Annotated in this window: 62 protein-coding genes and 1 pseudogene (1 of these 63 only partly in view); 8 read left to right on the top strand and 55 right to left on the bottom strand. The window is 49.3% G+C overall.

Going from position 1 to position 56634, the window contains the following annotated elements:
• The 8 genes from FYJ45_RS08185 to FYJ45_RS08150 all read right to left on the bottom strand — a co-directional run.
• Nucleotides 1–425: the 5' portion of a linear amide C-N hydrolase gene (locus FYJ45_RS08185; protein ID WP_235930720.1), read on the bottom strand. Its footprint begins 358 nt before the window's first position; 425 of the gene's 783 nt are visible here — the first part of the coding sequence; its start codon is at nucleotides 423–425; its stop codon lies off the left edge, out of view.
• Nucleotides 426–867: 442 nt separating this feature from the next.
• Nucleotides 868–996, bottom strand: a complete 129-nt coding sequence (locus FYJ45_RS31405; protein WP_268890925.1) for a hypothetical protein — start codon at nucleotides 994–996, stop codon at nucleotides 868–870.
• Between the two features lie 30 nt (nucleotides 997–1026).
• Nucleotides 1027–2760, bottom strand: a complete 1734-nt coding sequence (locus tag FYJ45_RS08175) for an ABC transporter ATP-binding protein (protein ID WP_154464208.1) — start codon at nucleotides 2758–2760, stop codon at nucleotides 1027–1029.
• On the bottom strand, nucleotides 2750–4498 hold the full coding sequence (locus FYJ45_RS08170; protein ID WP_154464207.1) for an ABC transporter ATP-binding protein: 1749 nt from the start codon (nucleotides 4496–4498) through the stop codon (nucleotides 2750–2752). The genes FYJ45_RS08175 and FYJ45_RS08170 overlap by 11 nt, the downstream gene beginning before the upstream one ends.
• A 2-nt stretch (nucleotides 4499–4500) precedes the next feature.
• The gene (locus FYJ45_RS08165) at nucleotides 4501–5016 is read right to left on the bottom strand and encodes a MarR family winged helix-turn-helix transcriptional regulator (RefSeq protein WP_154464206.1); all 516 of its coding nucleotides are present in this window, start codon (nucleotides 5014–5016) and stop codon (nucleotides 4501–4503) included.
• A 246-nt stretch (nucleotides 5017–5262) separates the two neighbouring features.
• Nucleotides 5263–6291: a dipeptidase gene (locus FYJ45_RS08160; protein WP_154464205.1), complete on the bottom strand. Its 1029-nt coding sequence runs from the start codon at nucleotides 6289–6291 to the stop codon at nucleotides 5263–5265.
• 257 nt (nucleotides 6292–6548) lie between these two features.
• Nucleotides 6549–7496, bottom strand: coding sequence for a prolipoprotein diacylglyceryl transferase (locus FYJ45_RS08155; protein WP_154464204.1), 948 nt, complete (start codon nucleotides 7494–7496; stop codon nucleotides 6549–6551).
• 127 nt (nucleotides 7497–7623) lie between these two features.
• Complete coding sequence (locus tag FYJ45_RS08150) at nucleotides 7624–8586, bottom strand: MraY family glycosyltransferase (RefSeq protein WP_154464203.1); 963 nt, start codon at nucleotides 8584–8586, stop codon at nucleotides 7624–7626.
• A 167-nt stretch (nucleotides 8587–8753) separates the two neighbouring features.
• Here FYJ45_RS08150 and FYJ45_RS08145 point away from each other — a divergent pair, with 167 nt between their 5' ends.
• Entirely contained in the window at nucleotides 8754–9548 is a 795-nt protein-coding gene (locus FYJ45_RS08145) for a PHP domain-containing protein (protein WP_154464202.1), read from the top strand.
• Nucleotides 9549–9598: 50 nt separating this feature from the next.
• On the opposite strand, the gene FYJ45_RS08140 is transcribed toward FYJ45_RS08145, so the two are convergent.
• The 23 genes and pseudogenes from FYJ45_RS08140 to FYJ45_RS08040 form a co-directional block, all read right to left on the bottom strand.
• Nucleotides 9599–10066, bottom strand: coding sequence for a threonine/serine exporter family protein (locus FYJ45_RS08140; RefSeq protein WP_276890843.1), 468 nt, complete (start codon nucleotides 10064–10066; stop codon nucleotides 9599–9601).
• On the bottom strand, nucleotides 10066–10908 hold the full coding sequence (locus FYJ45_RS08135; protein WP_117530529.1) for a threonine/serine exporter family protein: 843 nt from the start codon (nucleotides 10906–10908) through the stop codon (nucleotides 10066–10068). Before FYJ45_RS08135 ends, FYJ45_RS08140 begins: the two co-directional genes overlap by 1 nt.
• A 15-nt stretch (nucleotides 10909–10923) precedes the next feature.
• The gene (locus FYJ45_RS08130; protein ID WP_021635858.1) at nucleotides 10924–11103 is read right to left on the bottom strand and encodes a DUF6472 family protein; all 180 of its coding nucleotides are present in this window, start codon (nucleotides 11101–11103) and stop codon (nucleotides 10924–10926) included.
• Between the two features lie 48 nt (nucleotides 11104–11151).
• Nucleotides 11152–11913 (bottom strand): nitroreductase family protein, encoded by a 762-nt coding sequence (locus FYJ45_RS08125; RefSeq protein ID WP_276890746.1) that lies wholly within the window; start codon nucleotides 11911–11913, stop codon nucleotides 11152–11154.
• Between the two features lie 57 nt (nucleotides 11914–11970).
• Entirely contained in the window at nucleotides 11971–13605 is a 1635-nt protein-coding gene (locus tag FYJ45_RS08120) for an amidohydrolase (RefSeq protein WP_154464200.1), read from the bottom strand.
• Nucleotides 13606–13917: 312 nt separating this feature from the next.
• Nucleotides 13918–14520 carry an ATP-dependent Clp protease proteolytic subunit gene (locus FYJ45_RS08115; protein ID WP_154464199.1) on the bottom strand — a complete coding sequence of 201 codons (603 nt, stop codon included), beginning with the start codon at nucleotides 14518–14520 and terminating at the stop codon, nucleotides 13918–13920.
• A complete protein-coding gene (locus tag FYJ45_RS08110) occupies nucleotides 14517–14939 on the bottom strand; it encodes a helix-turn-helix domain-containing protein (protein ID WP_021635862.1) in 423 nt (140 codons plus the stop codon). Before FYJ45_RS08110 ends, FYJ45_RS08115 begins: the two co-directional genes overlap by 4 nt.
• Nucleotides 14940–15142: 203 nt before the next feature.
• Complete coding sequence (locus tag FYJ45_RS29520; RefSeq protein WP_195841729.1) at nucleotides 15143–15298, bottom strand: hypothetical protein; 156 nt, start codon at nucleotides 15296–15298, stop codon at nucleotides 15143–15145.
• Nucleotides 15299–15467: 169 nt separating this feature from the next.
• Nucleotides 15468–16757 (bottom strand): aminotransferase class I/II-fold pyridoxal phosphate-dependent enzyme, encoded by a 1290-nt coding sequence (locus tag FYJ45_RS08100; protein ID WP_154464198.1) that lies wholly within the window; start codon nucleotides 16755–16757, stop codon nucleotides 15468–15470.
• Between the two features lie 502 nt (nucleotides 16758–17259).
• A pseudogene (locus tag FYJ45_RS32625) lies at nucleotides 17260–17346 on the bottom strand (RNA 2'-phosphotransferase); the annotation flags it as partial.
• 57 nt (nucleotides 17347–17403) lie between these two features.
• Nucleotides 17404–18453, bottom strand: a complete 1050-nt coding sequence (rseP, locus tag FYJ45_RS08095) for an RIP metalloprotease RseP (RefSeq protein WP_154464197.1) — start codon at nucleotides 18451–18453, stop codon at nucleotides 17404–17406.
• A gap of 5 nt (nucleotides 18454–18458) precedes the next feature.
• Complete coding sequence (dxr, locus tag FYJ45_RS08090; protein ID WP_154464196.1) at nucleotides 18459–19607, bottom strand: 1-deoxy-D-xylulose-5-phosphate reductoisomerase; 1149 nt, start codon at nucleotides 19605–19607, stop codon at nucleotides 18459–18461.
• A 99-nt stretch (nucleotides 19608–19706) separates the two neighbouring features.
• Nucleotides 19707–20534, bottom strand: coding sequence for a phosphatidate cytidylyltransferase (locus FYJ45_RS08085; protein WP_021635869.1), 828 nt, complete (start codon nucleotides 20532–20534; stop codon nucleotides 19707–19709).
• 80 nt (nucleotides 20535–20614) lie between these two features.
• Nucleotides 20615–21322 carry an isoprenyl transferase gene (locus tag FYJ45_RS08080; RefSeq protein WP_154464195.1) on the bottom strand — a complete coding sequence of 236 codons (708 nt, stop codon included), beginning with the start codon at nucleotides 21320–21322 and terminating at the stop codon, nucleotides 20615–20617.
• A 97-nt stretch (nucleotides 21323–21419) separates the two neighbouring features.
• Complete coding sequence (gene frr / locus FYJ45_RS08075) at nucleotides 21420–21971, bottom strand: ribosome recycling factor (RefSeq protein WP_021635871.1); 552 nt, start codon at nucleotides 21969–21971, stop codon at nucleotides 21420–21422.
• 20 nt (nucleotides 21972–21991) lie between these two features.
• Nucleotides 21992–22687: a UMP kinase gene (gene pyrH, locus FYJ45_RS08070; RefSeq protein ID WP_154464194.1), complete on the bottom strand. Its 696-nt coding sequence runs from the start codon at nucleotides 22685–22687 to the stop codon at nucleotides 21992–21994.
• A gap of 50 nt (nucleotides 22688–22737) precedes the next feature.
• On the bottom strand, nucleotides 22738–22983 hold the full coding sequence (locus tag FYJ45_RS30540) for an HD-GYP domain-containing protein (RefSeq protein WP_320620639.1): 246 nt from the start codon (nucleotides 22981–22983) through the stop codon (nucleotides 22738–22740).
• Complete coding sequence (locus FYJ45_RS31730; protein WP_320620638.1) at nucleotides 22953–23189, bottom strand: hypothetical protein; 237 nt, start codon at nucleotides 23187–23189, stop codon at nucleotides 22953–22955. The genes FYJ45_RS30540 and FYJ45_RS31730 overlap by 31 nt, the downstream gene beginning before the upstream one ends.
• Nucleotides 23190–23221: 32 nt before the next feature.
• The gene (locus FYJ45_RS08060; RefSeq protein WP_154464193.1) at nucleotides 23222–23575 is read right to left on the bottom strand and encodes an Hpt domain-containing protein; all 354 of its coding nucleotides are present in this window, start codon (nucleotides 23573–23575) and stop codon (nucleotides 23222–23224) included.
• Between the two features lie 93 nt (nucleotides 23576–23668).
• On the bottom strand, nucleotides 23669–25105 hold the full coding sequence (locus tag FYJ45_RS08055; protein ID WP_154464192.1) for a TrkH family potassium uptake protein: 1437 nt from the start codon (nucleotides 25103–25105) through the stop codon (nucleotides 23669–23671).
• 16 nt (nucleotides 25106–25121) lie between these two features.
• On the bottom strand, nucleotides 25122–26483 hold the full coding sequence (trkA, locus tag FYJ45_RS08050; protein ID WP_154464191.1) for a Trk system potassium transporter TrkA: 1362 nt from the start codon (nucleotides 26481–26483) through the stop codon (nucleotides 25122–25124).
• A 71-nt stretch (nucleotides 26484–26554) separates the two neighbouring features.
• Nucleotides 26555–27514 carry an SGNH/GDSL hydrolase family protein gene (locus FYJ45_RS08045; RefSeq protein ID WP_154464190.1) on the bottom strand — a complete coding sequence of 320 codons (960 nt, stop codon included), beginning with the start codon at nucleotides 27512–27514 and terminating at the stop codon, nucleotides 26555–26557.
• Nucleotides 27515–27826: 312 nt separating this feature from the next.
• A complete protein-coding gene (locus FYJ45_RS08040; protein ID WP_154464189.1) occupies nucleotides 27827–29887 on the bottom strand; it encodes a glycoside hydrolase family 127 protein in 2061 nt (686 codons plus the stop codon).
• A gap of 199 nt (nucleotides 29888–30086) precedes the next feature.
• Here FYJ45_RS08040 and FYJ45_RS08035 point away from each other — a divergent pair, with 199 nt between their 5' ends.
• A complete protein-coding gene (locus FYJ45_RS08035; RefSeq protein WP_195841728.1) occupies nucleotides 30087–30905 on the top strand; it encodes a helix-turn-helix transcriptional regulator in 819 nt (272 codons plus the stop codon).
• On the opposite strand, the gene FYJ45_RS31400 is transcribed toward FYJ45_RS08035, so the two are convergent.
• The 12 genes from FYJ45_RS31400 to FYJ45_RS07980 all read right to left on the bottom strand — a co-directional run bounded on the left by FYJ45_RS31400 (nucleotide 30902) and on the right by FYJ45_RS07980 (nucleotide 41150).
• Nucleotides 30902–31033: a hypothetical protein gene (locus FYJ45_RS31400; protein WP_268890924.1), complete on the bottom strand. Its 132-nt coding sequence runs from the start codon at nucleotides 31031–31033 to the stop codon at nucleotides 30902–30904. The two genes, FYJ45_RS08035 and FYJ45_RS31400, sit on opposite strands and share 4 nt — an antisense overlap.
• 26 nt (nucleotides 31034–31059) lie before the next feature.
• Nucleotides 31060–33057, bottom strand: a complete 1998-nt coding sequence (locus tag FYJ45_RS08030) for a glycoside hydrolase family 31 protein (protein ID WP_154464187.1) — start codon at nucleotides 33055–33057, stop codon at nucleotides 31060–31062.
• Between the two features lie 138 nt (nucleotides 33058–33195).
• Nucleotides 33196–34077, bottom strand: coding sequence for an AraC family transcriptional regulator (locus FYJ45_RS08025; RefSeq protein WP_154464186.1), 882 nt, complete (start codon nucleotides 34075–34077; stop codon nucleotides 33196–33198).
• Nucleotides 34078–34089: 12 nt separating this feature from the next.
• Nucleotides 34090–34707 (bottom strand): sugar O-acetyltransferase, encoded by a 618-nt coding sequence (locus tag FYJ45_RS08020; protein ID WP_154464185.1) that lies wholly within the window; start codon nucleotides 34705–34707, stop codon nucleotides 34090–34092.
• 71 nt (nucleotides 34708–34778) lie between these two features.
• Nucleotides 34779–35114 (bottom strand): ROK family protein, encoded by a 336-nt coding sequence (locus tag FYJ45_RS08015; RefSeq protein WP_268890927.1) that lies wholly within the window; start codon nucleotides 35112–35114, stop codon nucleotides 34779–34781.
• Nucleotides 35115–35123: 9 nt separating this feature from the next.
• Nucleotides 35124–35531, bottom strand: a complete 408-nt coding sequence (locus FYJ45_RS08010) for a hypothetical protein (protein ID WP_154464183.1) — start codon at nucleotides 35529–35531, stop codon at nucleotides 35124–35126.
• A 137-nt stretch (nucleotides 35532–35668) separates the two neighbouring features.
• Nucleotides 35669–36613, bottom strand: coding sequence for a PHP domain-containing protein (locus FYJ45_RS08005; protein ID WP_154464182.1), 945 nt, complete (start codon nucleotides 36611–36613; stop codon nucleotides 35669–35671).
• Nucleotides 36610–36822, bottom strand: coding sequence for a hypothetical protein (locus tag FYJ45_RS08000; protein WP_025489746.1), 213 nt, complete (start codon nucleotides 36820–36822; stop codon nucleotides 36610–36612). The genes FYJ45_RS08005 and FYJ45_RS08000 overlap by 4 nt, the downstream gene beginning before the upstream one ends.
• 49 nt (nucleotides 36823–36871) lie before the next feature.
• The gene (locus tag FYJ45_RS07995) at nucleotides 36872–38473 is read right to left on the bottom strand and encodes an AAA-like domain-containing protein (protein ID WP_154464181.1); all 1602 of its coding nucleotides are present in this window, start codon (nucleotides 38471–38473) and stop codon (nucleotides 36872–36874) included.
• Nucleotides 38474–38691: 218 nt separating this feature from the next.
• A complete protein-coding gene (locus FYJ45_RS07990; RefSeq protein WP_276925120.1) occupies nucleotides 38692–39084 on the bottom strand; it encodes a cupin domain-containing protein in 393 nt (130 codons plus the stop codon).
• Nucleotides 39085–39360: 276 nt separating this feature from the next.
• Nucleotides 39361–39594 (bottom strand): class I SAM-dependent methyltransferase, encoded by a 234-nt coding sequence (locus FYJ45_RS07985; protein ID WP_235930725.1) that lies wholly within the window; start codon nucleotides 39592–39594, stop codon nucleotides 39361–39363.
• A gap of 212 nt (nucleotides 39595–39806) precedes the next feature.
• Nucleotides 39807–41150, bottom strand: a complete 1344-nt coding sequence (locus tag FYJ45_RS07980) for an MATE family efflux transporter (protein ID WP_154464178.1) — start codon at nucleotides 41148–41150, stop codon at nucleotides 39807–39809.
• 340 nt (nucleotides 41151–41490) lie between these two features.
• On the opposite strand from FYJ45_RS07980, the gene FYJ45_RS07975 reads away from it, so the two are divergent.
• The 4 genes from FYJ45_RS07975 (at nucleotide 41491) to FYJ45_RS32620 (ending at nucleotide 44473) form a co-directional block, all read left to right on the top strand.
• Entirely contained in the window at nucleotides 41491–42603 is a 1113-nt protein-coding gene (locus FYJ45_RS07975) for an SLC13 family permease (protein ID WP_154464177.1), read from the top strand.
• Between the two features lie 112 nt (nucleotides 42604–42715).
• Nucleotides 42716–44017, top strand: coding sequence for an alanine/glycine:cation symporter family protein (locus tag FYJ45_RS07970; protein WP_021635897.1), 1302 nt, complete (start codon nucleotides 42716–42718; stop codon nucleotides 44015–44017).
• A 71-nt stretch (nucleotides 44018–44088) separates the two neighbouring features.
• Complete coding sequence (locus FYJ45_RS29515) at nucleotides 44089–44367, top strand: hypothetical protein (RefSeq protein ID WP_207708407.1); 279 nt, start codon at nucleotides 44089–44091, stop codon at nucleotides 44365–44367.
• Nucleotides 44294–44473, top strand: a complete 180-nt coding sequence (locus FYJ45_RS32620; RefSeq protein ID WP_154464176.1) for a TraX family protein — start codon at nucleotides 44294–44296, stop codon at nucleotides 44471–44473. The genes FYJ45_RS29515 and FYJ45_RS32620 overlap by 74 nt, the downstream gene beginning before the upstream one ends.
• Before the next feature lie 124 nt (nucleotides 44474–44597).
• On the opposite strand, the gene FYJ45_RS07960 is transcribed toward FYJ45_RS32620, so the two are convergent.
• From FYJ45_RS07960 to FYJ45_RS30525, 9 genes are all read right to left on the bottom strand, one after another.
• On the bottom strand, nucleotides 44598–45449 hold the full coding sequence (locus FYJ45_RS07960) for a DegV family protein (protein ID WP_025489740.1): 852 nt from the start codon (nucleotides 45447–45449) through the stop codon (nucleotides 44598–44600).
• A gap of 93 nt (nucleotides 45450–45542) precedes the next feature.
• Complete coding sequence (locus FYJ45_RS07955) at nucleotides 45543–46442, bottom strand: DegV family protein (RefSeq protein WP_154464175.1); 900 nt, start codon at nucleotides 46440–46442, stop codon at nucleotides 45543–45545.
• A gap of 173 nt (nucleotides 46443–46615) precedes the next feature.
• A complete protein-coding gene (locus tag FYJ45_RS07950; protein ID WP_021635902.1) occupies nucleotides 46616–47410 on the bottom strand; it encodes a polysaccharide deacetylase family protein in 795 nt (264 codons plus the stop codon).
• The gene (gene sdaAA / locus FYJ45_RS07945; protein ID WP_154464174.1) at nucleotides 47407–48291 is read right to left on the bottom strand and encodes an L-serine ammonia-lyase, iron-sulfur-dependent, subunit alpha; all 885 of its coding nucleotides are present in this window, start codon (nucleotides 48289–48291) and stop codon (nucleotides 47407–47409) included. Before sdaAA ends, FYJ45_RS07950 begins: the two co-directional genes overlap by 4 nt.
• A gap of 106 nt (nucleotides 48292–48397) precedes the next feature.
• Nucleotides 48398–49075, bottom strand: coding sequence for an L-serine ammonia-lyase, iron-sulfur-dependent subunit beta (sdaAB, locus tag FYJ45_RS07940; protein WP_025489736.1), 678 nt, complete (start codon nucleotides 49073–49075; stop codon nucleotides 48398–48400).
• A gap of 145 nt (nucleotides 49076–49220) precedes the next feature.
• On the bottom strand, nucleotides 49221–50231 hold the full coding sequence (locus FYJ45_RS07935; RefSeq protein WP_154464173.1) for an FGGY-family carbohydrate kinase: 1011 nt from the start codon (nucleotides 50229–50231) through the stop codon (nucleotides 49221–49223).
• On the bottom strand, nucleotides 50188–50493 hold the full coding sequence (locus FYJ45_RS30535) for a (2Fe-2S)-binding protein (RefSeq protein ID WP_235930718.1): 306 nt from the start codon (nucleotides 50491–50493) through the stop codon (nucleotides 50188–50190). The genes FYJ45_RS07935 and FYJ45_RS30535 overlap by 44 nt, the downstream gene beginning before the upstream one ends.
• Nucleotides 50480–50719: a hypothetical protein gene (locus tag FYJ45_RS30530; protein WP_235930717.1), complete on the bottom strand. Its 240-nt coding sequence runs from the start codon at nucleotides 50717–50719 to the stop codon at nucleotides 50480–50482. The genes FYJ45_RS30535 and FYJ45_RS30530 overlap by 14 nt, the downstream gene beginning before the upstream one ends.
• Nucleotides 50700–51173 carry an FAD-dependent oxidoreductase gene (locus FYJ45_RS30525; RefSeq protein ID WP_235930716.1) on the bottom strand — a complete coding sequence of 158 codons (474 nt, stop codon included), beginning with the start codon at nucleotides 51171–51173 and terminating at the stop codon, nucleotides 50700–50702. Before FYJ45_RS30525 ends, FYJ45_RS30530 begins: the two co-directional genes overlap by 20 nt.
• A 31-nt stretch (nucleotides 51174–51204) precedes the next feature.
• Between FYJ45_RS30525 and FYJ45_RS30520 the strand changes: the two genes are divergently transcribed.
• Together FYJ45_RS30520 and FYJ45_RS30515 are read left to right on the top strand one after the other, a co-directional pair.
• The gene (locus FYJ45_RS30520; RefSeq protein WP_276890777.1) at nucleotides 51205–51444 is read left to right on the top strand and encodes a TetR/AcrR family transcriptional regulator; all 240 of its coding nucleotides are present in this window, start codon (nucleotides 51205–51207) and stop codon (nucleotides 51442–51444) included.
• A 29-nt stretch (nucleotides 51445–51473) separates the two neighbouring features.
• Nucleotides 51474–51779 (top strand): hypothetical protein, encoded by a 306-nt coding sequence (locus FYJ45_RS30515; protein ID WP_235930714.1) that lies wholly within the window; start codon nucleotides 51474–51476, stop codon nucleotides 51777–51779.
• Nucleotides 51780–51856: 77 nt separating this feature from the next.
• Here the strand turns inward: FYJ45_RS30515 and FYJ45_RS07920 are convergent, their stop codons facing one another.
• The 3 genes from FYJ45_RS07920 to rpsB form a co-directional block, all read right to left on the bottom strand.
• Nucleotides 51857–54115, bottom strand: a complete 2259-nt coding sequence (locus tag FYJ45_RS07920; protein ID WP_154464172.1) for a glycoside hydrolase family 3 protein — start codon at nucleotides 54113–54115, stop codon at nucleotides 51857–51859.
• A 463-nt stretch (nucleotides 54116–54578) separates the two neighbouring features.
• Nucleotides 54579–55508 carry a translation elongation factor Ts gene (gene tsf, locus FYJ45_RS07915; protein ID WP_154464171.1) on the bottom strand — a complete coding sequence of 310 codons (930 nt, stop codon included), beginning with the start codon at nucleotides 55506–55508 and terminating at the stop codon, nucleotides 54579–54581.
• Between the two features lie 48 nt (nucleotides 55509–55556).
• Complete coding sequence (gene rpsB, locus FYJ45_RS07910) at nucleotides 55557–56324, bottom strand: 30S ribosomal protein S2 (RefSeq protein WP_025489728.1); 768 nt, start codon at nucleotides 56322–56324, stop codon at nucleotides 55557–55559.
• Nucleotides 56325–56634: the final 310 nt, after the last annotated feature.

The raw sequence follows: 56634 nt of genomic DNA, 5'->3' as shown, positions 1-56634 counted from the left end.
GATATGGAAGCATAGCCGTCATCAGGAACACATTTTACAAGAACCGTCACAGTTTCTGTCCAGTCAAAATTGCGTCCCCACACATGCTTCCCATTTTCATCCATTGCGGAGATTACGCTGCATCCGGGGCCGCTCTCTTCTATTTCAACAGAGTAAAAGCCTTTTGATATATATTGGGTAAGAAAGGCAGCCACTTCATCGTCGGAAGAAGCCCCGCCCGCTTCCAGGAATTCCTGAAAATGATAGTCTCCGTTTACTTCCATGTAATAGACCGGAAGTTCCTCTGATTCCTTCCGGATACTCCCTGTAATCGCCAGTTCCTCCCGGAACGCAAGCCACGCTCCCCCTGCTGTCAGCAAAATCAGTACCACAACTATTATCAGTACAATCCAGACCATGTTCTTTTTTCGGCCGTTCCTTTTCATTTCTGCTCCTATCCGCCGCACCTGCAGGCACTTTTTACTCCGGCTGCTTCTCTTATCCTGAAAAACAGTTTGAAATTTCCCTGTCTGGTCAGTATAAAGCTTTGCTGCCTGTCCCGGCAACCAGCGATATCGTATCCTGCAGATTCACGGAGGTAAGATGCAAAAAAGGGACGGTAAGCTTCGCCCCGTCCCATAAAAATCCATTATGGAAAAACATTCCTGTACAAAAGCACTTCCGGCCGGCAGTATCAGCAGAATAGGAAAAACACCGTACATCCGGACTGGAAAACCACATTCTTATTCTGTATGATACCGCTCCTTCAGGCTGTCATTCATCCTGTCTGCCGTTTTTTTATCCTGATAGAAGGAAACGGCCAGCGTAATGGCATACACCCCCAGTATAAGAAGAATATATACAGCAACCTCCGCCGCCCTGTGTATATTAATCCAGTTCCATCGCCTGCGCTTTAAGGCGGGCTATGATTTGGAGAAGCTCAGGAGTCATTTCACGGCATCTGAAAATAATCTGTTCTTCTTCAGATTCCTTCGGCTCCTCAATTATAATTTTCAATGCCTCACCTCCTGCTTTCCTTTTACATCGTCAGTTTAACATATCTTCGCTTTCCCAGCCACCCTTTTTCCCGTCCACACGGAATCTTCTGCCGCCCGCCTGCTGATACAGGCGGTGTGATATGGAAATTACGGTGCGCCGTTTTGATGCCTCCTGCAGCGCTGCCAGGACTTTATTTTCGGTAACTGAATCCAGATTGGCGGTAATTTCGTCCAGCAAAAGTATATCCGGATCAGCCGCTACCGCTCTTGCAATGGACAGCAGCTGCAGCTGTCCCTGAGAGAACAGGCCGGGCTTGTAAGGAGTATCCCAGCCCTTTTCCAAAGCATTGACAGATTCCCACAAGCCTGCTGTTTTCAGCGCTTTTTCTATCTGTTCCGCGGAAATATCCGGGCTTTTAAGCGTAATCTGATCTGCTATGGTACCTGGAATTACGGGAAAGGACTGCTCCACATATCCGAAAAGCTTTCTTTTCTGCCTGTCCGGAATCTGATCCGCGTCCATTCCGAATATCCTTATCCGGCCGCTCCAGGGGCGGTACAACCCCAGCAAAAGCTTGAAAATTGTACTTTTTCCCGTGCCGGTGCGGCCGATAAGAGTTACATTCTCTCCGGGCATCACCGTCAAATCCACGTCATGAAGTATTTCCTGTTCCCTTTCATAACCAAAGCTTACCTTATCAAGCTCCGCCGCAGGCATATTGGTTCCGGCGCCAGGGGGTGCGCCGAAGCGGGCGGAATAACTGTTTTGGATATTCCGGAGCTTTGGCAGTTCTATATCCTCCGGCGGCATTTTCCGTTCTTCTTCCCGCAGGAATTCATTAATTCTGTACACGCCGGCCACGGCAGACTGAATATTCTGTATTTCCATGCCGATGCTTTCCAATGGTTCGAATACTTTTCCCACATAGGCGATAACCGCGACCGCCGTTCCGGCAGACATACCGAAAAAAGCCTGCATCGCTCCCCCCTTTGCGGCAAAAATCATCATGACTGCAATCAATACCGAGCTTATCGTAATGACAATCGGAGAATAGACTGCGTCATAGAAATTGGCTTTTTCCACCGCATGGTAGCTTTGCTGTATATAGCTGCCGTACTTTTTTTCCATAAAAGCTTCTTTATGGAAGGAACGGATCATTCTGATATTTTTTATCGTTTCCGGCACATGATTATTCGCACGTCCAACCGCCGCCCGGTTGACCAGCTGGGCGGAAAGCATACGCTTCTGAAACAGGCGCGTCAACACATATAAAAGCGGGGTAACGAGCATCATCAGGATTCCCAGGCCTTTGCTTTTAACGAAAATAACGGCAAGAATACTGATTACCTTACATAGATCTGCGGCCATGCCGATTATTCCGGAGGTAAAGAGCGCCTCCACCGTATCTACGTCATTAACAAAACGGGAAACCGTAACACCGGGTTCGTTCTTCTGGAAATAAGCGGCAGGAAGCCTGGAAAGCTTGGCACACATCTCATGGCGCAGCCCCCGGGTAATCTTCTGACCGAAAACCGTAATCAGGCTTTCTTTGGATGCGTCAAAGAGGCCGGCGGCAGTCAGGAGAAAAAAATAGGAAAATACAAGGAACATCGAAAAGGTCCTGCCTTCTGTCAACCGGTTAATCAATGTCTCCAGAACCAGCGGCGGTAAGATTCCCAGAATAGTCGTTCCTGCAATTGTAAACAGCAGGCCGGCGGAAAGCAAGGGATGTTCTCTTATCGTAACCAGAGCGGAAGAAAATACCGGGCTTTTATGCTTCATGGTGTCCGCCTCCCTTCTCCTGCATCCGATATAAATCGGCATAATCAGCGTTCGTTCTCATCAGCTCCTCATGGCAGGATACGGTAACCCTGCCGTCGGACATCCAGAGCACCTGATTCAGCTCAGGAAAAAGCGCCAGCCTGTGTGTCAGAAGAAGGACAACGCTGTCCCGGGCCAATTCCCTTAGATTTTTCATAATTTCTTTTTCCGTTTCTGTATCCACTGCGGAAAAAGGGTCATCCAGTATCATTACCGGCTTTCTGTGGCAGAGCGTCCTTGCCAGTGCGATTCTCGCCTGCTGTCCTCCCGACAGGCGCACACCGCCGTTTCCCACAAGCGTATGTATTCCATCCGGCATTTTGGCAGTTTCTTCTTCCATGCGGACCGCACGCAGATATTTTAGTGCATTTCCTTCGTCGCCCAGCAGGATATTTTCTTCAATATCCGCACTGATAAGCTCCGGCTGATGTCCCATGTATCCCACCATGCCGCTGAGCTCCTCCTGCGTCATTCCGGCCAGTTCCCGCCCGCCAATGCGAATGCTTCCCTGGTAAGCGGACTCCTGAAGGAATACTCTTCCCAGGGTGGATTTTCCGCAGGCGACCGGACCAGTTACGCCAATGATTTCACCCGGGCCGGCTGAGAAGGAAACCTCCTGAAATACCGGAGGGCCGCCCTGGTAGGAAAAGGACAGTCCGGATACCACGAGACTCGCCGGCTTCCCTGCTGTTATATCCTGTTCCGGCTCCTCCTCCTGCATAAAAGGCTGAATCCGTTTCCATGACACCTGTGCCTTCTGCACCGAATTAAACAGCTTGGCCGCCTTGGAGGATTTGGCCGCCAGCTTGGTAAAGCAGGAAAGAAATGTGGTAAATGCCGCGATATCCCAGGCGGTCCAGCCGCTGCCCAGCACATTTTTGCCGCCAAACCACAGAATAAAAACAGCTCCCATCATGGATATGATCTGATACAAAGGCTGCATGGCGTTTTCCCAGATATTCGCACTCACTGCTTTTTTCTCATAATCGGCAAGGCAGATTTCATAGTCGGCATTCCTGTTCTCATCCTGTCCGTAGACCCGGTAGGTCAATGCGTTTTCCACACGATCAAGCGTGGCCTCATTCAAACGCCCTGCGCTTTCCTTTCCGGCCGCAGCACAGCGTGATACTGTCTTTTTCAGCTTCTCCGCAATGAAATATGCGGCCGGAGGAAAACACATGGAAAGCAATGTAAGGCGCCAGTCATAAATAAACAGCATAACGAGATAAGCCGCCATGACCACGCCCGTGTCAAAAATTTCCGTCGTGAATTTTCTCATTCCCTCCACACAGACATCCACATCGGAAATCGCTCTGGTCATCATGGCGCCTGCGCTTTCCTTCTCCAGCTCTTCTTTTTTCTTATGCACCAGGCTGCGGTAAAGGACCTGCTTCATATCCCGGTTAATATGGTTTGCAAACCGCCTGACAAACAGCCGTTTCATATAACGCATAGTCTGCACCACAAGGATAACGGCCACATAGAGCAATGCCAGCCCCACCATATCCGCAAAAACTTTTTTCCCCAGAATTATATCACACAGACGCTGAGCCAGCTGACCTTCAAACCAGGGGCCTGCCGTCATACCCACGTTGTAAAAAATACCGGCGACCGTTATGACGGCCAACGTCCATTTTTCCATATGAAAATAGGTCGCAATCCGCTCCGGCTTTTCAATTCTCCGAGACTCCCCCTCCATGCTCAGTCCTCCTCCCCGTCGGAAAGCGTTTCCTGTCCGGGATGCTCCGCTTGTCCCCCTTCATCCTTCAGCCGTTTTGTAACATGGGGAAAGCCATTTCTGCTTTCTGTTTTGGAACGCAGGTAAAGAAGCTCAAGAATCTGTAAAAAATCTGCTTTTTCCTTTTCCGGCAGTTCCTCTATAAGCCATTCATAAAAAGCGGCTTCCACCGAGGCCTTGGAATTTTTAAGAGTATCCGCCTTATCAGTGGCGTAAAGCAGCTGGCTCCGGCCGTCTGCAGGGTTCCCTCTTCGGATAAGATATCCTTTCTGTTCCAGGCTCGCCACCCTCCTTGCCACCGCGCCCTTATCCATGTTCAAACGACAGCTGATTTCCTTCTGGGAAATCCCAGGCTCATGTCTTACCAGATGAATCAGATCAAATTCTCCCGTCCCAATACCTGACTCCCTCATTGTATGCAAAGTCAGTTTATTTACTTCTCTTGCGATTTTAGTGATTTGCCTTTTTGTTGCATCCATATTTATCCTCTTGATAAGTACTATTTTTTATTGGAAAGATATTGCCACAAAGATGTACCATCAACTAAATAGATGATAGTACATCTTTCTCTTTAAAGCAACAAAATTTATTGCAGATATCATATTTGTATGACAAGTATACCTTTCAATGCTATAATCATAATATTGCTTTGCGTTTAAGGAGGATGATTATGTCAGGACGCTGTATGTAAAATCTAATATTAATAAACGAAAAAGTCAATATACTTATCCCAGCACCTCTTTATACACCCTCAGCACATTCCCGGAAAGAATCTTATCAATCTCAGATGCGCGGAAGCCTCCCTTTTCAAATGCGTCCACAAGCAGCGGCATACAGGAAGCATCCGGCAGCTCATCATGCGTCTTGATCCCGTCAAAATCAGTTCCAAGACCGAGGCAGTCAATCCCTCCCACCTTCACAATGTGCTTCGCATGCTCTACAATCGCGTCAATCGAACCATAGGTAGCCTCGCCATCCGGAACGTCGGTCAGAAATGCAGGGCAAAAATTAAGACCTGTCACACCGCCTTTTTCCGCCAGCAGGCGGATCATATCATCCGTCAGATTCCTTACCCAGCCGCAGACGGAACGGGCGTTGGAATGGCTGGCGACAAAAGGTTTTTTTGAAACACGCAGCACATCCATAAAGCCGGCATCGGACAGGTGGGACACATCAACGATCATGCCCAGCAGCTCCATTTCCTCAACAAAAGCAATCCCGGTCTCCGTCAGTCCCTGCGTAGTATTGGCTTTCCTGAAATCCGGGCGGAAGCTTTCTCTGTCAACTCCCTGTCCCGGCTGTTCCAGATTGGGCCAGCCCAGTTCATTGGGATAGTTCCAGGTAAGGGTAAGCATTCGGACGCCCAGACGATATAAATCTCTTAAAAAAGCCGGATTTCCCTTGCAGACGCCGCCCTCCTCGATTGTCAGAACAGAAGACATTTTTCCTGCAGCCCTATTGTTCTCAATATCCGTATAGGAAAAGGCGGGCAGAATCAAATCTGAATTTTTCCCAATCTCTTCATAATATAAATCGGCCAGCTCCAAAACCTCTTCCAGCGGATTTTCACAGCCGCGAAGATGCACAAATAATGCAAAATTCTGAAAAAGGTAACCACCCTTTTTCATTTTTTCCAGATCAATATGTAATTTGTTGTGTCTTAAGGTATTCTCCCTGATTTCCTCCGGATCACCCTTTCTTCTTATCTCCAGCAGTTCCGATATGGTGTCGCAGTGCATGTCTGCAATTCTCATGTGATATCTTTCCGCGCATACCTTCCATGCGCCTGTTTTATTTTGGCCGGTAAAAATATCCAATTATTCCCCCGCAGTATGCTGCAAAGCTGAAAAGATATCAGCTTTCATACCACGGCCCTGCAATTCATCTATATTCGTATAGTTCTGCTTCGATTCCAATCCCATATCCGGCAGTTCATTAAAAAGGGACGGCAGCTTAAAAAAACTGTCCGTCCATTCTCAATACTGCCCAAAAACCGTCTGCCGTTCCCGTTCTATTCCTTTCCGGAATCTTCTGCGGCATCCTCCGGCGCATCTTCCCTTTCCGGCTCTGATGTATTATCTGATTCCGGATGTTCATCGTCCGTTTTATTCTCCGCGGCTGAAGCAGCCTCTCCGGCTTCAGCGCTCTCAGGCTCTGCCTGCCAGACAGTTCCGCCAGGGCCGACCCTAAAGGCCTTAACCCCTTTATTGGCGAGCATCTGGGAAACGATTACCAGGATAATGCCTGCAATCAGGGTAAAAATAGCGATAAACTGAGAGGTAGACAGACTGCCTACACTTCCTCTGCCCAGATCTCCCCGGTAAAATTCCAGGATAAAGCGGCCTATACTGTAAAAAATCAGATAAAACGCGCCGACCTGCCCTTCCGCCTTCTTCCTTTTTGCAATATTAATGAGTATAAAAAAGTTTACAAAATTCAGCAGGCTGGATATTTCCTGCGTGGGAATCAGAGCTACGCCGTTCGGTGCAAAATCCGAATGGGTAAAGGTAATTCCCAGAGGACTTTCAGTCTCCCGTCCATAGCAGCAGCCAGCCAGGAAACAGCCAATACGGCCGAAGCCCTGTGCCAGAGCAACGGAAGGCGCCGCCAGGTCAAAGTAGGAAAGGAAGTTCACCTTCTTATGCCTGCAATACAGATATCCGCCCAGAATACCTCCTATCAGGCCGCCGTAAACTACCCAGCCGTTCTGAAGGGAATGCAGGATAAAAGCCGGATCGGCAATAATTTCATCAATTACGGTAATACAGTAAAGTATTTTAGAACCAAGATAACCGAAAATCAGGCACCACAACACCAGCCCGAATATCTTCTCCGGATCCAGCTTCAGCTTCTTTGCCCTGCTTTCCGCCGTCAGATATGCCGCAATGATACCGATTCCTATCATCAGTCCATACCCATAAACAGTAAATGGGCCAATGGAAAATAACTCATTCTTCATATGTTTCTTCCTTCCTTTATGCAGACTATCCATCAGTTACCGGCTTTTTCGTCAAACTGCCAAAAAAGCTTATCTGCTATTCTACCATTCTTCTTCTGACAGCGCAATCTTTTTAAAGGGCAATCTTTTAAAGGGCAATAAAAATCACTGCCGCTCCCAGCATAATCTGAATGATGGCAAAACGGAACACTGTCTGCGTATTGGACCATTCCCACACCTTCCTGGCCTGATCATGAAGCGGGGTCCTTACCCTGGTAAGGATTCTGATTTTGAGAAAGCGGAGCAGGAAAACCTTCACCAGTCCCAGCCCGCCGTCCAGAATCAGCACAAGAGCTACCGGGATGTACAAAAGAGGGCTTCCTGTTTTCAGCACCGCAATGCTGATAAACAGACCCATGGCCCGGGATCCGGCATCCCCCATCATCAGCCTGCTGGGCGTGGCATTGTACCACAGATATCCCAGAATGCACACACAGAACAGTAAAATCAGATAGGAAAAGCTGTCGCCCCTGCTCTGCAGCAAATCCACCAGATATATTATCATCAGCGTAATAATGGTCAGCGTTCCGGATAATCCGTCCACGCCGTCCGAACAGTTCGTCACATTAATGGACACCCATACGAGCACCACAGTCAGAATGCCAAACAGGACAGGCGGTACGGTTATCGCAGTTCCCGTAAGAAGGATGGTAATATCATTGGAATTAAAGTTAAGGAAGGTTACGGCTACCATAACCGCAATCACCAAATCCAGGAACCCTTTTTTATACTCTCCCCATGGAGTCTTGGCGCAGTCATCAAGAAAACCTGTAATCATCGCCGCTCCTGTAAGTATCAGGTAAATCACCATCTCCCTGTTTACCTGTCCAAAAAGAAGTGCCGCCGCAATAAATACCAGGACAAATAAAAATCCGGCTCCTCTCGGTTTACCGGCGGATTTTTTCCCGTCTACTGCAAATTCCCTTCCCTGATCTCTGGGAAGCATTCCCATTCCCTTCCACATTACGAGGCACGTTGCCGCAAAGGCAAATAAAATCCCAATAAATGCTGTGGTCTTGATTCCGGCTTCTCCGGCGATAAAATTTATCATCTGTTTCAGATACCTTTCTGTAAAGATTGAATGTTATGGCCATTCTTACATATTCTATCATTAACATGTCCAAAATGGAATGATATATTTCAATAAAAATCGGTTTTGCCCTTTTCAAATCCAACGAAAAAGGCTACAATAATAATGATAAAGGAGGTATGCCTGTTATGAAAATCGACATGCATTGCCATGTAAAGGAAGGCTCTATTGACAGCAGGGTTTCCATGGAGGAATATATACAGCTTCTTCAGTCGAAAGGCTTCGGCGGCATGGTCATCACAGACCACGACACCTACAACGGCTACCGTTTCTGGAAGAAAAATCTGAAGGATAAAAAATATACGGACTTTAAAGTTTTTAAAGGAATCGAATATGACACCATCGGCGCCGGGCATATTCTGGTTATCGTCCCGGAGACGATCAAGCTGCGCATTCTGGAGCTGCGCGGCCTGCCTCTTAATATCCTGATTTCCATCGTCCATTCCTATGGCGGTGTGCTCGGTCCGGCCCATCCCTGCGGGGAAAAATATATGAGCTTCCGCAACACAAGAACCTACCGGCGTGACCCGAAAATTGTGGAACAGTTTGACTTTGTGGAGGTTTTCAACGCGTGTGAGGATGAAGAATCCAATGCAACAGCCTGCCGTCTTGCCGACAAATACCATAAACCAGGCATAGGCGGAAGCGACTCTCACAAAACCGACTGTGTGGGACTGGCCTATACGGAGGTCCCCGACACGGTGCAGACCGAAACCGACCTTATTAACTGTATCCGTGCACAGGAGGTTATCGGCTGCGGCGGATCGCTCTACCGCAGGACAACCAAGGAACGGATTGGCAAGGTAAATACCGTACTCGTTTATTCCTTCTGGTTCTACAACAAATTTTTCACCCTTGTCAAGACGCATAAGCGCAACAGAAAGCTGAGGGCGGAATATTCGGATCGGGAAGCACAGATTTAGTGTCCGTATATCAATTTCATAAATAACTATAAGAGCAGGCTTCAACGGCATCAGCCGTTTTTCCTGCTCTTTTGTGTGCGAAGATCTTTCCTGTCCCTGCGGACGAAATTAAAAACGCCCTGCGGCAGTTCGAACACACATACAATACCCAGGACAATGGCAACCGCCGCTTTGACAGCGGCAAAGCCGGCCTCCCCGGCTTCTGTCAGCTGATCCGTCACCATATAAAACGCGGACCAGTAAATACCAGCTCCCGGCACCAGCGGTATGATTCCCGATATCAGAAAAATGGTAACCGGACACTTCTCCCTCACAGCCCCCATCCGGGAAAGGAATATCACCAGCACCGAAGCAAAAAAGGTGGCTTCCGCAGCATTCAGCACCGGCTCCAGAAGACAGTACATCAACCAACCGGCTCCCCCGATAAGGCCGCAGTAGGGATAATACTTTCTCGGGACGCCGAAAAGCAGGGCAAAAGCCACGGTTCCCAACGCCGCAGCAAGAACCTGAGTTACAATCATAGCAGCATACCTCCCGTCAGCCTGTGATAAACGGTAATGACCACCCCAACCCCCACTGCAATGCAAAGGAATACCAGAATCGCATCCAGCATCCGAACCGCACCGGCAATATAATCCCCATCCGCAATATCCCGGATGCCGTTCGTGAAGGGGATTCCCGGGACAAGCGGGATAATGGCGCCGATTATCATGTGGTTCAGCGCATCCCCCAGATGGATTTTATACATGAAAATACACAGCAGTGTAACCAGCGCGCCGCCGCCGATATTACCTATAATTTTTGACATCCGCGGCTGGCTCAGTTCCAGCACATACACATACAGGAGGAAACCGGCGATAAACGCCCCCAGGCTGTCCCGGAAGCTTCCGCCAAACATGATGCAGAAGCAGGCGCTGCCTACCGCAGAGGCCAATATCTGCATCTGCTTTGTTTTACGCGGCATATTCTCTATCTGATTTAATTGTTCCCGCACTTCCTCTATCGTATAACGCCCTTCCACAATTTCTCTGGAAAGCTGGTTGACCGCCGCCACCCTGTCCAGCTGCGCTCCCCGCACAGGAATATGGCGCACCTGGGCGTAAACGGATTCCTTCTCATTGCCCGCCGTAATAAAAATACCGTTGCTTAAAATAAAAGCGCTTTCGGATTCCACACCGAAATGATCACACATCCGCGTTATGGTTTCCTCCACCCTGAAAATTTCCGCCCCGTTCTGCAGCAGGATATTCCCCGCCTGCATGGCGCATTCCAGAACCAGGCTCCTTTGGGTATTTTCCGCAGTTTCCTTTTGCGGTATTTGTGATTTTTGTGATGTAACTGCCGTTGCTGTCTCTTCCATTCTTCTGTCTCCCGGCTACATCTGCCTGCGCACAATGCGGTATTCGTCATCCAGCTGAAAATAGGGACAATTGTCAAAGGATGCGCTTAAAAATCGCACCATTTCATCCTCGTCCAGATCCATATCACATATGTAGCAGTCATAATCCTCATCAAATTTATAATTGATGCAGCATTCACAGTTTCCCGATGCCATTTTCCATGTCCTTTCCTATCCGTTTATAAATAAAAATAATAATAAAACTTATTCCTGTCTACCCGCACCGGCCCATGCATCCAGCATCGCTTTCACAGAGCGGGACATTTCCTCGCTGAAGCTGCAGTTCCACTTTCTTTCGCAGAAAGCACGTAAACGGCGCTCCAACTCCTCTCCATGCCAGTTTTCCTTATCCTCAAGCATTCTGAGCATGTTGTCGGATTTCTGAAGATCATATCTGTTTTCATGGACAATATCCTCCAGTGCAAAACGGGGAGTCTGTTTTCTCGCCGCCTGCTGTGCTGTAGGATAGCCGCCCACCACCATGGCAACCGGCGCCACATAATCCGGCAGCCCCAGCAGCCTGCGGTGCTCCTCATAGTTTTCAAGGATATCCCCGATATAGCAGGTTCCAAGCCCCAGGGCATCCGCGGCGGTTACAGCCGTCTGGGCGGCTATTATGGTATCCTCCGCCGCCAGCAGGAAATCGCCGTAGGAGGGCTTGCGCACCACCTCCTTCACCTGACAGAACGCCTGATACCATCTTCTGTAATCCGCACAATAGACCAGGACAAGCGGCGCCGTTGCAATAAACGGCTGGTTGTCGCAGGTGACCGCCAGCCTGTCCTTCAGCTTTTGTTCCTTTACATCAATAATTGTATACAACGTCATGTTTCCTGCAGTGGCGGCGCGCAGGGAGGCCTCCAGTATCCGGTGCCTGTCAGCCTCCGCAATCTCCCTGTCCTCAAAAACGCGCACCGATTTTCTTCTCATCAGCAAATCCAGGGTTTCATTTGTATTTTGTTCCACAGCCGTTATATTCCTTTCCGTCCTGATTCTTTTATTAGTCCTGAAATTTATTTTCTTTTATATTTGCCCGTTACTGTCTGCCTGTTGCTTCGTATATCTTACCACACCTTCCTTGATCGTCTCAAGTACACAGATATCGCAGATTTTCCCTGGATCAACAGCCATGGGATTATCACTCAGGATCACCATGTCGGCAAGCTTGCCCTCCTCCAGTGTTCCCTTCCTGTCCTCTTCGAAATAAGCATAGGCTCCGTTGACCGTAACCGCCTGAAGCGCTTCAAAAACGCTGACTCTCTGCTCCGGGCCGATTTCAACGCCGTTTCTTGTAATACGATTGACTGCGCACCATACGGTATGAAGCATTTTAGGCTGCACCACAAGGGGATCCTGATGGAAGTTCACCTTCAGCCCACGGTCAAAAGCAGAACGGGCCGGGCTTATCCGGCTTCCCCTCACCCTTCCCAGGTTTTTCAGGTGAATATCTCCCCAATAATAGGTATGCGCCACAAAAATGGATGGTATCATGGAGAGCTCAGCCATCCGGTCAAGCTGATCATCACGTACGGTCTGGCAGTGTATCATCACCGGCCGCAGCTGACTTTTATGGGGATTATCGCTTTCCGACAGCGCTTTTTCGTAGATATCAAGAAACTGCTCCGATGCGGCGTCGCCATTGCAGTGGGCAAGAAGCTGTTCATCTCTGGCTATGGCCTCTTTTGCATATTTGAAAACCTCTTCATCCGTTTTCGCAGGATATCCGCGGTAATCCTTTTCCCCCTCATAAGGGCTGCTCAGCCATGCTGTTTTTCCCTGAGGCGAACCATCAAGCACGATTTTCAATCCGCCGATTTTAAAATGGTTCCGGTAGGTTTTGTCATAATCCGCATATTCCTTCAGCAAATCACCTGTATTATCATCCATGACCGGATAGGAAACCACGTCGATAACCAGATTCCCCTGGCTGGCAGCCCGGGCGAAGTTCTTGATATCGCCGGCGCCGGCGGCTCCGTCCTGGCAGGTGGTAATTCCATTTTTAAGATAGGTTTCCTGTGCGCTGACGATCTGCGCATCCACATCCATTTTCAGCCTGGGAGCCGCCGCCATCAGCATCTGACCGATGGCTCCCATCTCCTCCGCATAACCGTCAGGCTCCATCGTTCCCGCCACCCGTCCGAATCTCGCCCCTTCGGGATCCGGAGTGCTGCTGCTGATTCCCGCCAGCTTCAGCATGGCGGAATTACCTGCGCCCATATGGCTTGAGGTATGCAGCACATAAATCGGTATTTCTTCAGAAACCCTGTCAAGCACCGATTTATCAGGATGCCGCTGTTCTTTCAGGAAATTATGATCATAACCGAACCCCATGATGATACCATCCGGCCCTATCTGCTTTTCGGCCTGATAGGCCTTCAGTGTTTCTACTATACCATCAAAATCCGTACATTCCGAAAGATCCGCCAGTGACGTAAACTGCGCCACCATGGATATATGTCCGTGGGGATCGATAAAAGACGGCATCAGGGTTTTCCCCTGCAGATCTGTTTCCTCCGCCCCGTCCCCGCAAAGCTTTCTTGCGCCCTCCAGACTGCCTGTATAAATAATTTTTCCGTCTTCCTCCACCAGGCTTTCCACATAATCATTTTCGGCCTTCATTGTGAGAATCGGGCCGCCGTAATATAAGGTTTTCGCCATAATGCCTCCATTCCTGCAGACAGGGCATTTTTTCCCGCCCCGCAATCTGCCAATCCCTGTTATTATACATCTTTTTGCGGATAATATATCTTTTCCCCGGTAAAATCGTAACTTTCCAATACCCTCACAGTTACTAAAAATCATACTTTTTCAATCCTTCAGGTCCAACATACCTATTCTAGCACACTCCCCTGCGGCATGCCACCAGGTTTTGCATTAACAGAAATAACAGGAATAAAAAACCGGCATAATAAAAAAAGCTCCGGTTCCGGATATTTCATCCTTCCCCGAAAGCTTTTCCGGCCAACTGCTTCACTGTATACTTTGGCGCTTTCCTGTGATTATTTTATCTATCAGGCCATATTCCTTAGCCTCCTGGGCTGTCATGAAATGATCCCTGTCCGTATCCCTTTCCACCTCTTCTTCTGTTCTGCCGCAGTTTTGGGCCAGGATACGGTTCAGGCGGCGTTTGCTACGCTGTATATGCTCCGACATGATTCGGATATCGCTCGCAGGTCCTTGGATGCCGCCGCTTACCGCAGGCTGGTGTATCATGATCTCGGCATTGGGCAGCGCCATCCGTTTTCCCTTCGTCCCCCCGGCAAGAAGGAAGGAACCGAAGCTTGCCGCCAGACCGATGCACAGCGTGCACACATCACATTTGATAAACTGCATGGTGTCATATATGGCAAAGCCGGCCGACACGGATCCGCCCGGACTGTTGATATACAGCTGGATATCCCTTTCCGGATCCTCCGCCTCCAGGTACAAAAGCTGCGCAATAATCAGCTCCGCCGATGCATCGCCAACTTCTTCTCCCAGAAAAATAATCCGATCGGACAGAAGCTTTGAAAAAATATCATAGCTTCTCTCACCCCGATCATTTTTTTCTATAACATAAGGTACATAACTCATGCGGCAGCCCTCTCTTTCCAGTTGCTGCCCATGAAGGAGCTCTCCGCCCTGTAAAGCCGGTTTTCAATCACAGCCCTTGTTTTCTTCGGATAAAATACGCCGTTTCTCCGATAAATGCCCGGAGCACACTGATATTCCCTGTGAAATGCCAGTGTAAAGGCCTGCTGTGAATTATAGTGAGCCTCATAGGCTATCTCCACAATGGGTTTTTCCGTCTCCACCAGCTGCCTTGCGGCCTCCGTCAGCCTGCGCATCTGAATATATTTATATATGGTACAGCCCGTGACAACTGCGAAAACCCTGTTGATATGGAATTTGGAATAACCAAGCTTATCCGCTATACTTTCCAGACATAAATCCTCATGCAGATTATCCTCCACGTATGCTGCCACCGCCTCAGCTATCTGTTTTTCGTCCAATGCTGTCGCTCCTTTGCTCTTTTGACTGTAATTATAGCAGGTATCACTCCCACAGTCTTTATATAAAATGACATCTTTTCCTGCGGCGCAGGGAGTTCGTTCACAGTTACTATCCAAACGAGGTGTAATTTTAACATATATTTTCCCAGTTAAAAACCGGGGAAAAAGCAGGATGCTTTCATTCCCCGGCTGTCGTTATTCTGTCAGATGCTTTTCAGCTTATCAATACGGCCATTTTGTATCGCTCCGATATTTTCAGCGATTTTCTTCTCCGGCCAATCCCACCACTTCAGCGCTTTTAAGTAAACCGTCTGCCTGTCCCCGGTTCTGGGATATATTTTTTGTTCCGGAATAGTCATTTTAAAATCCTCCTGCTGATTTTTTATTTACCGTTAACTATTCCGGCCACTGCAATGCAGAGCCTCATAAACCTCACCCCGTTTTATTTATAAATATGCCGGGAATTATGGCATTCCATATTTCCCGGCAAAAATTTATATTTGCAGCAATTGTCTGGCTGCATCACAATTACTGTTTACTTTCCAAAATTTTATCAATACTTACCAGCTTTACGCAAAGGACAAAAAGCTTTGTCGCCTGGATCAGCTCATCCATAGGAGGGAATGACGGCGCAATACGGATATTGCTGTCATGAGGATCCCTGCCGTAAGGATAGGTTGCGCCGGCACCGGTCATTACCACACCGGCTTCCTTAGCTTTCGCCACAATTGCCCTGGCACAGCCGTCCAGCGCATCAAAGGAAATGAAATAACCTCCCTTGGGCTTTAACCAGGAACCGATTTCCAGTCCATCAAGCTCCTGTTCAAGGATATTCAGAACTGCTTCGAACTTGGGACGCATAACAGCCGCATGCTTCATCATATGTGATTTGATGCCGTCCAGGTTCTTAAAATATCTTACATGGCGCAGCTGATTCAGCTTATCGTGTCCGATTGTCTGGATGGCCATCTGCTTTTTAATATCCTTCAGGTTATTATAGGAAGCGGAAATTGCCGCAACACCGGATCCGGGGAAGCTGATTTTGGAAGTGGAGCTAAATTTGTATACCATATCCGGATTTCCGGCCTTCTCACATTCCTCCAGAATCTCCAGAATCGTATCCTGGTCATCCTCATAAAGATGATGTACATTATACGCATTGTCCCAGTAAATACGGAAATCCTCTGCCGCGGGCTTCAGCCTTGCAAAACGGCGGACCGTTTCATCAGAATAGGTAATGCCCTGAGGATTGGAATACTTCGGCACACACCAGATGCCCTTGATCGCCGCGTCCTCGCTTACCAGCTTCTCTACCATATCCATATCCGGCCCTTCGGGGGTCATGGGTACGTTAATCATTTCAATACCAAAATATTCAGTGATGGCAAAATGCCTGTCATAGCCGGGAACCGGGCATAAAAACTTCACCTTATCCAGCTTGCACCAGGGAGTGCTTCCCATCACGCCATGAGTCATGGAACGCGCTACGGTATCATACATAACATTCAGGCTGGAATTTCCATAAATAATGATTTTATCGGCAGGCACCTCAATCAGGTCCGCCAGCAGTTCCTTGGCTTCCTGAATACCGTCGATAACGCCGTAATTTCTGCAGTCAATACCCTCACGGCACTTTAAATCGGTGGCGCTGTTGAGAACATCCATCATTCCCATGGAAATATCAAGCTGCTCAGCTGACGGCTTTCCCCTGGACATATCCAGCTTCAGGCCTAAATCCTGGAATTTTCTGTATTCCGCTTCCAGTTCATTTTTGAGAGTGAGCAGTTCTTCCTTACTTCTGTCTTTGTACGCCTTCATTCCACTTCTCCTTTTCTCCTCATGATTATAAAAAGAAGCTGATTTCATTCAATCAGCCACCACAACCCAAACAGCGAATCTTGTTTGGCGGTTGACAGCATTTTTTCTTATAATATTATGCACAATTAAGGTGAGTTGTCAAGTGTTTCCGTTTTAACGTGCTAATCTGTGAAAGGGAAATCTGAATGACAAGCCTGTAATTTTCCGAAATAATCAGGATCCAAAACTGTGTCGGCAGAAAATTATGTATAATTTCATAATTCACGCCGCTCCTCATCCGTCAAAAAACGCAATTCATTAAAAATATGTCCTTTTTACCGGGGCAATCTGTAGTAGTAGCCGAAATTATGCCCCCATCCAGCATCGCCAGGTAATTTTAACGATATTATGAAAAGATTGAAGGAAGAATTCCCTCCCCCGCCCTCTTACGTATAACGGCAGAATGCGCTGCTGTCTCCCCGCTTTCCCCCTCAAAAAGAAAGATAGGAGACCTGCTTTCCAAAAAACGCTCAGCGGTTCCATGATATAAAAATTTCGGCGGCTCTGCTTCCGCCAATTCCACATCCACAGGCACGCTGTGTCCCTGATTAATCAAGACTCCCTACCGGTGTATCATGGCAGGGAGCCTTCTCCTGAAATATTCCTTTTACCGGAAAAACCGGGAAATATCATTAAACATCACAAATACCATGAGTATCATCAGAACCACAAAGCCGGCGAAATGCACCATGCCTTCCCTTTCAGGAGGAACCGGTTTTCCACGGATCGCTTCGATAATAAGGAATACAAGCCGTCCGCCGTCCAGAGCAGGCAGCGGAAGCAGATTCATCACACCCAGGTTCACGCTCAGAAGCAGCGCAATGTTGATCATATTCAGAATTACCACCCAGATACCGTAAGGCTCCGCCTGCTCCTTCACCTCGCCGATTACCTGCGCCACGCCGATAGGTCCCGATATGTCATCCTTTGTGGCTTTTCCCTGAATCAGCATTCCCAGGCTCTTGATGGTTGCCCGAAGGCTGTAGCGTACCTCATAATAGCTGTATTTGAAAATTCCTGCATTCCGGCAGTCCACGTACTCTCCATAGCCGTTAAAGCCCAGCAGATACCGTCCTTCTTGTTCATTGTATTTGGGTGTCAGGGTAACCGTGTGCTTTTCCCCGTCGCGCAGGAATTCGATGTTCATGGTTTCTCCCGCGCCCACATAGGTATTCAGCCAGATTTCGCGGGCTACATAAATACGTTCCCCATTCATTCTGGTAATAAGATCCCCCGGCTGCATTCCTGCTTCCTGTGCCGGATAACCGTCAATCAGACCGTTCAGCACCGGACGGTCGCTGCCCGTATAGCCAACTACAATCATGGCCAGGATATAAGCCAGAATGAAGTTGAAAAAAGGTCCCGCAAACACAGTGGAAATTCTTGCCCAGACACTGGCATTGGGGAAAGCGCCTTCCGACGGGGTCCCCTTGTCGGCATCAAGCCCGTCTTCTCCTTCGAACATACACGCGCCGCCGATAGGAAAAAGGCGCAGTGAATATTCCGTTCCCCCCTTGTTAAAGTGAAGCAGCTTCGGCCCCATGCCAACGCTGAACTCCACTACCGTGATCCCGTTGACCTTCGCCAGAAGGAAATGCCCCAGCTCATGCCCGATCACAATCACTCCAAATATCAGGACAAATAACACAATAGTCAATTGATTCAGTTCTCCTTTATATGCTCAATATATTCGTAAGTTTCTGCTTCAGCCTGTAAAATCTCATTGACATTAGGATTCTCAATTACCTGGTGACGATTCATACATTTTTCAATCAGCTCCGGAATTTCCAGAAAGCCTATGCGGTGATCCAGGAACAGCGCCACCGCCTTTTCATTTGCCGCATTGAATACCGTTGGCATGCTTCCGCCCGTGCGCGCCGCCTGCATTCCCAGCTTCAGTCCCGTAAAGACCTCCGTATCAGGCCGTTCAAAGGTAATCTGTCCCAGCTTGTAAAAATCAACCCGCTCTCCGGCCATCGGCCTTCTTTCCGGATAGAAAAGAGCGTATTGAATCGGAAGCTTCATATCCGGCATTCCCAGCTGCGCAATCACCGCGCCGTCCACATATTCCACCATGGAATGAATGATGCTCTGGGGATGGATGACTACCTGGATGCTGTCCAGCTCCACATCGAAAAGCCAGCGCGCCTCCATCACCTCGAGCGCTTTGTTCACCAGGCTTGCGGAATCCACGGTAATTTTACGGCCCATGGACCAGTTGGGGTGCTTCAGCGCATCCTCCGCCCGCATGCCTGCCAGCTCCTGCCTGCTTCTGCCTCGGAACGGTCCGCCGGAGGCTGTCAGCAGGATTTTGGAAACCTGCTTTTTGTCCTCTCCGTTCATGGACTGGAAAATAGCGCTGTGCTCGCTGTCAACAGGCAGGATGGGAACCTTGTGCTTCTTCGCAAGAGGCATGATCAGATGTCCTGCTGTCACCAGGGTTTCTTTATTAGCCAGAGCTATGGTTTTTCCGCTTTCAATTGCCGCAATTGTGGGACGGATGCCTATCATGCCCACAATTGCCGTCACCAGTATTTCATAGGAAGCATCTGAGGCAAGCGCCAACAGGCCTTCCATGCCGGAAAGAACCTTTACCGGCAAATCCGCCGTGCGGCCGCGCAGCTCCTTCGCTGCTTCTTCACTCCACATAACCGCCAGGGCAGGATGAAACTCCCTGATTTGTTTTTCCATCAGCGCTGCATTGCTGCCCGCTGCAAGCCCCATTACCTGTAAATCCGGATTATCCCTGACGATTTCCAGGGTCTGGGTTCCTATGGATCCGGTTGATCCGAGAATCGCTATTTTTTTCATGCCGTATCCTTTCCCGTAACTTTTTTATAACCGTCCGGTAGCTATAGCCGGAAGCCTGAACCACCCGGAAGCCAGAACCATTACGCCAAGTTACAACTGTTATTCAAAATGTATGAGCAGTATGGCCAGATAATAAATGATAGGCGCCGTAAAAAGAACGCTGTCAAAACGGTCCATAATGCCGCCGTGTCCGGGAATCAGCTTTCCGTAGTCCTTAATGTCATGGTTTCTCTTTATCCCTGAAGCGGCCAGATCTCCCACCTGGGAAATAACTGCTCCCACGCCGCAGATAAGCGCGGCGATCCATGTCACATTCTGATCCGCAAACACTCTTTCCAGCGCAAAATAACCAAAAGCTGCACCCACCAGTGCGGAACCCACAACACCGCCCACGGCTCCTTCAATGGATTTCTTGGGACTGAGCACGGGCGCCAGCTTATGCTTCCCGATAGCCATACCTGTCAGATAAGCGCAGGTATCGCAAATCCACGAGCTGATAAAAATCATCCAGACCATGTAAATACCGTTCGGCAGGTTTCGTGTAAGGAAAATAAAGGTAAACAGCACAGGCGCATAAAAAGCGCAGAAAAAAGCCGTCATCACCTGTTCCGCCCTGAACCGGGGAAAAGAAAAAACATAAACGAACATCATTCCCAGAAAAATCAGGGCCAGCATGCCCACCCAGTAAACCGGGTTCTCGGAACCGTATACCACCAGATAATAGAGGACAATGCCTGCATAGCCCACCGCCTCCAGCGCATTATTCTTCTGTCCCTCTGCGATAACGCCGCAGGCCTTCGTCAGCTCCCGGAAAGCTATCAGGGACAGTATCAGCATCCCCAGTGCGAGTACGCCGTCTCCGGTCAGCAGCAGAACCAGCGCCAGAATCACCAGCACCACGCTGCTCATCAATCTTTTACCAAACATAATTTACCTCCATGATTATCCGCAAAGAAGCCTTGCGCCTCAGTCCGGCCTCTGCCGGTGCTAAAGCGGATCCTCCCGCGCTATACGTCCTTTACCAGCCCGAACCTTCTGTCTCTATGATTATATGCTTCTACGGCTTTCAACAATTCTTCTTTTGTAAAATCAGGCCAGGCAACCGGCGTAAAATAAAACTCCGTATAGGCCAGCTGCCACAGCAGGAAGTTGGAAATCCGCTGTTCGTTACAGGTACGGATGAGCAGATCCGGATCAGGCAGCCCTGCGGTATCCAGCGCATTGCAGAAATCCTCCTCCGTCAGCTCCTCCGGATTTATAATTCCCTGCGCGGCTTTCCTGGCCAGCTTCTGCGCAGCTCTGCGGACCTCGTCCCTTCCGCCGTAATTCAATGCGATCTGGAAATGCAGGCCGGTATTGTTCTTCGTCGCTTCCTCCAGCTGATTGATTCTGGAACGGATATCCTCATCCAGCCCTTCCTTGTCACCGATAACACGCACGCACATATTGTTTTTCGCAGCGGTTTTCAGACAGGTCTTCATATAATTGCGCAGAAGGGTCATCAGCGCATCCACCTCGTCCTGGGGACGTTTCCAGTTTTCCGTGGAAAAAGCATAAACCGTCAGGTACTGGATTCCCATCCGGTATGCTTCCTCACAGATTACCTCCACGTTCTTAGCCCCCTGCACATGCCCGTAATTCCTGGGCATCCCCTTGGCCTTGGCCCACCGGCCGTTTCCATCCAATATTATCGCCACATGATTTGGTATGTTCATAATCTGCTATCTCTCCTGTCCTGTTCCTGAAACTGGTAAAAAGGGACAAGCCAAGTAACGCCTGCCCCTCTTATTTCAATTGTAATCCCTGTTCTTTTTAAACGGTCAGGATTTCTTTTGCCTTTTCCTCAACCAGCTTGTCGATTTCCTTTACGTATTTATCGGTCAGCTTCTGAAGGGCTTCCTCAAGCTCCTTGATTTCATCCTCAGAAACATCCTCTTTAGCCAGCTTCTTAAAGGTATCGTTGCCGTCCCTGCGGATATTGCGGACTGCAACCTTGCCTTCCTCGCCTTTCTTCTTTACTTCCTTTACCAGCTCTTTTCTGCGTTCCTCCGTAAGCTCCGGAATTACCAGACGGATAACGCTGCCGTCATTGTTGGGGGTAATTCCCACATCGGATGCCATAATCGCCTTTTCGATCTCTTTAATCAGTGATTTCTCCCAGGGTGAGATCTGGATCATCCTCGGTTCGGGAACCGTGATATTGCCTACCTGCTGAATTGGGGTAGGGCTTCCGTAATAGTTCACTTTAATCTTGTCCAGGATATGGGGATTTGCGCGTCCGGCACGGATTGTTGCAAAATCTGCAGCCAGATATTCATAGGCCTTGCTCATTTTGTTTTCAAACTGCTGTAATTTTTCGTTCATCGATATATCCTCCCTGTTTTTTATACGGTAACCTTGGTTCCGTTAAATTTACCTTTTACTGTATTTACAATGCTGTTTTCTTCATTCAGGCCAAATACCCACATCGGCATTTTATTATCCCTGGCAAGGATGGACGCTGTCATATCCACTACCTGCAGGTTCTTTGCGATGACTTCATCAATGGTCACTTCATCATATTTCTTCGCCGAAGGGTTCTTTTTGGGATCGTCATCATATACGCCGTCAATGGCCTTGGCAAGCAGGATAACCTCGGCTTCCACCTCCACAGCCCGCAGCACAACGCCGGTATCGGTGGAAAAATACGGATGTCCCGTACCGCCGGCAAAGAATACAACCATGCCCCTGTCAAAATACTTATTCGCCCTGTCCTTGGAAAAAAGCTTGGTAAAGGAGCCGCATTCAAAAGGTGTCAGCACTGCCGTCTGCATTCCTTCCGCCCTGCATATTTCGGAGACATAAATGCAGTTCATGATGGTTGCCAGCATTCCGATCTGATCCGCTTTCGTCCTGTCAATATTTTCACTGGTGCGTCCTCTCCAGAAATTGCCGCCGCCTATAACAACGCCGACCTGGACGCCTTCCTCCACCAGCTGCTTTATCTGAAGGGCCACCTTTCTTACAGTAGGCTCATGAAAGCCTTGCTTTTCTTCTCCCGCCAGAGCTTCTCCGCTCAATTTCAGTAAAATTCTTTTCATTATAATACGCTCCTATCTGCGTGCTACGGCACGCTCACAGATCCGCAGGACTACTGCAGAGCCTTTGCTTTCTTTTCAAATTCCTTCCGGGCCATCCGGAAGCAGTCCATTAGCTTGGGATTAAACTGGCCGCATTCCCCGTCCAGTATCATCTGATAGGCCACATCATAGGAAAAGGCCGGCTTATAAACCCTGTCGCTCACCAGCGCGTCATAAACATCAGCAATGGAAACCACCTGGGCGGCCAGCGGGATTTCATCCCCCTTCAGTCCATGGGGGTTCCTTTTCCATCCCATTTTTCATGATGGCTTAACGCTATGTTATAACAGAATTCCTTGAATACTCTGTTATCTGCAGCAAGCTTCCCTCTGTTCAGATTAATATACTCCACTGCTTCTCTGCCGTTCTCCGCCAGAATTACTTCGTAATCATCCTCAAAGATACCCCGCAGTATCTCCCGGTTCATTTCCATATCATCGACAACAAGTATCTTATCCTTCACGACTTTTACCTTTCCTGCAGACCTGTGTCTACCTACAGCTGTCGGATTATCTGTGTCAGCAATTCGTAATTTTCTTCTGCGTCCTGTACAAATTCATCCAGCCGGTCATACTTCCGGCTCCGCAGCTCCTCAGTCAGTGCGGACACAACCGTATAGAAAGGATCCAGCCCCAGGTTGCCGGCAACGCCCTTCAGGGTATGTGCATCCCTGAACGCTTCTTCGTAATCTCCGGCGCTTATATGCTCCTTCAGCTGCGCGTAATTGGGATCCTCAAGAAAACGCTTCAGGAACTTCAGGTATAATGCCTCATTGTTCATAAAGCGTTCCATTGTCTTATCCAAATCCACGCCGGCTTCAGTCAGCTGTTTTTTTATTGTGTCATCCATCTTTTCCCCTTTAATTCGGGCAGTCTTTTTTCAGACTGCCCGGCCTATCCGTGATTGAATAAATTATAGCATTCTTTCCACACAATATGCAATCTATTTTTTCCAGGTATAAGGAACGAACAGAAGCAGCATGGGGAAAATTTCAAGTCTTCCTGCAAGCATGTCAAACATCAGCACATATTTGGAAAAGCCGGAAAAGAAAGCGAAATTCCCGGCAGGCCCCACCAGCGACAGGCCGGGGCCGATATTATTAAGCGCTGAAATAACCGCCGTAACGTTGGTTGTAAAATCAAAATTGTCTATGGTCAGCAGAAGGATGGACGCCAACAGGATTCCCGCATAGGAAATCAGGAATATATTAGCCGCCCTCACCACCGGGTGATCCAGCTTTTTCCCGTCCATCATTACAATCTTTACACTTCTGGGGTGAATCAGGATCCCCAGTTCCTTTTTGATGGTTTTCATATACATCAGGATTCGGGAAACCTTAATGCCGCCGCCCGTGCTGCCGGCGCAGGCTCCTATAAACATAAGGATCACAAGAAGCGTCCTGGAAAATTCGGGCCACTGGTCAAAATCCGTGGTGGCAAAGCCCGTGGTGGTCATGATGGAGGCAACCTGGAAGGCCGCATGCCGGAGGCTGTCTCCCACATTTCCCATCTGGGAAAGGATATTAAACGCTATCAGAAGCGTGGCCGCCGTAAAGATTGCAAAATAGGCTTTCACCTCCTCCATGCAGAAGGCATCCTTCACTTTCTTGGCAATGATCAGATAATAAAAAGCGAAGTTGGTTCCGAACAGCATCATGAAAATGGTGACAATCACCTGAATATAGGGGCTGTAGCCTGCAATACTGTCCGAACGGATGCCGAAGCCGCCGGTACCGGCCGTCCCGAAGGCGGTGCAGACCGCATCAAACATGGGGATTCTTCCTAAAAGAAGAAGCACGATTTCCAAAACGGTGAGCGCCACATAAATTCCATAAAGGAAAAAAGCCGTGGTACGTATTCTCGGCACAAGCTTGCTCACGGAAGGCCCCGGGCTTTCCGCACGCATCAGATGCATTGTCTGGCCGCTTGACATAGGAAGGATCTGCAGAACAAATACCAGAACGCCCATACCGCCGATCCAGTGTGAAAAGCTTCTCCAGAACAGGATACCATGGGACAGATCCTCCACCCGGGCCAGGATGCTGGCTCCCGTTGTGGTAAAGCCGGAGATAATCTCAAACAGGGAATCCGTAAAACTGGGAATCTCACCCGTAAAATAAAATGGCAGCGCGCCAATCAGGCTCATCACAATCCATCCAAGCGCAACTCCCACATACCCTTCCCTCGCATAGAACTGCGTATTTTCAGGTCTCTTGAAGGAAAGAGCTGTCCCAAGGATAAAGGACAGCAGTGCACAGGCCAGAAAAACCGGCCATGTCTTTTCTCTGTAAAGAAGAGACACGGCCAGAGGAAGGAGGAGGAATACGCCCTCCACCTTCATGATCCAGCCGAGTATATAGCTAATACTTTTGTAATTCATGCTACGATTGCTCCTTCTAGGCAAGAATATCGTCTATATCATCCAGGCCCTTGTGGGTGGTTACCACTATCACGGTATCTCCGGCCCTGATCATGTCTTGTCCGGAGGGCAGGATAATCTTTCCTCTTCTGATAATATTGCACAGCAGCAGATTTTTCTTTAACTTCAGCTGGCTTAAGGGAACATCAAGCACCCTGGAATCCTTTTTCACGGAAAATTCCAGCGCCTCTACCTTGTTGTCTATGATCCGGTAAACAGCTTCCACGGCGCTTCCCATGGAATTCTGCATGCTGCGGACATATTTGATAATATGCTCCGCCGTAATATATTTGGGGCTGACTACGCTCCCGATATCAAAATTATCAATGATGCCGCCATAATTAATTTTGTTGATTTTGGTAATCACCTTGGCTTTGGACACCTTTCCCACATAGCAGGAAAGCATGACGTTTTCCTCGTCCAGCCCGGTCAGGGAAATAAAGGCATCCGTGCTCTCAATCCCCTCCTCCCGGAGAAGATCCGTCGCGGAGGCATCTCCGTAGATAATCATTGCCTTGGGCAGAAGCTCGCTGAGCTCGTCGCATCTGGCCCTATTATTTTCAATAATCTTCACCTGAATTTTGGATTCCAGCAGCTTTCTTGCCAGATAATAAGCCAGAGTCCCTCCTCCGGCTATCATGACGTCCTTGATCATTTTGCTCTCAATGCCGATGCTTGCAAACAGCGCCTTCATTTTATCAGGGGAAACGATTACGGAAATATAATCCCCTTCATGAAGAATGGTATTGCCGTCCGGAATAATGACGTCATGGCTGCCGTCTCTTTCCACAACACATATCAGCAGGCTGAAGCCGAACTTTTTTGTGGCGTCGCTGATCTTCTTATCCGCCCAGGTAGAATTTTCCGGAATGCGGAACCGCACCAGATCCACCTTTCCCTTGGCAAAGGCGTCCACCTCCATGGCGGAGGGCACCCGGATCAACCTGGCGATATCAGAAGCCGCAGCCAGCTCCGGATTAATGGCCAGGGACAGCCCCAGTTCATCCTTAATAAACCCTATTTCGGCATAATAGCCAGGGTCGCGTACCCTGGCAATTGTCTGGCAGTGCCCCGCCTTTCTTGCGATCAGGCAGCACAGTAGATTCACTTCATCCTTATTGGTGACCGCTATCAGGAGATCCGCTTCCTTAACGCCTGCTTCCTCCTGTACGCGATAGCTGGTGGCATTGCCCTGGATGCACATAACATCCAGCACATTTCCCACCAGCCTTTCTTTTTCTTCATTGATGTCAATGATGGTCAGCTCGTGACCCTCTTCATTCAGCTGTTCGGCCAGGGCATATCCAACTTTGCCGCAGCCGGCGATTATGATTTTCATTTGTGTTTCCTTACCTTGTTTCCTTCTTCTTTAGTCAAAACATACTGCCTGCGGGAATAAAAAACATCGCGTTATGCGCGTCCCAAAGCAGAGAGATAATAACGGTACAGATTCTTGTAGGTCCCATTGCTGAAATGGAGGCCGTCCGTAAGCGTATAGCCTGTCCCCTGAAGATAGGAATAGCTGTCTATCCAGTGGATTTCCGGGCTGAGGCGCGCCTGCAGCTTCCTGTTGAAATTGCTTACCATGGATTTGGTTATGTATTTTCCATTCTCCACAGGGTTCACGGAGGAATAATAGACGGTTGCGCCCTTCTGTATCCATTCTGCGGCCTTCCTGTTCACCAGCTCGGCATAAGCATTCACATTTGCCACATCGTTTACGCCGAGGTTAATGATGATCTTCGTCCCATTGCCAACCGCTTCATCGATCTGGGGTATGGCTTCGGATGCAAACCATTTATAACCCTGGGAGGATTTGGCTATCCATACAAAACCGTTGTCGCCCACCGCATTGTTCATCTGCACGAACCTGGAATCTCCCACAAAAATGATTTCCGGCCCTGCCGGAAGCTCTTCCTGTACGGCCGCCAGTCCCATAAACGCTTCAATCTGGGCATCCGTCATGGCTATCTGCTGCACCTGCGTCTGCTCCAGCGCCTGCAGCTGTCCCAGAAGCTGCAGCTGCGCCGCATCAATGGCGGAGGCTTCCTGAAGCTGGGTAAGCGTCTGGATCTGCAGCTGTACCTGTTCCAGCTGCGTCTGCAGAATCTGGCGGATGTCCTGCAGCTGTCCGGTATACTCTTCCGGATCTGCCACAGGCAGGGGAACCGTCTCTTCACCGGCCGCCTGTCCTGTCCCGGAGGGCTGGACCGTATCCTGCACCTGTACAGCTGTCTGGATTACCTGTGTATCATCTCCGGCCTCTGCCGTTTTATCTGCCCGTATTGTCATGGACGGTACCGTCAGCGCACATACCGCTGCAAGCGTCAGTGCCGCTTTCAGTATCCTGCCTTTCACTTTTTTCGTCATACTAAATCCTTTCTGCGAAAACAAGTTTCCTGCAACCAAGCATCCTTATTATACGTTGACTTTCAGGAAAAGGCAATCCCTTCCTGCGATAATTGACAGAATGCGCCTTCAGGCAGCCGGCAGTCTCCCTTACAGCTGCGGCTGACGCCTGAAACCCCGCCTTTTTCAGGGCTGTACGGGGCATGGCGAATCCTGCAGCAGATTATAATATTCAAAAAAAGGGAAGAAAAAGTCCGCCACAGGCTTCATTTTTCTTCCCGAAAATCCGGCATATTTCTACATTATTGGTTTGAATCCAAAACCTTTACCTGTTTATTCCGCCTTAATAAATACCTGCATTTCACCCTCGCCCCTGTTGGCCCAGGCAAAATAAGGAATCCACTGAAGCTGTACTTCTTCATATTCAGGCCTGCTGTACTCCTGATACAACTCCCCTGCTTCCTCAGGCTGCATGACAAGGCGTTTTCCCTTTGTTGTCACAGTGACCATGCGCTGTCCAAGCTTCTCTTCCGCCTTTGCTTCCGGCGCAGGATCCGCCGCCAGGGAACACAGATGGAGATTTTTGCCGTTGTCCGCTTCTTCCATACAGTAAACGACAGGCCCTCTCATCACGGCGGCCTTGCCGATGTCCTCTCTCACTCTGCCGTCCGCCTGCATCAGGCGAACCTCCATGGGGAATTCCAGTTCCAGCTTTTCTCCGCCTTCCCATACTCTGTCGATGATAAGGTAGCCGTCTTTCACCGTTCTGGTTTCACCGTTTTCGGTTACTGCCTCGCCTTCCCGGAGGCCTTTTTCCCCGTTTATGGTATAATCCCTGCACCAGCCCGGAATGCGGAAAGCGATCCTGCAGGCTGTCGGCGCCCCGACATTGACCTCCGCCGTCACCTTACCGTCCCAGGGGAAGTCGGAAGTAATTCGCAGATCCAGCTTTTTACCGCCGCAGTCCTTTTCCAGGACGCCGCCCATATACAGATGCACATAAAGGGAATCCTCCGCTTCCGTATAAGCATAAGATGCAATGGAGCTGAGCAGTCTTGCGATATTGGGAGGACAGCAGGCACAGCCGAACCATTTCTGGCGGACGGGTTTTACATGGAATTTACGTTCGTCCTTGTGGCAGGCCTCCGGCAGGCTTTCCAGAGGATTCACATAGAAGAAGCTTTTTCCGTCCAGAGCCATGCCGCTGAGGATGCCATTGTAAAGAGCGCGTTCCATCACGTCGGCGTATTTTCTGTCCGCTTTGATTTCCAGCATTCTCCTTGCAAAGAAAACGAGTCCGATGGAAGCACAGGTTTCCGCATATGCCGTATCATTGGGCAGATCGTAATTGAAGGAAAAGGCCTCGCCCATATGGGTGGCGCCGATACCTCCGGTGATGTACATTTTCTTGCGGGTGATATTGTCCCAAAGCTTCTCGCAGGCCGCATAGAGCGCTTCATCTCCTGTCAGCCTGGCAATATCCGCCATACCGGAATACAGATAAACCGCACGCACCGCATGTCCTACAGCCTCATCCTGTTCCCGGACAGGCAGGTGGGCCTGGTTGTACTGATAGCGCAGCTCATCTTCATGGCATTTCTTCACGGCTTCAGGATGCTCCGCATCAAAATAATAAGGTCTGGTTCCACGCTGATCCACGAAGAAACGGCTCAGATTCAGATATTTGTCATCGCCTGTCGCTTCATAGAGACGCACCAGCGCCATCTCTGCGATCTCATGGCCGGGATAGCCCTTTTTCTTATCCGGTTCAGGGCCGAAACAGGAAGCGATATAATCCGCATATCTTTGCGCAGCCTTCAGAAGCTTATCCTTTCCTGTCGCCTGGTAATAAGCAACGGCGCCCTCGGTGAGGTGCCCAAAGCAGTAAAGCTCATGGTTATCCTTAAGATTGGTGAATACCTTTGACATATCATTGATGATGTAATAGGTATCCAGATAACCGTTTTCCTGCTGTGCGGCGCATACGATGTCAATTGCCTCATCCGCCGTCCTTTCAAGCTCTGCATCGGGATGCTGGGTCAGAGAGTAGCCCACCGCCTCGATCCATTTGGAGAAATCGCTGTCCTGGAACAGGCAGCCGTAAAAACGATCCTCCATATGCTCCATATCCTCCGGCAGCGGCTGGAAAATAATAGGCCACTTTATTTCTTTATAATCCGCGCCCATTTCCTTTCTCTGCGCCGTTATTTTTCCGGCAATTTTAAAGTTGCGCATACAGAAGCTGGGATCAGCCTCCGGAATGCGGTCGTTTAACGCCTCCCACTGATAAGGAATGACTTCCCTGCGTACCAGCTCCATTTCATGCTTCCAGAATGCATCGGTTACCTGTACCTTTCTTAAGGAAACCGGGCTGCTCTGTCTATTTTTTTCCATATTTGTTATCCTCCTGCGCTGCGTCACATTTGGGACGTTTTCCAAATGCCGCTTGATTTATATTTATCCTAACAGGCACAGCAAAGCTTTTCCATTGCTATTATGGAAAGCAGCATGTATAATATGGAAAAGCAAGGTAACCCTTCAGTCAGCTGTTAACAGTAACTGTGAAGGGAATGAACCGTTAACGGAGGGCAATATGAGCGCTTATTTTCAGTTGATGAGCCCGCGGCGCGTCAGTTCGGCCAATTATATAACCTTTATCAACCCCACGCCTCATCCGGACAGGGTTATGGACGAGCATGATTTCCTGTATATGCTTGACGGAAGCTGGCGGATTATGGAGGAAAACTCCTGTTATGAAATGCATTCCGATGATTTGCTCATTCTGCCGGCAGGCAGGCATCATTATGGGAAGGGGCTGTGCACCCCTAATAATAAACACATGTATATTCATGTAAAACCGCTGGAGACGGAACGCATGGGGACTGCTTTCTCTTCCCGGCTGGCGGAATTTCATTCCCTGATTCACTGTCAGGATAATCCCCGGATAAAAGAGATTTTCCAGGAAATCATCTCCCTGCGGTGGAACGGCTCTTCTCTGCGTGAGGATAAGCTTTCCCTTCTCATAAACCTGCTTCTCTGCGAGCTGAAGGAGCAGCAGGAAAAGCCGGTGTCAGCCTCTTCCTCCCACAATATTCTGGCAGAAGCATCACGGCTGATTCAGACGACGCCCCAGACTTTTTTTACAGGGAAGGACCTGGCAGATCGTTTCTTTGTATGTGAAAGGACACTTTCCAACCAATTTAAAAAGGCATACGGCAAGACGCTGTATGTCTATCAAATGGATGTAAAGCTGGAAATGGTGCGCCAGTTCCTGTTAAGCCAGCCGGAGGTCAAGCTGCATGAAACAGCGCTGAATTTCGGTTTCTGTGACGAATTCCACATGAGCCGGACCTTTAAAAGGAAATACGGCGTGTCTCCAAGCCAGTACCGGCAGGAGAACCTGGGATCTTAAAGCACGGAGGCCAGGGCGCACAGAGAATGCACTGCTACAAGCGGCTGCGTGACCTTCCTTACGGCTTTATATTCCAGGCATCTGCCTGCCAGGGCCAGGATGGCCGTAATTCCTGCCGCAGCAGCCACACTGGGCTGCCGCGCAGTTTCCTTTTTTAAATCAGCCCCACCAGCTCAGAAAGCTTTCCATCGCGTAAAAAGACAGGGATCACATCCAGATCTGCCTTTACAGTAACGGTCTGTCTGCCTTCGTATTCCGTTCCGTCATGAACCAGCGTCCACTTTGCGCCTGCGGGAAGATATACCTGACGTTCCACAGCGTCCTCATACATAACCGGGGCAACCAGCATGTCGCTTCCGTACATATACTGCTCCTTCATATCCCAGCAGCACTCCTGCTCCGGGAACTCATAGAACATGGTACGCATTACGGGCCTGCCCAGGGTATGGGCCTCTTCCATCAGCTTTCTGGTATAAGGTCTCATGGCTTCACGGAAACGGATGTATTTTACCAGGGTTTCACAGTTTTCCCCGCCGAAGCTCCATACCTCATTATCAGCGCCGGTGGGCTGCATCACCTCTCCCGCCTGATTCATCACTCTCTGAGAAGGGACACGGTCACCATGCAGACGCATTACCGGACAGAAGGTTCCCCACTCAAACCAGCGCACCAGCAGCCTGCGGAAGCTTTCATCCTCCGGGTTTCCTCCGGAAAAGCCGCCGATATCGGTGGTCCACCAGGGAATACCCGCCACGCCCATATTCAGGCCGGCACATACCTGTCTGCGGAAGGTCTCCCAGTCGGAATGGATGTCTCCTGACCATACAAGCGCGCCGTAACGCTGGCTGCCGGCCCATGCGCAGCGAAGCAGGTTAACCACATTTTCCTGCCCGGCTTCCGTCTGTCCTTCATAGAAGGTTCTCGCATAAGCCTGGGGATAAATGTTTCCAATCTGGGCATTGGTTCCCTGATAATAACGGTAATTATCGAAATCATAGCCGCTGTACTCCGGCTCCGCTTCATCCAGCCAGAATACCTTGATTCCCTTGTCATAGTAATTCTGCTTGCATTTGTCCCATACATATGCGCGTGAACGGGGATTGGTGGCATCATAGAAGGTGCTGTTGCCATTGTAAAGCATGGCGATGTCCACACCCTTTTCCGCCTTTACAAGAAGCCCCTTCTGTTTCATTTCCTCATAGTTTTCACTTTTCCAGTCGATCTGGGGCCATACGGAAACCATCAGCTCGATTCCCATGTCTTTCAGCTCCCTGACCATAGCGTCCGGATCCGGGAAAAATTCCTCGTCAAAACGGAAATCACCCATTTTCGGCCAGTGGAAAAAGTCACAGACGATGACATCAATGGGAATATTTCTCTTTTTATATTCCCTTGCCACCTCCAGCAGCTGCTCCTGATTCCAGTAACGCAGCTTGCACTGCCAGAAGCCCATTCCATATTCAGGCATCATGGGCACCTTACCCGTAGCATCCGCATAGGCACGCTCGATTTCATCCGGCGTATCCCCTGCGGTAATCCAGTAATCCATCTGCTTTGTGCTTTCCGCATACCACTCTGTGGTGTTGGAGGCAAAGCTCACACGGCCGACAGCCGGATTGTGCCACAGGAAGCCATAGCCCTGATCCGAAAGCACGAAGGGAACGCTCGCCTGGGAATTTCTGTGGGCCAGCTCAAGATTGCAGTTTTTTACATTCAGGATATCCTGCTGGTACTGTCCCATACCGAACAGCTTTTCTTTCGGCTCGGAAGCAAAGGTCACGGTCAGGTGAAAATCTCCTCCGATGATGGGTTTGAAGAAACGGTTTTTCTTATTCAGGGCGCCGCCCTCTCCCGCTTCCTTTAAAAGAAGCTTCCCATTCTGGTTGTAAAAAGAAATATCACACTTCTTTGACCAGTTGCTCACTTCAAGGACCGCACGGATTTTCCCGTTCACAATTTCCGAACGATACTCACCCACGGTTATTTCCGCTTTCACTTCATCCTGTTTAAGCAATGCATAATCCGTATCCTCCAGTTCTCCGAGAATCGTGGAACGGACACGGAAGCTGTTGGCTCCCCAGGGCTCTACGGAAAGCACCTCGCCATCATAACGGTAAACGAGGGCATTTCCTTCCTGACTCATTGTATACATAGCAAATCCTCCTCTGTTTGGATAAGGAACTGTCAATATTTTTGACAGATCCAAAAAATGGCAAACAGGCTGTTCACCTGTCTTCCACCATTATATTCATTCTTTTTTATGGATTCATTATGTATATTGACCAGTTTTTTAAGTATCCTGACCTTTTCTGTATTTCTGCGGTGTGGTATGATACAGCTTCCCAAACTCTGTGGTGAAATAGTTCCCGCTTCCAAAGCCCACATCCAACGCAATCTTTCCCACCGGATCATCCGTTTCCTTCAAAAGGCGCTCCGCTTTCCGGAATCTGACCCGCTGCACATATTCCACAAAGGTCATATGGAAATTCTCCCTGAAGAAACGGCACAGATAGCCCTCGCTTACGGAAAGGTAGGCTGCCAGAGAGTTCAGGACGATGCGCTGGGTATAATTTTCCTCCACAAAACCTACGATTTTCCGGATCATTTCACTCTTTCTCGTATTGGCCTTCACCGGCTGGATTTCTTCCTCCTGAAGTATGATAATATCGTAAACCACCTGAAGAAGGTAAGCACGGACAAGCAGCTCATAGCCCTTTTCCTTTTCATCGAAAACAAAGAAGGTTTTATTGAGCATTTCAAACAGCGCCTTCTGAATGCTGTTCTTCTCCCGCAGCAGGATATACCTGCCTTGCTCCTGCGCCAGCAAGGGCTGCAGATATTTCTGTTCAATTCTGTCATTGGCCATCCCGGAGAGGAAGCTGTAGTCAAAAACCACCGCCCTGAATTCCAGCTTTGTCCCGAAGCAGTCATGGGAGCCGTGGAGGGTATTGGGCTTGATTAAAAGCACATCCCCCTCCTCAATCACGAACTGTTCCGCTTCCACCTGAAAATTGGCCTTGCCTGAAGTGATGAAGAAAATCTCAATTTCCGGATGCCAGTGATAGCTCAGCGGCATCTGGAAATCCTCTTCCATTTTTGTCTCATATGCGCTGACAGGGAACAGTAAATCTCCATGCTTTCTGTTTTCTCTTAAGGGTCTGGGCTGTTTCATCTGCGGTTCCTTTTACTCCGGTTTATAATCATCCACGTCAAATTCCCGGTCTTTAAAATAGTATTTTCGATCCTCCTCCGTAATTGTGCGCAGCACCCTGCAGGGATTGCCCACTGCGATCACATTATCAGGAATATCCTTTGTCACAACGCTCCCGGCGCCGATTACCACATTGTTCCCGATGGTTACGCCCGGATTGATCACTGTATTGCCTCCCAGCCATACATTGTCGCCGATGGTCACGCTGATGCCGTATTCATAGCCTGAATTCCTGGAATCAGGATGTACGGGATGGCCTGCGGTAAAGATTGAAACATTGGGTGCGATCTGTGCATTTTTACCTATGGTCACCTTTCCCACATCCAGGATTGTCAGGTTATAGTTGGCGAAGAAATTCTCACCCACTTCAATGTTGCTGCCGTAATCGCAGCGGAACGGCGGTTCAATGAAAATATTTTTCCCGCATTTTCCGATAATTTCCCTGATCAGCGCGCCGAGCTCTTCTCCCTGCTCCGGCGGCGTATTGTTATAGCGGTAGATCCGCTTCTTATTCTCCTCACGTTCTTCCGTCAGGCCGTCCAGCCATGCCTTATAAGGCAGCCCGGCCAGCATTCTTTCCTTCTGATTCATCGCTGTATTCATCCTCATTTCTTATAATTTACCGTAACTTTTCCGGTTGCTGATTATCCTTTATAGCTCCTTTAAAGCTTTACTTCCCTGTCCTGCAGCGCATCCATATCCTCTACGATACGCTTCAGAGCAAGGCTTATCATGCCGGTTTCGTAATCCTCCTCCAGCTGGTGAAGCACCTGCGCTTCATCAAAATAATCCAGCTTATCCCACGGCACCGGCGTGTACATAGCTCCCATCTCTCCCGCAAAATGTGAAGCGCCATAGTAAATGCTGCCGTTAAGGACCAGGCCCGCCCCGGGGAAAAAGGATCTCGGGAAATAAATCCCTGCCACACAGGCTTCTCCTTCTGCGCATTTTAACTGATAATAGCCGTAGGTCATGGCATTGATATCATTTTCAAACAGGACAGGAACCTAATAGCGCTCCCTGAGCCGGGGAAGAAATACGCGTCCCTCCAGCCCTTTGAAATCGTTGATGATTACCTCATTGCCAATCGCCTCCCCCGGCAGGCCGAAAGCAATCAGCCCGGTATTGCCGAAGGCGGCAAATACCTCATCCATAGCGGAATCAAAGCTCTCAGGACCGATCTCCTCCATGTATTCCTGCCGTTCCCACAGCTTTTTACCGTCCAGATTAACAGCCAGCGTATGTATGTAGCTTCGCCCCTCCAATTGATGTCCGTATACCACAGCCACTGTGCGGTAATCGTAGTTATAGCGGTACTGCATGGAGGGACGCCCGCCGCCGGAGGGCGCGTTTCCGCCTTCCTGCACCTCGCCGCTATAAAGCATTTCAGAGAGCAGGGCATTCACTGTCACCACGCTCAGGCCGCTGTATTTTGCCAGCTCAGGCTTGGTAGCCGTCCTTTTCTGTGAAAGGATGTTCCGCAGCGTACTTTTATTCAGTTGCTTCGAATTATTGTAACAGCTCAGACGGGGCTGAAGCTTTACTCCAACGGCTACCGAAAGGTGGCGTGAATTTTCAGAAGATAATCCAGCAAAGCGAGCGTGCGCTCTTCCTGAGAAGGACCGTTTTCCTCTCCCGGCGCCGCATTCGTTTTCAGCAGCCCGGCATTTGTCCCTCCCAATACGACGGAAGGCTTGGTCTTTCCATGGAAATCACTTCCCATCGTTTCCAGCAGCTTCAATTCCTCTGCCAGCTGATGAAACCAGGTTACATCAGCTGCAGTATGGTAGCTGCTGTAGACCTCCAGCCCTGATACGCCCATTTTCACCATCGTGCGTATTCTGTCCCGGTTTTTGCCTACGGTATTGACCGGATGGGCTATCACTGATATTCCGCCTGTATCCTCTATCAGCTGCTGCGCTTCCTCAAAAGCAGGATAATCTGCCGGGAAATAGGCCGGCTTCCCCTGGGAACAGAAATCCCAGAAAAAATTGACATAGGGATTGTCTCCCCGCTCACCGCCCGGCCGGTAAGGAATAAGCAGGGGATTGTTGAGATTGCGTTCATCTGCCAGTGCCGCTTCAGCAATAGTTTCTCCCACCACAATTCCATTCCGGGACAGGGCCAGAACCTTTTCTTCCTCAAAAATAATCCCTATGTCCCGCAGTATCTTCATTGCACGGAAGGAATTTTCCTTTTTCCGGGAAAGTATCCTGTTTTCCAGTTCTGCGTATCTGCTGTCATGATAATCGATTCCATAGCCCAGCAGGTGCAGGTCCACGCCATCAAAGGTGCAGTCCAGCTCTACCGCCGGTATCCCGCGGATACCGAAACGGGCGCAGGATACCATCATTTCTTCCACGCCCCTGACTGAATTATGATCAGACAGCGCCGCCACCTTCAGGCCTTTCTCATGGCAAAGCCCGGCGAGTTGCTTTGGAGAATATTCCCCGTCCAGGCTTACTTCCGAATGCATGTGCAAATCCAGCCAGCTCATGCTCTGCTTCCCTTTTTCTGACTGTCAAGAAGCTCCTGCAGCGCTTCGTCGCTGTCTTCAATCCATACATCCTCTTCCTGTGCATTCAGCCCGAGGTATTCACGAAGCGTACAGGGTTCGTCACTGTTATTCCATTTTTCAACATAATCATCGATTTCCTCAAATTCAATTTCTCCCGCAAGATAAAGCTCTTTAAATTTCTTTTCCAAAACAGACTCCTCTTTTCTGTAGTAACGGTCCAGGATTTTCACAGATATGTTAAATCACGGCCTCTATCAAAATCCTGTCACCGAGTTGTATTTCCCTGATACCAATTTCTTTGTTCACATTGAAATTGTAACTGAGCATATAACCTTTCTTCAGATGGAAATAATCCAGATAATCTGATAACTGTTTCTCTCCCCGTTCATGATAGGCATTGCCCCGCCATACTTTCAGTTCTATAATAAACTGCTCTCCATGATAATCCACAACAATATCCATACGTCGTGAATTCCTCGTTTCCGCTTCTATATAGTAATTTCCTGTTCCGTTTATGATAGGACGCAGGTACAATAGGAAGCGTCTGCGGCCTTCCTCCTCATTAAATTCCTCCGCATTGCCGCTATAAATACTGTCAAAATGTTCAACAAACTTCTGTAAAACCAGTTTCATATCTAAATGGCCATCCTGAATGAACTGCGGTTTACTCTGGACAGCCGCTCTGAATATTTCACTGCTTTGTGCCTCTGCCGTAGCTAAAAAATAGTTATACAGGCGTACCTCAAAAATACGATTTGCAATTTCCACATTCCCGCCGCTTTTTTTTGCAAATCCAAACATCATTGCAATGTCTATCCATTGCTCATCAGGATTATATACAATTTTTACACCTGCAAAAAGGATTGCGTAAACCATCTGGCGGAGTCCCGGATAATCATGCAGCTTTCCAATCAGGGATTCAAACAATGTATTTTTCTCAGTCAACAGCAGCTTTACCGCTGCCAGAAATCCATCCTTTGTCCAAACTGCCGCTTTGTCAGGAAAACTTCCACTTTCTGCTACATCTTCATCCATCAGTTTGCATATTCGTGAAACAAGGAACGGATAGCCTGCCGTGTAATCATAAATCAGGCCTGCCATACCATCTATGTCCATACCTGTTTTATGATCCGCTTCATATTCTTTCAGCATACCTGCAATCCCCGTTTGGGAAAAACTCATTTCAACTTTAAAATCAGCGGCGATATTCCATGGGCTGTTCATCCTATGTTCTTCATCCGGCCTGAGCTTTCGGCTAATATTTTTTACATCATACACACCGGCAAGGATGACAGATTGAAAGGCGGGCATTATTTCCCTGTTGAGATAATACGCTCTCAGCTGCGCCAGGAAATCCAGAAATACCTGGTTATTTGTAGCGCTGTCAGCTTCATCAATGATCAGAACTACCGGCTTTTCTGCGGTATCGCATAACTCACTCAGAATTAAAAACAGCTTTCCAAGCGAAAAAAGCGGATCCTGGACCGATGCATAATCCAGTTTATCTAAAATCTCATCGCGCAGTCCGAGTATTGGCCTTCGTCTGTTACGTATCGTCCGTAAAAAATAAGAGGCAAAGGTTGTCGAAAAAATGTGCGCGTTTTCAAATTCTTCATTTCCGATCATCTGAAAGTCAAGGGAAATCACCACATAGTCATTTTTTAAATAATCGGCCAAAGCCTTTATTGTAGTAGTCTTCCCATATTGACGCGCCCTATTGATCGTAAAATATTCGCCGGCATCCACCAGCTTTCTTATTTCCCTAAGGCGTTCCCGGAGGTCAACCATATAGTGGAGCTGCGGATTGCATGCACCAGTGGTATTAAAACAACGTCCCATATCCATACGCTCCTTTCCAGAGCCATTCAAGAAGATGGCCGTTATGAGCAGTTTCATTTTTAGCAATACATTAAAGGGTTGAACTATTTCTGAAATCCGGATAATAGTAAAGCTGATCCATATATTACCATTTTACCCAAATCCTGCCTGTTGATTCCTTGTCTGTCCTGCTGCCATGATATCATAGCAGACCTGAGACAGCAAGTTCATTTTAGAACCTACAAAGAATCTGTCGCACAACCATTTTCATCTACAACTTCCTCATTCGGTTCTGAAGTCCAGGTATGTTCTTCGCTGTCCAGGCGGAAAACTCTTGTTATGCCATTGGACTTGTGCATCAGCATATTATCCCTTGGATAAATACAGGTATCTTCCTTTTCCACAGTTCCCACATCCAGCAGAACCAACGGGTTTTCCCCTGAATTGTAAAATGTATGCGCACTTCCCTCTCTCGCCGGCTTGGAAAAGAAATCTCCTGCCTTTACCGGAATACAATCATCATTAAGATGCAGTGTTCCGCATCCCTCCAGAACCAGAAAAAACTCTTCCTGCTGGGAATGGCTGTGAAAACGGGTGCTGTAAGCGCCGGGCGGCACACTGTCTATATTCACATAAAGGTTCCTGCTGCCTGCCGCTTGCCCCAGGGAACATCCTTCTTCCCACATAAGTCACAACGCGTGTATTCAATTCTGCTGTTCCGAAAGCTCTTAGTTCTACCCGCCTCTTCATACGTACCACCTGTAATTCCAAGTCATGATTCAGCTACCGCTCCACGGATGTGTATCAAACATAATATAGTGGCCATTTTCCTTCAATATCCGGTGGAAATTCTGATACATCGTACCCAAATCATGTATCCAGACATGCACGCCATTGGAGGTATAAACCTAATCAAAGGTTTCGTCCGCCAGTTCTTCCAGCTTCATGCTGTCCGAACAATAGTAGGTAATATCCAGGCCCCTCTGCTCAGCAATTTTTCTTCCATTTTCAACCTGTTTCCAGGAGATATCCGCGGCGGTAACTTTGGCCCCAAGCGCCTGAAAGCCGAACACAGCCACACTGTCGCCGCAGGACGGGACACATACTTTTTTACCTTTCAAATCAGGAACATATTCTTTCATCACAGCCGCTATTGCCTTTGGAAAAGCGATATAAGGATCCTTTTCCAACTCCCGGAATAAAGCTTCATAGTCCCACTAGGCATACCATTCATCCGATCTGCTGTTCCAGTTTTCAACGAGCTCTTTCTGTCGTTCTTCATTTTTATCCAGTCCTGCTGGTAATTTCATATTATCCGCCTTTCTTACTTACTGTTGAACGCCATTCCTTTTTCCTATATCTTAATCTTCGTCCACTTCCCCGATCTAAACCGCAGGCTCGTCAATATAAACCGCACCAGCTGATCGGCGCAGACGCCGAACCAGATACCGATAATTCCCAGCCCGGCGGTATAGCAGAGCAGATAACTGGCAATAGGCCTTACAATTGTTACGCTGATGGTGGAAGCGATGGTGGTGTAAATCACGTCTCCCGCGCCCCGCAGGCAGCCCATATAGATAACCTGGGCAATCTGCAGCAGCACCACTACCACGATAACCCGCATGATTTCCACTCCCATGGCAATGATCTCCGGTTCCGTAAAGAACAGCCGGTACAGGAAAGCTCCGCAGGACAGATAGATTACCGCCAGCACAACGGCGATCATCCGCCCGATATTCTGGCAGATCCCTCCGTATTTTTTTGCCATCTCTACGTCCTTTGCCCCAAGGCTCTGGCCGATAAGCGCCACAGCCGCCACCTGCATGCCGTCCCCAAAGGAAAAGGAAAGGCTCATTACATTCATTCCCACCTGATGGGCCGCAAAGGCAGCCGTTCCCATTTTTGCCGCCATTACAGCCACGGAAAGGAAGCCGACTCTTACGAGAAGCTGTTCCGCCAGGACACTGGAACCGATTTTTATCATGCTCTTTGCGGATTCCAGCGTTGGCCGTATTTTCTCCTTCCACATATAGGGAATACTGATAAAGTCCCCTTTGTAGGCGGCTACGAGGCTCATAACGCAGCCCACCACGCTGCCGATTACCGTGGCGATGGCCGCTCCCGAAACTCCCAGCGCAGGGAAGCCGAAATGCCCCTCTATCAGCAGATAGTTAAAAATAACATTTACCACATTGGCCGCCACATTGGTTTTCATGGCAATTTTTGTATTTCCGGCCCCCCTCTGTGCCGCGTTAACCACCAGAGAGACAACAGTAAAAATAATGAAGCCCATAATGATTCTGAAATACTGCACGGCCTCCGTATGGGAAGCTTCCTCCGAACCGCACAGCCGGATGATCGGATCTGCAAAAGCCACGCAGATCAGGCTGACCGCTACCGACATCACCAGAACAAACACACTCGCCGCGCACAAAACCTCATTGGCGCCCCTCCGGTTCTTCTGCCCCTTGCGTCTGGCAACCAGTGCGGATACAGATACATTCACCGCAATAAACATGGCAAGTCCGATAAATTTCGGCTGGGTAGTCAGCCCTACCGCAGCCACCGCATGCGCGCCCACGCGGCTTACCATCAAAGAGTCCACCATTCCCACAAGCGCAACAAAAAATGACTCCAGTACGGACGGCCATGCCATTTTCAGCACCGTCTGTATATTTTCCTTACTGTACTTTTTCATCTTCTCCCCCCATTATCTGCGTTCCGGCGCGGAATACAGTCATGCATACAGCCGCAGCTCATATGAATATTTATGCATTACCAAGCCTGAAATTCCTGTTCTTTTTATTGTACGTTACAATGATTGCCCTGTCCATAAGCGATGCGTCAAATTTGTGGTCGCTTTTTCGGCAAAAAGCCGATTGACGAACCTTTCTCTGTGGATTATGATTGGCAATGGTAAATATTTGGCAACTGTTTGGATGCGGGCGCAGTAACTGTGAAGTAACCAGGCAGCTGCAATTTTTGACGTAAAAACGAGACGGATAAGCCCCAGTCCCCTGCAGAAGAAAGGTTTCCCAATGAAAAAAATACGTACTACATTCAAAAAAGATCCTGTACTTTACATATCCGGTATTCTTGCCATAATCTCCGCATTTCTGGTTCCTCCGGACACCGCCTATTTTTCCTACATAGATTTCCGCGTTCTCGCCCTTCTTTTTTCCCTGATGTGCGTGATGAACGGCTTCCAGCAAATAGGCTTTTTTCAGAAGCTGGCCGTATTTGTACTGTCTAAAACGGAAAATACAAGGCAGCTGGCGGGCGTCCTTATATTCCTGTGTTTTTTTATGAGCATGCTTATTACGAATGATGTGTCTCTGATTACCTTTGTCCCCTTTACCGTGCTGATTCTCACAATTACAGGACAGGAAAAGCTGATGGTTTTTGTCATCGTCCTGCAGACCATTGCAGCCAATCTGGGCAGTATGCTGACTCCTATCGGCAACCCGCAGAATCTTTATCTTTACAGTCTGTCCGGCATGAGCTTTTCCGGATTCCTGGGAATCATGCTTCCCTATACACTGCTTTCCGCGCTGCTGCTGCTTCTTTTCCTCTTCCTAAAGCCGGGAGAAAAGGTTTATGTGCAGGAGATTTTCGCGGAAACCGGGCCGATGCGGCGACGGCCCCTAATCACATATACACTGCTGTTCTTCCTGTGCCTTGGCTGCGTGCTTCATTTAATATGCTGGCAGGCGGTTCTTGTCATCGTTACCGTTGTACTGCTTTTTACTGACCGCGGGCTTCTGCGCAGAGCTGATTACGGGCTGCTTGCGACCTTTGTATTTTTCTTTATCTTCATCGGAAACATAGGGCGTCTGCCTGTGATCGTTGACCTTCTGCGCACAGTGCTTTCCGGCCATGAGCTTCCTGTGGCCATTCTTGCCAGCCAGGGCATCAGCAATGTACCGGCCGCCATCCTGCTTTCCGGTTTTACGAAAAATTATCTGCCCCTGCTTGTAGGCGTGAACATCGGAGGGCTGGGCACACTTATCGCTTCCCTGGCCAGCCTGATTTCCTATAAACAATATGCACAGACGCCAAGATGCGAAAAAGGACGCTACCTTTCCCATTTCACCGGGCTGAACCTTGTTTTCCTGGCAGCCCTTACCTGCCTTGCCCTTTTCCTTCTGTAGGATGGCTCTGCCCTCTTCAGGCGGGAGGCTTGGCAGAGCTTCCCCACGTTCAGCCTGCATACATATCCCTGTCCCCGGCCGCATATAGTATAGAAAAAACTGTGAGGCCCGTATGCTTTCCATTCTGGAATACATCAATCAACTGCTGTGGGGGTTTCCCGTTCTTATACTCCTCTCCTCCGCCCATCTGTATTTTACCACGAAACTGAAGTTCCCCCAAAAACTCACCCTGAAGGCCATACGCCTGTCCGTAACCCCGGAAAAAGAGGGAAAGGGCGCCAATCTGTCCGGTTTTGCAGCGCTTGCCACAACACTTGCGGCGACACTTGGAACCGGTAATATTGTGGGCGTCTCCACCGCTATTGCCATCGGCGGCCCCGGTGCGCTGTTCTGGTGCTGGATAACCGGTATTCTTGGCATGGCTACCTGCTATGCGGAATGCTATCTCAGCGTACTTTTTAAAAAGCAGAAGCCTGACAAAACCTATGTGGGCGGTCCCATGTATGTCCTGGAAAAAGGGCTGCACTGCCGGGGGCTTGGAATCGTTTACGCACTCTGTGCCCTCTTTGCCGCATTTGGGGTGGGCTGCACCACACAGTCCTCCGCTATCACGGAGGCGGTGAACACCATTGCTCCCGTATCACCGCATATCATTGGCATTCTGGCAGCATTTACCGCCGGCCTGGTCATTCTGGGCGGCGTCAAATCCATCGGCAAATTCTGCACCCGCATGGTTCCGGCTCTGGGCTTCTTCTATATTGCCTGTTGTCTGTATCTGCTTGTCCTGAACAGGGATTTCCTGCTCTCGGGAATATCACTGATTGTAAGCAGCGCCTTCCGGACAAAAGCGGCCGCAGGCGGTTTTATCGGAAGCACGCTGCAAAGCGCCGCCCGCTTCGGCATTGCCAGGGGACTGTTCACCAATGAAGCCGGCATCGGCACCGCAGCCATTGCCGCCGCTTCCTCCGAAACCAGGGATCCCAGAAGACAAAGCCTGATTTCCATGACGGCGGTTTTCTGGGATACTGTAGTCATGTGCGCGGTTACAGGGCTGGTTATCGTCACCAACATTCAGAAAAACCCGGCATCCATCCGGGGCTTTGGCTCCGCCAGCCTCACCTCCGCCGCCTTTACCTACCTTCCCTTCGGCGGCGCGCCGCTCTTGTCCCTGGCTCTGGTGGCCTTCGCCATTACCACCCTCATCGGCTGGTGCTACTACGGGGAACGCGCTGTGGAATACCTGTTCGGGGAGACCGGGATTATCTCCTATCATCTGTGCTATATAGTCATGATTTATATTGGCGCGGTACTCCCCATGGATCTGGTCTGGGGATTTACGGATCTGATTAATGGAATCATGGTCTTCCCTAATGTGCTGGCACTGTTTGCGCTGCGGAAAAAAATACATATCTGACCGCCCTGTTCCAATTTTCCAGGAAAAACAGGAAGCGTTATCTGCTGCGCCTGTACCTGATGAGCATATTTATGACCGTTTTTGGCTATGCCCTGGATAACTGTCTCATGGTAACGGAAAACGGATATGGCAATCATAACATCTTCCTCCCCATGTTTTTGACCGGGGTTATCATCAGTACGATTGAGCTGTTCCTCCGGGACAGAAAAAAGGGAACGCTTCTGCTCATCGCCATATTCCTTGTACAATTCCTGTATTACACAGTTCAGTTCGGAAATGTTTACATCAGGAACAGGAAACGCTACACAGTGGATGATGATCATTGCGCTGCCATTCATGCTGCGATATAACAGGCAGAAGGGGCCCGTGCTGAAATATTTCTTCTATGTTTTCTATCCCGCCCATACCTTCCTGCTGTTCTGGCTGGCGAATTACATATTTGCAAACAATGGCTGATGCCGTTGTGCAAAAGGGGGTATTACAAAAGAGGATATGGCTTTCCTTCCCGGAAGCCGTATCCCCTTTTGCACATTTCATTCATATGTTCCTATAAATCGCGCCATATCTTTATTTACCGTAACTATTTCTCATAATATAAAACGCCAAGCGTTCCCGGCCCGCAATGGCTGGAAATTACGCCGCCAGCCCTGGTCACCCGGATATCTTCAAAATGCTCCAGCCCCTCCAGGAAATCCCGTACCTGCCGGATTACCTCATCAGGGCAGCCGGAATGGGTAATGAATACCCTGTGCCCGTCCGCCGCCAGCAGGTTGTCACGCATATCCTGCACATACTTCATGATGACCTTATCCTGGGCGCCTCTGTATTTCCTCCCGGCGGACATTTTTCCCTGGCTGACCTCAATCCTGGGCTTCAGGTTCAGCTTTCCGCCAAGCAGGGCTGTTACAGTGGAACATCTTCCTCCCATTGCCAGGTAATCCAGTCTTTCCACGACAAAGCTTGCTCTCACTTTGTCACGGGCTTCCTCGATTTCCTTTACTATTTCTTCCGCGCTCCGGCCCTCCTGCGCCAGCTGCGCAGCCCGGAGTACCTGCAGGCCGATACCTGTGGAAAGGTTCCTGGAATCAATGATAAACATTCTGTCATATTCCAGCTCCTCCTTTACCAGCCGCATCACATTGCAGGTCGTGGACATTTCTGAGGAAATTCCGATAAAAATCACTTCCTCCTGATTTTCCTTCATGCCCTTTACAAGCGCAAGCGCCCTGTCAAATGCGACAGCCGCTGTTTTCGGCGTCCGTTTATTGGCCTGTGCCCAGACATAAATCTCATCCGGAGAAATCTCTTCACCATCACTGTAGCTTGTCATATCCAGCACAATATTCAAAGGAAGAATGGTAATTCCATAATCCCGGATCAGTTCAGGTGACAGATCACAGGTACTGTCCGCCACAATTTTTATTGAACTCATTTTCTCCATGCCTTTCTTTTTTACGTACCTTCATCCCGATTCGTCAAACAGGCCAGATGCCTGTTACGTCTCTCACGGCTTTTTAGCCGCTCTTTAAAGCAGGGCTTTCTCCACAATGCCAAGGCCAATCGGATAAGGGCCGGTGTGCACTCCAATCGTAGCCCCAATCTGGTAAACAGGCAGAGCCACCTCGCCGTATTCACCGCGCAGGCGTTCCAGGACAAGCGCCCGGTACTCCTGCGCTTCCGCCATGTCATAGCCGTAACCTACGGCGATGGAATAGCGGCTGATATCCGCAGCCCTCTCATGCAGATAGGCAAGGAGCAGATCAATTGTTTTCAGCATGGTTTTCTTTCTCACCCGACCGATTCCCGAAGGAAATATTTCTCCCTCCTTCAGAGTGATAATCGGCTTGATTCCAAGCAGGGCGCCTGCCGCGCCGGCCACCTTGCCGATTCTTCCGCCGGCCTTCAGGTATTCCATATTTCCTACCGTAAAAAAGATTCTGCCGGAGCTTCTGATTTCTTTGATCCTGGCAATCGTTTCCTCATACCCTGCCCCGCTCTCCTGCATGGCCGCCGCCTGAAGAACCAGAAGCCCCTGAAGCACCGTATTCACCGTCGCATCCATCACCGTAATTACCGCCTCAGGATAATCTTCCAGAATCAGCTTCTTTGCGGACAGAGCCGACTGCATGGAGCCGCTGAATTTTGTGGTGATGCAGATACAGAAAACCGGAACCTTCTCCCTGGCGTACGTTTCAAAGGCATCATAATAATCCTGGATGGAGGGGAGGGAGGATTTGGGATAAACGCCCGGGTTATCCACCATCTTCTGATAAAACTCCCGGATTCCAATCTCTTCAATTTCCTTCTGATAATTCTTATTATCGAAGGACACGTAAAAAGGCACCACCCGAATGTGTTTTTTTTCTGCCAGCTCCGGAGGCAGATCGCAGGAGCCGTCACTGATAATCTGAAAATTGCTGTCCATGTTTTTTCACTTTCCTGTTGATTTCCGCGGGCAACGAACCAGGCAGACACATCGGCGTGTCCTGCTGCTTTGCCGCACAAATACAGTTTTACCACTATTCCGCTTATCAGTAAAGCCTAATCTGCCATTCTATGGTAAATTTTCTGATAAATTACGGTCAGTCCGGACAGCATCTATCTTTTCCACAGCTTCCCGGCACGGATGCAGACGGGCTCACCGTCCACACTGATCCAGACGTCAAGAGCGGACGGGTTGTATACCATGTGCATGTCCGTACTGAAAACCAGGCTTCTGGCTGCTGTCACATAATCCTTGATCTGGATGTTCGTGGCATACCATACGTCCTCCTGATCCGCCGCCATTTTACAGAATTCTTCCATTACCTCCCAGTTGTCCGCACCATCAAATTCAAAGCTGTGGCCCCAGACATAAAAAAGCAGCATCTGATCAAAATCCCGTTCCTTAAACTGCTTCCAGAGTCCCTTCAAATCCCCGTTATGATGGGCTGTCGGATGCCATTTCATAAAATCCTCAGGAAGATCAAACCGGCCTGTGGCCTCCACCGTCCGGCTGTATTCCATGCCGCAGCTGCGGGCCAGCTCGATTACATGCTCCGAATATGCGCCGAAGGGGTAAGACATGCCGCGTACCGGATAACCGCAGGCCGCCTCCAGCATCTTCTTATCCTCCAGTATTTCCGTAAGCACACCCGTATCGGGGATCTGCGTAAGATAAGGATGGGTCACCGTATGTACGGAAACCTCATGGTTGCGGTACAGCTGTGCCAGCACCGATTCCTTTACATAACGTTCCTTACCGATATTGCCGCTGTTAAGATGAAAGGTTCCCCTGATATGGTATTTGTCAAAAAGAGCCGCCAGACGGACATCAAAAAGCTGTCCGTCATCATAGCTCATAGTTAGTGCGCGTCTTACCCCGCCGGGAAATAAATTCGTCTTTACCGTCATTTTTCTTCTCCTTTGTTGTTTCCGTGTCTCAGCCGCATTCCCGTAGGCGTAACCGCCAGTCCGCCTTTGGCCGTTTCCCTCACTGACTGGGGCATCGCCTTCCCTATGGCATACATGGCGTCCACCACCTCGTCAAAGGGGATATAGCTCTTCACTCCCGCCAGCGCCAGATCCGCAGAAAGCAGGGCATTCATGGCCCCGGAGGCATTCCTCTTAATACAGGGGATTTCCACAAGCCCGGCCACCGGATCACAGGTAAGTCCCAGTACATTTTTCAGAGCCATGGCCGCAGCATGGAATGCCGCCTCCGGTGAGCCGCCCAGCATTTCCGCAACAGCCGCCGCACCCATGGCCGCAGCCGCTCCGCATTCCGCCTGGCACCCGCCTTCCGCTCCGGAAACCGTAGCCCGGCTGCCTATGATAATCCCTATGGCAGAAGCCGTAAATAAAGCATTTACCATGCATTCCCGATCCAGTCCCCTGCTCTGCGCACATGCCAGAACAGCCGCAGGCACGATACCGCAGGAGCCGGCTGTAGGGCAGGCCACAATGCACTGCATGGAGGCATTGATTTCCGAACAGGAAAGAGCCATGCCCACTGCCAGCGATGCCACCTCCCCCAAAAGGCTTTTCCCTTCCTGACGGTACTGCTCATAAAGGCAGGCATTACCGCCGGTCAGCCCGCTTACGGAACGCACCGGTTCCCTCCTCGCTTTCTGCGCGGAGCGCTCCATCACAGAAAGCGACTGGTCCATCTGTTCCCTGAGCTCTTCCCCTGTCCTGCCGCTGCGTTCCACCTCCTGATTCAGTGCATATTCCCACAGCGTCTGATTGTTTTCCTTTAATGTATTGATCAGATTTTCCGTATCCAGTATAAACATAATCTTCCCTGCCCGCTGTCCTCCCGGCATCCCATTTCCCGGGACACCTGCACAGCTCCTTTCTTTCTTCGTAACTGTCCGGTTCCTTCACAGCCACTGCCGGGCGTCAGCCCACATCTCCCGGATTGAGCAGCAGTACCTGTTTCACTCCGTATACCCTCTCCAGCGCATTTTTCAAATGCTCCGGAAGCTCCCCGTCCAGTTCCATATACATACATGCGGTCCGGCCGTCATCAGTACGGTTCACCTGCATATTTCCTATATTGATCCGATAGGCATACAGAATCGCGGTAATTCCGGCAATCACCCCCGGCTCGTCCGTATGCTTGGTAGCCAGAATCGGTCTTTCCCCTGAAAACTGCACCGTCACGCCGTCGATTTCCGTAATACAGACGCTGCCGCCGCCGATACTGCTTCCTGTCATGGTAAAAAGCCTGCCGCTTTGGGTGATAAGCTCCATGTGCACGGTATTCGGATGCACATCTCCCAGATCCGCGGGAATAAACTCCGCTTCAATCCCCTTTTCCGCCGCCAGCTCATAGGCCTGCTTCAGCCGTTCATCATCGTACCGGATTCCCTGAATCCCCGCCAGAAGCGCCTTGTCGGTTCCGTGCCCCTTATAGGTCTCCGCAAACGAACCATGCATGTAAAAGCGGGCCTTTTTTATATCCTCCCCGCAAAGATGCCTGGCAAGCAGGCCCAGTCTGGCCGCACCCGCCGTATGGCTGCTGGACGGCCCCACCATCACCGGACCAATCATATCAAAAACACCATAATGCTTCACCGTACGCTCCTCCTGAAAAGAGCCCTGCAAACCTGTAATAGCTGCAGGGCCTGTCTGTTCTGTTAGTATTTGTTTTTCCGTTTCTATTATACCTTTGCCATGCCGTTCATGTCCAGCATTTTCAGAGCTTTTGTGCCAAATTGTGTTATTTATAAATATCGTTCAGACGCTGGTACAGCGGAAACAGGCGTCCGTAAATATTTCGGAAAATTTCTTCATACAGCGTATTGTATATCTGATGCTGCTGCATATCCGGGGAAAAGAAATCTTTTTTGAAAACCATGCTGCCCACCGCTTCTTCATAGTCTGTAAACTCTCCCATACCCACAAAGGCCGCAATAGCGCTTCCGATCCCGGAAACCTCAAAGGTCTGCGTGCGGATAACGGGAAGTCCGAACATGTCCGCCGTAATCTGGTAGATTTCATCACTCTGGGCACCGCCGCCCACATAGATTTCAAGGAATTTATGTCCTGACTGCTTCTCCAGAAGCTTCAGCCCGTCCATAAGCGCAAAATTAATCCTTTCAATTATGGCCCTGTAAATATGTATCCTGGTATGCACATCGGAAAATCCGATCACAGCCCCCTTTGCTACCGGCATGGTGGTATTCGGCGTAAAATAGGGCTGAAAAATCAGTCCCTCACATCCTGCCGGCACTTTCTTCAGCCGCCGGTTCAGCAGCTCCTCCGCGGAAATTCCCAAAGTCTGCGCCTTTTCGATTTCCTTGGCGGCAAATTCCCGCTTGAACCAGGAAACCAGCCAGTAGCCCCTGAAAATTTCTATCTCCGGCGTAAAATGTCCCCTCATCACCGACGCATAAGGCGGAATAAAACGTTCCGGCTCCACATAGGCATCGGTGGTAAAGGTTACCGTGGCCGTAGTTCCGAAGCTGATCGCCGCCTTTTCTTTCGTAATGCAGCCTAATCCCAGGATTTCACAGGCCTTATCCGAACCTGAGGCAATGAGAGGCAGCCCCGTATCCGCAGATGCCTTTGCCGATACACGTCCCAGTATATCTCCCGGCTCCACGATCTCACAGAGTTTTTCCGGTTCAATGGGAAAGACGGGCCTGGTGAGATCACTTTTTTTCTGCCAGGTTCTCGTCCGGTGGTCAAAGGAAACCCTGACCACCATACTGGCCGCGGAATCCACCATCTTCCCCGTCAGACGGTTTCTTTACCCGGGAGAGCGGGATTTCCTCATGCTCGCTGATAATTTGCGCCACAAGCGGCATACAGAAGCCTCCCTGACAGCGGCCCATGCCCGGAAGCAGCCTTTTCTTAATACCGTCCACTGTACATACTGGAAGCGGTGAATTCAGGGCATCCAGTATTTTCCCCTTGCTGATTTCCTCACATCTGCAAATGATAACGCCGTAATCCGGATTTTCCCTGATGAGCCTGTCACGCTCTTCCATTCTTCGTCCTGCGTCCCATCTCGATAATAAAATCTTCTTCAAAAGCAGCCGCCCTTACCCCGGTAAAATAGGTAATAATATCTCTTTGCGTCAATCCCGGTGAAGTACCCTTCTGTTTGGCAAATACCCGGTCAATGGAAGCCTGCTCCGTAGCAAAATTTTCTTTTTCCCAGGTTTCCACAGCATCCGGCCCCACCAGCACATTATCATCCACCGTATGCAGCATTCCGCCTCCCTTGGTATGCCCCGTCGTCTTGCTCCGGCTCTGCCCTGCGGAATGCTTTCCTTCCCACCAGCCTGGTGTCTTTCACTTTGCACCGGAACTTCTTTTCCAGTACATACAGAAAAATGACCGGCAGATAGCGCCACTGCGTAAAGCCCACATACTGCCCGCACCTGCGGAAAGGAACGTCCAGCTCCTCACAAATCTGATCGTACATTCGGTTTCCCTTCAGCACATATTCCTGCTTCAGGCTGCCTTTCCTCAAATCCACACCCGGATGTACCTCGCCGTCATTCCGTCCCGAGGACTGTACCGCCAGATCGGCCTCTTTTTCCACCAGCAGGATATCCAGCTGCCAGCGGGACAGTTCCCTTGCTATATTGGCTCCGGATATGCCGCCTCCAATAATCAGGACGTCAGGCGCGGCGCCCTCTAATGAAGAATCTCTCAGGCCCATGTTTATTATGGCAGCTCCAAGAAAAGATAATGTGAAAGAATTAATACTGGATACGACGGAAAAGCTTCTGGAAACCAGGAAGCTTTCCGATATCTCCCTTTCCGAAATCGCCCATACTGCCGGCATTTCCAAGGGAACCCTCTATTACAACTATAAAAGTAAAAACGAAATTCTGTTCGATATTACGGATAAATATCTTGATGAGCAATGGAATGATCTCGTACGCTGGACGGAGGATGCCTCCAAAGACACCTCTCTGAACGGTTGGTAAAATATGTGCTGGAAAGGGATGTTTCCACAGTGAATATGCGTCTCCATTTCTTTTATGACGCCATGCTCGGCAATGAGGGAATCCGCTTAAAGCTCCTCACCCGCTACCAGGAGTTTTCAGAGCTGATTGCAGGGAAAATCGCGGAACGTACGGAAAATGCAGATGCACAGTATCTTTCCTGGCTGATTCTTCTCCTCTTGGACGGCCTGTTCATCCACAAAACGCTTCGGAATGATGCGCTGGATGTGGACGCCTTTATCGGCCAGACCGCAGAGTATGCCCGTCTCTTAAAGCAGCATACGCCATTACCCCAAAAGCAGTCCGACGGACAATAAAAAGGCAGCTTTCCCCGGCGCTCTTTCTGTTTCAAAGCGTGCCGGGCAGCTGCCCTTTTTTATTGTGTTCTGTAGCTTTACTTCCTGCCGTATTCTTTCGTCCTTTCGTCCGAAATAACTCCTGAATAGTTCATGCCATAAGCAAAATCATAGGCATGGCCCTCTGAGTCGATGTATACGCGCATATCAAAGGCGCGATCCTCATCCTGTTCCTCCACAGTATCCATATCTGCAGGCATCTGTAAAGGAAGGAGGCCCATAGGCTCATATTTTCCCGTAATCACCTCCAGCACCGCATCCGGTGATACCCCGAATTCTACCAGAATGGCATCCGCATAAGGCTCCAGATCACGAAATACCAACGGATTTTTAACAGTTACGGAAACTATAACCGGTTTTCCCTTCATCTGTTCCTTCGTTCGGATTACCAGATCCAGATCTTCTTCGTTCGCCGCCGTATTTGTTTTCCCAAAATAGGAACGGTTGGTGAAATCCTCCAGCGGGTCTCCTCCGGCCAGGCTTTCTTCTCTCGCCTTTTTTGCCATGTAAGGCCTGTACTGCAATGTAACCGGAAGATAGCCGTTTCCGCCGGCAGACCGATCTTCAGGACTATATCCCACAGAAATCGGAGATTCAATGAAGCAGATGGCAGCATCCGCTTCTTCTGCGGTTTCCACCACTTCAAACCACTTCGAGGCCGCTTTCTTCCCGGAAGGAGTAACCACGCTGTCATCAGTAAGAATACTTATAAAATTTCTGTAAGGCCGGATATGCCTGTCAGGAATATATACCTTTACTTTTTCTTTCAGCGGCAGCGCCTGGTTCCTGTTTTTCAGAAGCACAACGGAATGCAGCTGGGAATCAAAGCCCTTCTTGACAAATTCCGGATTTCCCACTGTATCCAGAGATTTCTGCAGCTCCAGGTAGGGATTTTCAAACAGTCCGGTACGGAAAATATTTTTCAGCAGCCTCACTGCCGAACGTTCAAAACGTTTCCGCATGGCTTCTTCACCATATTTTTCACAGCCCATACGATATGCTTCAAGGACAGGCTTGATATCATTGTTGCCGCCGAACTGATCCACACCCGCCTCCAGCGCCTTCAAGTGCCTCTCCTCTATCGTAAGCTCTTCCACGCCCCAGCATTTTCCGGCGAATTCTTCTTCGGTTTTTCCGGTATTATGGGTAATTCCCCAGTCTGTACAGACGACACCGTCATATTCCAGCTGTTCCCGGAGCAGATTTCCAATCAGATAACGGCTGAAGGAATTTCCAACATTTTCTCCGTTTTCCTTATCCTGTCCGTAAGAAATTGTATAATAAGGCATTACCGCACTGGCGCTCTGTGTTCCGCCTTCCAGTGCAAAAGCTCCTTCAGAAAAGGGCCGCAGATGCTCTTCGAAATTTCCGCCCGGATAAACCGCATATTTCCCATACGCATAATGCGCGTCACGGCCGCCCTCGCAGGGACCTCCTCCGGGGAAATGCTTTACCATGGTATTAACGCTCTCTTCTCCCCAGCCGTCAGCGCTTCCTTCCGTAGTCTGAAAACCGTCACAGTAAGCCTTCGTCATTTCTACAGCCAGCCTGGTATGCTCCCCAAAGGTATCAGCAAAGCGCATCCAGCGAGGCTCAGTGGACAGATCTATCTGAGGCGACAGAGCAGTGGCAATTCCAAGCGCACGATATTCTCTGGAAGCTATTTTACCAAATTCCAATACCTCCTGCGGATTAAAGGAGGCGGTCAGGCCGATGCCATTGGCCCATTTGGAAATCGGCTCTCCGGTGATTCCCTTATATTCTGCGCCGGAGTCCGCCCCATGCCTGGGATCTGAACTGTTATTGGCAGGAATCCCAAAGCCCGTATTTTCTGCCAGCGCCTGCAGCCTGTTATTCCATTTCACCGCGGTTTCGGTGTCCTTCAGTTCCGTAATCAGCACATGCCGCACCTTGTCCTCTGTCAGGAATTTCTTCTGCTGATCCGTTAATTCCCATGGCTCCGCCTGGCTTTCCTCAAAGCTCTTCCCTCCGTAAGTGGCGGAAAACGGCCCATTCATACCGTCTGCCGGGATTCTCTGATGCGCGCTGTACAGCATCAGGCCTGCAATATCCTCAATGGGAAGCCTTGCCGCCAAATCCTCTGCTCTTTCCCGGGCATCAAGACGCCAGTCCTCATAAGGAGCCAGCTCTCCGGTTCCCAGGAAATCTTTAAAAGCCAGGCCATCTACAGTGATTAGCTTCACCCGGCTCCCATCGGACAGTCCCAGGCACTTTCCCCCTTCATTGCGAATCAGACGGAAACCATCCTTCTGTTCTTCCTTCCACAGTTTTTCCATACTCTTGTCCTCTCCTGCATTCAGTCTGTATTAAGAATAGAAATATACATCTGCAAATATTATACAGGCGTCCCTGCCCAAATTCCAGCCATAATTCTTATGTTGTTGCTCCCATGCCATTGCTCCCTAATACACCCGCCCTTACTGTCCTTACCAGTATTCGTGTCCTTACCAGTATTCGGCAAAAAAAGACATCATCACGCATTTCCCTGCAAGTGATGATGTCTTTTTATTAATTCATGCTTTCAGCACATTTTTCAGTTCCGGAAATCAAAGACCCCGCTGCAAGCAACGGGGTACCAAACTTGCAGCGCTGCAGAGCAGCGGGGTCTTTGGTCTACGCTCCGCTTCGGTCGGTGCAAAACATGTGCCACTGGCACATAGCACCCCTCGCGGCAGTCGCCAAATATCCATGCAAGCATGGCTACTTGGCTCGTTGCTCGCGGGAATAAAGAGGTACGGATTACATACCAGCCTGAGCTGCAACCTCTGCTGCGAAATCGTCAACTTTTTTTTCAAGACCTTCGCCGGTTTCAAAACGAACGAATTTCTTTACGGAAAGCTTAGCGCCGTTTTCTTTGGCAACCTGCTCAATATATTTGGCAACGGTCAAATCTCCGTCCTTTACATAAGCCTGCTCAAGCAGACATACTTCCTTCAGTTCCTTTGCAAGACGGCCGGTGATCATTTTCTCAATGATGTTAGCAGGCTTGTTTGCATTCTTGGGATCGTTCTGAGCCTGAGCCATCAGGATTTCCTTCTCATGCTCTTTGTAATCCTCCGGAACGTCTGTGGTAGCCACATACTTGGGAGAAAGAGCAGCAACCTGCATAGCTACGTTAGACAGGCACTCTTTTACCGCATCATTCACCACATCAGTATCAGCTTCTACGATAACGCCGATTCTTCCGCCGCCGTGTGTATAGGATACAACACAGCCATGCTCTGCGGTAACCTTCTCAAATCTTCTGATGTTCAGGTTCTCGCCGATAGTAGCGATCTTCTCAACCAGCGCTTCTTTTACAGTCTTGGTTGTGTCAACATTCCAGGGCTCAGCCATGAATGCATCCATGTCAGCAGCGTCAGAATCTACTGCCTGCTGTGCAACCGCTGCAACGAATTCCTGGAAGTTCTCGTTCTTGGCAACGAAGTCTGTCTCAGAGTTAACTTCAACAACTGCTGCTGTTGTATCATTCTTTACTGCGATACGGCAAAGACCTTCTGCTGCGATTCTGCCTGCTTTCTTCTCTGCTTTGGCCTGTCCGTTCTTTCTAAGGAACTCCATAGCCGCTTCCATATCGCCGTTTGTTTCATTTAATGCTTTCTTGCAGTCCATCATACCTGCTCCGGAAAGCTCTCTTAATTCTTTTACCATTGCTGCTGTGATAGCCATTGTATTATCCTCCATGAAATGCTTTGCTTTCACTCTTACAAGTTAAAATTATTCAGCTGCCGTCTCTGCTTCAACTGCCACTTCTTCAATATCGGTTGCTTCGGTAGCCAGGGCAGCTTCATCATAAACTGCCTCGCCCTGATTTGCTTCGATAACAGCGTCTGCCATCTTGGATGTGATTAATTTAACTGCTCTGATAGCGTCATCATTACCAGGGATGATGAAATCCAGTTCTTCCGGATCACAGTTGGTATCGCCGATACCGATCAGGGTAATTCCCAGAATGTGAGCTTCCTGTACGCAGATTCTTTCTTTCTTGGGATCTACGACAAAGATAGCATCCGGAATTCTTGTCATATTCTTAATACCGCCCAGGTTCTTTTCCAGCTTTTCCCATTCTTTCTTAATCTGGATAACTTCCTTCTTGGGAAGAACGTCAAAGGTTCCGTCCTCGGCCATAGTCTCGATCTGTTTCAGTCTTTCGATTCTGCTTCTGATGGTCTTGAAGTTGGTAAGCATACCGCCCAGCCATCTTTCATTTACATAATACATTCCGCAGCGTTCCGCCTCAGCCTTAACAGCATCCTGAGCCTGCTTCTTGGTACCAACAAAAAGGATGGTGCCGCCCTGTGCTGCGATTTCGGAAACTGCATTGTAAGCTTCGTCAATCTTTCCTACGGACTTCTGAAGATCAATGATATGGATACCATTTCTCTCGGTGAAGATATAAGGAGCCATTTTAGGGTTCCATCTTCTTGTCTGATGTCCAAAATGAACACCTGCTTCCAGCAACTGCTTCATAGAAATAACGCTCATGTTTCTTACCTCCGTTTGGTTGAATTCTTCCGCATGCATCTCAATGGAAAGCTTTCTTCCCATTTTCCAGCCACTTCCGCGTTAAAGAAGCACCGGCCTGGAAATCAGCACGCGTGATTTTTGGTCACAACGTTTGGATTATAACATAAAAAATCCCCCTGTGCAAGGGGGATTACAAAAAAACAGCGCCGAAAGGCGCTGGCAGGTTGTAAATAATCCTCTCGATACTTTTATACTTAAATATTTATTTTCCACATCGCTACGCCCTTTTCATGTTTTTATCCACACCCTTTAGGCATTCGTAGCCTTC

Origin of the sequence: Eisenbergiella porci, assembly GCF_009696275.1 — a bacterium.
GTDB lineage: Bacteria > Bacillota > Clostridia > Lachnospirales > Lachnospiraceae > Eisenbergiella > Eisenbergiella porci.
This window is presented reverse-complemented; position numbering and strand designations above follow the sequence as displayed.

What these genes read in the sequence shown, in the direction of transcription:
- FYJ45_RS08085 (WP_021635869.1), bottom strand. Translation starts at nt 20,534, where the DNA reads ATGTTTGGTAAAAGATTGATGAGCAGCGTGGTGCTGGTGATTCTGGCG.
- FYJ45_RS08165 (WP_154464206.1), bottom strand. Translation starts at nt 5,016, where the DNA reads ATGGATGCAACAAAAAGGCAAATCACTAAAATCGCAAGAGAAGTAAAT.
- frr (WP_021635871.1), bottom strand. Translation starts at nt 21,971, where the DNA reads ATGAACGAAAAATTACAGCAGTTTGAAAACAAAATGAGCAAGGCCTAT.
- FYJ45_RS08035 (WP_195841728.1), top strand. Translation starts at nt 30,087, where the DNA reads ATGAGCGCTTATTTTCAGTTGATGAGCCCGCGGCGCGTCAGTTCGGCC.
- FYJ45_RS30540 (WP_320620639.1), bottom strand. Translation starts at nt 22,983, where the DNA reads ATGGGATGGAAAAGGAACCCCCATGGACTGAAGGGGGATGAAATCCCG.
- FYJ45_RS08040 (WP_154464189.1), bottom strand. Translation starts at nt 29,887, where the DNA reads ATGGAAAAAAATAGACAGAGCAGCCCGGTTTCCTTAAGAAAGGTACAG.
- FYJ45_RS07970 (WP_021635897.1), top strand. Translation starts at nt 42,716, where the DNA reads ATGCTTTCCATTCTGGAATACATCAATCAACTGCTGTGGGGGTTTCCC.
- FYJ45_RS08155 (WP_154464204.1), bottom strand. Translation starts at nt 7,496, where the DNA reads ATGAAGAATGAGTTATTTTCCATTGGCCCATTTACTGTTTATGGGTAT.
- FYJ45_RS08080 (WP_154464195.1), bottom strand. Translation starts at nt 21,322, where the DNA reads ATGAACATACCAAATCATGTGGCGATAATATTGGATGGAAACGGCCGG.
- FYJ45_RS07935 (WP_154464173.1), bottom strand. Translation starts at nt 50,231, where the DNA reads ATGGTGGATTCCGCGGCCAGTATGGTGGTCAGGGTTTCCTTTGACCAC.
- FYJ45_RS07980 (WP_154464178.1), bottom strand. Translation starts at nt 41,150, where the DNA reads ATGAAAAAGTACAGTAAGGAAAATATACAGACGGTGCTGAAAATGGCA.
- FYJ45_RS08020 (WP_154464185.1), bottom strand. Translation starts at nt 34,707, where the DNA reads ATGAATCAGAAGGAAAGAATGCTGGCCGGGCTGCCTTATAAGGCATGG.
- FYJ45_RS08160 (WP_154464205.1), bottom strand. Translation starts at nt 6,291, where the DNA reads ATGAGAATTGCAGACATGCACTGCGACACCATATCGGAACTGCTGGAG.
- rpsB (WP_025489728.1), bottom strand. Translation starts at nt 56,324, where the DNA reads ATGAGCGTTATTTCTATGAAGCAGTTGCTGGAAGCAGGTGTTCATTTT.
- FYJ45_RS08150 (WP_154464203.1), bottom strand. Translation starts at nt 8,586, where the DNA reads ATGATAAATTTTATCGCCGGAGAAGCCGGAATCAAGACCACAGCATTT.
- FYJ45_RS08100 (WP_154464198.1), bottom strand. Translation starts at nt 16,757, where the DNA reads ATGAAGGCGTACAAAGACAGAAGTAAGGAAGAACTGCTCACTCTCAAA.
- FYJ45_RS32620 (WP_154464176.1), top strand. Translation starts at nt 44,294, where the DNA reads ATGTTTACATCAGGAACAGGAAACGCTACACAGTGGATGATGATCATT.
- FYJ45_RS07975 (WP_154464177.1), top strand. Translation starts at nt 41,491, where the DNA reads ATGAAAAAAATACGTACTACATTCAAAAAAGATCCTGTACTTTACATA.
- FYJ45_RS08135 (WP_117530529.1), bottom strand. Translation starts at nt 10,908, where the DNA reads ATGGAAGAGACAGCAACGGCAGTTACATCACAAAAATCACAAATACCG.
- FYJ45_RS08025 (WP_154464186.1), bottom strand. Translation starts at nt 34,077, where the DNA reads ATGAAACAGCCCAGACCCTTAAGAGAAAACAGAAAGCATGGAGATTTA.
- FYJ45_RS08145 (WP_154464202.1), top strand. Translation starts at nt 8,754, where the DNA reads ATGAAAATCGACATGCATTGCCATGTAAAGGAAGGCTCTATTGACAGC.
- trkA (WP_154464191.1), bottom strand. Translation starts at nt 26,483, where the DNA reads ATGAAAATCATAATCGCCGGCTGCGGCAAAGTTGGATATGCCCTGGCC.
- FYJ45_RS08045 (WP_154464190.1), bottom strand. Translation starts at nt 27,514, where the DNA reads ATGACGAAAAAAGTGAAAGGCAGGATACTGAAAGCGGCACTGACGCTT.
- FYJ45_RS08120 (WP_154464200.1), bottom strand. Translation starts at nt 13,605, where the DNA reads ATGGCGAAAACCTTATATTACGGCGGCCCGATTCTCACAATGAAGGCC.
- FYJ45_RS08060 (WP_154464193.1), bottom strand. Translation starts at nt 23,575, where the DNA reads ATGGATGACACAATAAAAAAACAGCTGACTGAAGCCGGCGTGGATTTG.
- FYJ45_RS07920 (WP_154464172.1), bottom strand. Translation starts at nt 54,115, where the DNA reads ATGGAAAAACTGTGGAAGGAAGAACAGAAGGATGGTTTCCGTCTGATT.
- FYJ45_RS07955 (WP_154464175.1), bottom strand. Translation starts at nt 46,442, where the DNA reads ATGGACAGCAATTTTCAGATTATCAGTGACGGCTCCTGCGATCTGCCT.
- FYJ45_RS08170 (WP_154464207.1), bottom strand. Translation starts at nt 4,498, where the DNA reads ATGGAGGGGGAGTCTCGGAGAATTGAAAAGCCGGAGCGGATTGCGACC.
- FYJ45_RS30530 (WP_235930717.1), bottom strand. Translation starts at nt 50,719, where the DNA reads ATGCTGCATACGGTGGATGATAATGTGCTGGTGGGGCCGGATGCTGTG.
- FYJ45_RS30535 (WP_235930718.1), bottom strand. Translation starts at nt 50,493, where the DNA reads ATGGAAGAGCGTGACAGGCTCATCAGGGAAAATCCGGATTACGGCGTT.
- pyrH (WP_154464194.1), bottom strand. Translation starts at nt 22,687, where the DNA reads ATGAAAAGAATTTTACTGAAATTGAGCGGAGAAGCTCTGGCGGGAGAA.
- FYJ45_RS07995 (WP_154464181.1), bottom strand. Translation starts at nt 38,473, where the DNA reads ATGGGACGTTGTTTTAATACCACTGGTGCATGCAATCCGCAGCTCCAC.
- FYJ45_RS08005 (WP_154464182.1), bottom strand. Translation starts at nt 36,613, where the DNA reads ATGAGCTGGCTGGATTTGCACATGCATTCGGAAGTAAGCCTGGACGGG.
- FYJ45_RS07985 (WP_235930725.1), bottom strand. Translation starts at nt 39,594, where the DNA reads ATGAAAGAATATGTTCCTGATTTGAAAGGTAAAAAAGTATGTGTCCCG.
- tsf (WP_154464171.1), bottom strand. Translation starts at nt 55,508, where the DNA reads ATGGCTATCACAGCAGCAATGGTAAAAGAATTAAGAGAGCTTTCCGGA.
- FYJ45_RS30525 (WP_235930716.1), bottom strand. Translation starts at nt 51,173, where the DNA reads ATGGGCCTGAGAGATTCTTCATTAGAGGGCGCCGCGCCTGACGTCCTG.
- FYJ45_RS07950 (WP_021635902.1), bottom strand. Translation starts at nt 47,410, where the DNA reads ATGACGGTAAAGACGAATTTATTTCCCGGCGGGGTAAGACGCGCACTA.
- FYJ45_RS29520 (WP_195841729.1), bottom strand. Translation starts at nt 15,298, where the DNA reads ATGACTATTCCGGAACAAAAAATATATCCCAGAACCGGGGACAGGCAG.
- FYJ45_RS29515 (WP_207708407.1), top strand. Translation starts at nt 44,089, where the DNA reads ATGACCGTTTTTGGCTATGCCCTGGATAACTGTCTCATGGTAACGGAA.
- sdaAA (WP_154464174.1), bottom strand. Translation starts at nt 48,291, where the DNA reads ATGTTTATACTGGATACGGAAAATCTGATCAATACATTAAAGGAAAAC.
- FYJ45_RS08175 (WP_154464208.1), bottom strand. Translation starts at nt 2,760, where the DNA reads ATGAAGCATAAAAGCCCGGTATTTTCTTCCGCTCTGGTTACGATAAGA.
- FYJ45_RS08130 (WP_021635858.1), bottom strand. Translation starts at nt 11,103, where the DNA reads ATGGCATCGGGAAACTGTGAATGCTGCATCAATTATAAATTTGATGAG.
- FYJ45_RS08055 (WP_154464192.1), bottom strand. Translation starts at nt 25,105, where the DNA reads ATGAATTACAAAAGTATTAGCTATATACTCGGCTGGATCATGAAGGTG.
- FYJ45_RS08115 (WP_154464199.1), bottom strand. Translation starts at nt 14,520, where the DNA reads ATGAGTTATGTACCTTATGTTATAGAAAAAAATGATCGGGGTGAGAGA.
- dxr (WP_154464196.1), bottom strand. Translation starts at nt 19,607, where the DNA reads ATGAAAAAAATAGCGATTCTCGGATCAACCGGATCCATAGGAACCCAG.
- FYJ45_RS07960 (WP_025489740.1), bottom strand. Translation starts at nt 45,449, where the DNA reads ATGAGTTCAATAAAAATTGTGGCGGACAGTACCTGTGATCTGTCACCT.
- FYJ45_RS08030 (WP_154464187.1), bottom strand. Translation starts at nt 33,057, where the DNA reads ATGTATACAATGAGTCAGGAAGGAAATGCCCTCGTTTACCGTTATGAT.